Genomic DNA, 57671 nt, shown 5'->3' with positions numbered 1-57671 from the left:
TTATTGAAGGGTAGGCGAAAACAATGGCTGAAAAAAAATTGCCGTTTACAAAAGAACAAATAACTGAAGTGATTAAGAAGTACCCAACGCCATTTCATATTTATGATGAGCAAGCAATTAGACAAAATGTTCGTAAGCTTATTAATGCTTTTTCATGGGCTCCAGAATTTAAGGAATATTTTGCTGTAAAAGCTACTCCTAATCCGCATTTATTGAAAATTTTGCGAGAAGAGGGACTGGGAGCTGATTGCAGCTCGTTACCTGAACTTATTTTGGCTGAAAAAGCAGGCATGAAGGGCGAAGAGATAATTTTGACTTCGAATGATACTCCGGCCATTGAATTTGAGAAGGCTCGCGAGTTAGGTGCTATTATTAATTTGGATGATATTAGTCATATTGATTATTTAGATAAACACGCTGGTATTCCGGAGATGATTTCATTCCGTTACAATCCTGGCCCACTACGTGAAGGTGGCAACTCGATTATTGGTAATCCGGAAGAATCTAAATATGGCTTAACTCGCAAGCAATTAATTGATGCTTACCGGATTATGAAAGCTCGCGGCGTAAAGCGTTTTGGTATTCACACCATGGTAATATCTAACGAGCTGGACCCCAATTATTTTATTGAAACTGCCAATATGATGTTCGATCTCATTATAGAGATTTATCGTACTTTGGATATCAAGATTGAGTTTGTAAATTTCGGCGGCGGTATTGGTATCCCCTATCGTCCTGAACAGGAGCCGGTGGATCTTTCTATTATCAGCAAAGGGATTAAGAAAGCCTACGAGACTAAGATTGCAGCAAACGGTCTTGCACCACTTAAAATCGCGATGGAATGCGGCCGTATGATTACCGGCCCATATGGATATTTAATATCGACTGTACTTCATAAAAAAGAAATCTACAAAAATTACGTTGGCTTAGATGCTTGTATGGCTAACTTAATGCGTCCGGCTTTATATGGTGCTTATCATCATATTACGGTGTTGGGTAAAGAAGAATGGCCACTTGGCTATATTTATGATGTTACTGGTTCTCTCTGCGAGAACAACGATAAGTTTGCTGTTAACCGCAAAATGCCAATGATTGACGTCGGTGATGTTCTTGTTATTCATGATGCAGGAGCACATGGTCATGCTATGGGCTTTAATTATAACGGTAAGCTGCGCTCTGCAGAACTTCTGTTGAAAGCAGACGGACAGGTAGAACTTATCCGGCGTGCGGAGACTATGGAAGATTATTTTGCAACACTTGATTTTTCCAGTATTGAAAAGTAATTTAAATAAAAAATTCACTCGGATATTATACCGGGTGATTTTTTTATTTTACAGAATTTGTCAAAAACTAAGTAAAAAATTAGATTTTTTATTTAAATGAATTAAAATATTTACATTTATTTACCATTGGGTGTAAATTTTTGTTACAATTGAAATAACAAAAATACGGGGGGGAAGGTATGACTGCAGCCATTCTTGAATTACGTAAATTTGTTGTACCTGAATTTGTTTTTGGGACTGGTGCTATCGAGCTCGCGGGGCAGTATGCCAGGAACTTTGGTGCCAGAAAAGTAATGGTTGTTACTGATGCTGGGGTGAATAAGGCAGGCTGGCTGGAACCCGTTTTAAACAGTTTGAAAAAGCATTCTCTTTCTTATGTTGTATTTGAGGACGTGCATGTTAATCCCCGTGACTATGATGTAATGAATGGCGCACATATTTTTCGCGAAAATGCCTGTAATTTATTACTTGCAGTCGGTGGCGGTAGTCCAATGGATTGCGCAAAAGGAATCGGTATAGTTTTTTCTAATGAACGCCACATCAATGAATTTGAAGGCGTTGACCAAGTGATCAATCCTATGCCGCCGCTAATTTGCATTCCGACAACAGCTGGCAGTGCAGCTGATATTTCACAATTTGCCATCATTGCTGACAGCATTCGGAAGACAAAAATGGCTATTGTCAGCAAAGCTTTGGTGCCGGATGTTGCGCTGATAGATCCAGTAGTTCTAACGTCCATGCCGCCCTATCTTACCGCTTGCACGGGGATAGATGCTTTATCCCATGCGATTGAAGCTTTTGTTTCAACAGCCAGTTCACCATTAACCGATCTGCATGCTTTAAAAGCGGTTGAGCTGATGAGTAAGTATTTGCCATTGGCGTTGCGTAGTCCTGAGAATATTGAATACCGAAATTATACTATGTTGGGTAGTTTGTCGGCAGGAATGGCATTTTCTAATGCTGTTTTAGGTGCGGTACATGCTATGGCCCATAGCTTAGGCGGGATGTTCGACTTGCCGCATGGCGAATGTAACGCGATACTGTTAAGGCATGTTATGAGATTTAACTTCCCCACTTGCCGGGATCGGTACGAAAAAATCGGTGAGATAATGGGGCTTGATTTTGCTGGTATGGCTGTAGATGATAAGGAAAAGTTGCTCTTAACAAAAATCGAGTCCTTCCTGGAAAAATTGGGTATACACAAAACATTAACAGATATTGGTGTGACTGAAGCCGATATTCCTACGTTAGCTCGCAGCACTGTTTTAGACCCGTGTTTGGCTACCAATCCACGTACGGCCAGCATAAAAGATATTGAGGAGATTTTCCGCCATGCATTATGATTCTAATACCAAGGACCTGCGGGACAAGCTAATAGGGCTTGGTAAAAAGTCTATTCGTAAAAGTTATTATCCGGAACTACAGCAGCGGATGGATGAGTTGGAAAAACTAAATGCCGAGCTTGAACAACGGGTAGCAGAACGGACGGCACAACTGGAAGCCGCCAATAAGGAGCTAGAGGCTTTTTGCTACTCGGTGTCGCATGATTTGCGAGCGCCACTCCGTAGTATTGATGGATTTAGTTTGGCCATCCTGGAGGATTATGGTGACCGGCTGGACGATGAAGGAAAAGAGTATCTAAACAGAGTCCGTTTGGCAAGCCAGCGTATGGCTGAATTGATCGACGGATTGCTAAATTTGTCGCAGCTTAGTCGTAGTCAAATTGTTAAACAGGAAATCGATATAAGTGCTCTTGTTGATGCGGTTGCGCAAATGCTTAAGCAGGCGCAGCCTGACAGGAATGTAGTTGTTACTATTGCGCCGGGACTTAAAGCATACGGAGATACCAAAATGCTACAGATACTGTTTGAAAATCTCCTAGGTAATGCTTTTAAATTTACTACAAAATGTAATGATGCACTGATTGAGGTCGGACAAACTACTGATAATGAAGGTCGCGCAGTTCTTTATGTTAGAGATAATGGTGCCGGATTTGATATGGTTTATGCAGATAAATTGTTTGGCGCTTTTCAGAGATTACATACAGTTCACGAGTTTCCGGGGAACGGAATAGGCTTGGCTACCGTTCAGCGCATTATCAATCGTCATGGGGGACGAATATGGGCTCAAGGCGAAGTCGGTCAGGGAGCGACTTTTTTCTTTAGATTGTAAAAAAAAATGTAAAAAGGCAATATTTTTTCTTCCAAAATAAGGTAACATAGGTTATAATGTTATTTGTTGTTGTTACAACGACACTTTTTCAATTGGAGGTTCCGTCTGTTGTCAAATAAAATCGAAACACTTAACATTCTTGATATAATCGAATATTTGCGCGAACAAATGCATTTTCTTGCTGCGTCTTATGGTTTGTCACACCCTCAGGTATTGGAAGCAAGCCAGTTATTAGATAGCCAGATTAGCAAGTATTATCATTTAGAACGCAATACATAAGCCGTAACTGTATTCAATATTTCAAATAGTAAGCTATTCTGGTTCTTCCTCAGAGGCATATATTGTATAAATCTGAATGGAAGAAGGTTTGATGATGAAATGGTTCAGACTTACTGGAATCGCACTTGTAGGATTTATTATTATAGAGCAATTTTATACTGAATATAATTTTCGTATGCTGGTAGTAGCCGCAAGTATCTTACTTTTGGTGTGGCCGGACTTTAAACGACTTTTGCTGCGTCAATATATATGGTTGGTGAGAGGAGTACGATTCCTGTGTACACCAAGTAAGTATCACGATAAATAAATGCTTTAGCTTGTAGATATACTAGTTGCGGAGGTAATAGCTTGGACAATTTGCACAAGTTTTTAGTAGTGTTGGAAGGCCAACTAGCTGTACCGTGCCGTTTAATGAATAGTATTGCTGCAAGTTTTCGACAGGCTATGCTGGCAGGTTTATCCGGTAAACCCAGTTCGCTTAAGATGCTGCCATCATTTATATCGTGCCCAACCGGCCGGGAACAAGGAAAAATAGTAGCTGTCGATTTTGGTGGTACAAATGTGCGTGTGCTGTTTGTTGAACTAGCCGGAAAAGGGAAGACATATATAATTGATCGACGATTTTTTCCACTAAAAGATAGACTAGGCACGTATGATTATACTGCTTCGTCTGCATCCGGAATCGAATTGTTGAACTTTATCGCCGGTAAAATCGCTGAAATCGTCCCGCCTGATGGAGTATATCCTCTCGGTCATACTTTTTCATTTCCTTGTCATCAGTATGGAGTTAATGAAGCTGTGTTGATAAGCTGGACGAAAGAGATTAAGACTGCAGGCGTAGAAGGCCAGAATGTTGGACAGTTATTACAGCAGGCGTTAGCGCGAAATAAATTAGGTCATGTTTTTCCACAAGCTGTGATTAACGATACGACCGGTACTTTGCTGGCTGCTGCCTATAATGATGCAGATACTATGATCGGAGCTATTTGTGGGACCGGCCATAACAGTTGCTACTTGGAACCCTGTCATCCGATATCGAATGGTCCTATGATAGTTAACATGGAATCTGGAAATTTTGATGGCATAATGCAGACAAAATACGATATTATATTAGATCAAGCCAGTGAAAAACCGGGAGCCCAAAGATTAGAGAAGATAGCCTCAGGTCAGTATTTGGGAGAAATTGTCCGCCTAATTATCAGCGAGCTAGCTACTAACGGACACTTTCTTGAAACTGCTGACAGACTCCGTGTTCCTTATTCCCTGCCTACCGAAAATCTTTCAACAATACTTGCTGATTCTTCAGCGGAATTAGACGAAGTATCAGCCGTAGCAGGCTCTTGTTGGGGTATGAGGAATCTTAATGCAAGTCAACTTAAAGCTATTCATACAATAGCCAGACTAGTTACTTCGCGCTCCGCTCGCTTGGTCGCGGCCACGTGGACAGGTGTGCTTTGGAAGATAGATCCCGCACTTAGTCGACGTCACACAATTGCCGTTGACGGTTCACTTTATGAAAAAATGCCGGGTTATGCGGAACAACTGGCAAAGGCCATGTCAGATATTCTTGGTGAGAAGGCTAAGTTGGTCACGATTAGGCTAAGCAAAGACGGTTCCGGAATTGGTGCAGCCATCGCTGCTGCAACTGTCTTCAAGTCTGTTTAGAACATAAAGAAAACACGGCTTGCGCCGCGCCTGAACGAGAGCGGAGGCGATGTTGCACTTATCCAGGCGAAAGCGTGGTTCCTTATATCCAGAAACTGTTAACAAAAAATATTGCTTGGCATGTTGACAATATTTGATTTGCATAATATAATAGTCAAGTAGTTAGTTGGTGCATGACTCCGTAGCTCAGCTGGATAGAGCGTTTGACTACGAATCAAAAGGTCGCAGGTTCGAATCCTGCCGGGGTCGCCATTAGGTATATCAAGGCTTTGCGAGTGATTTCGTGAAGCCTTTTTTTTCGTTTTCAGAGCAGCTTTACAACAACCGTACAACAACGCGGCGTAAGCTGCATTTTCTAAACGGTCAGTTAAGTGGTGTCTCATGAGTGATGGGTGCGACCGGAAAGGAAGAATTGAGCCATGAGGCGATTTGTTCCTGGCCGCCGGTTATCCTGTGGGTGTAGACATTGAGCAGCATTTGCGTGGTACTGTGGCCCAGCCGGTACTGGGCGTCTTTGATGCTGACGCCGTTGGCCGAGAGGCGGCTGGCGTGATCGTGCCGGAGTTTGTGAAAGGTGACATTGACGCCGGCTGCTTTGGCCAGGCGGTTAAATTGCTTGGACCAGTTGCGCGGGTCCTGGAGTTTGCCGAGGGAATTGGGAAATACCAGGTTGTTGTCTTCCCAGGGCTGGCCGTTGAGCTTATGGGCGGCGATCGTTGCCGCCAGTTGTGCCAGGTGCTGCTTGATCTGCAGGATAGTGATTTCCGGCAGGGGCAGGACGCGCTGGCGGGCGGTGGTTTTGGTGTCGTCGAGCTCCAGGCCGTTGTCGGTGATGATGAGGGCCCGCTGGATGCTGACGCTGTCGGTGGTGAAATTGAAGTCTATCCCCTTCAATCCTAAGAGTTCGGAGCGGCTGATGCCGGTGGCCCATTCCAGGGACAGGGCGGCATACATGGCGGCGTCGGCCTCGGCTGCCGTGAAGAGGTGCGCCCATTCGGTGCTGCTTAAAGGCACAAATTCCTTGCGGCGCTTCTTCTTGGGCAGGGACACGGTTTTGAATGGCAGCCGGTGCAGGATTTCTTCGTTGAACGCTGTGTTTAAGGCGGCGCGCAGGACGGCAAAGGCCAGTTCGGCCAGGCGCGGTCCGCCGCCGTTGTCTTTGATGGTGTTTACCATGTTTTGAATATCAATCCCCCTGAGTTTTTGCAGTTTAATCTGGCCTAAGAGCGGCAGAATATGGTTGTTGACGACCGAGCGATAACCAATGTAGGTATTGCCCCGGACGCTGGCCCTGGCGTAAATGGTCAGCCATTTTTCCACCCACTGGCCAACGGTGATTTTGTCGGCGTCAATGAAGACCGGCCCTTTGCTTTGTTCGATTAGGGCGTCTTTTTTCTGCTGCACTTCGCCTTTGGTCTTGCCGTAGCAGTATTTGCGGATGGGTTTGCCGGTCGCGGCGTCGCGACCGATGATGACGGCCGTCATCCAGAGGCCGTCCTTGCGTTTGCAAATGGTTCCTTCGCCATTGGCCCGTTTCGCCATGAGCACACACCACCTTCTTGATGTCGGTGGCAAGGGCGGCTGCACGCTGTTGTTGTATAACCCGTTGCCACCGCATGCGGTTTGCAACGAATTACAGGCGCAGCCTAGCTGTGAGAGGCAGTCAGGCCGGAAGTGGCGGCGAGTTCTTTGCGTTTCGCAAGGAGCTCCATTTTTTTCTGCAGCGCTTCCTGTTTGGTTTTGCCGTAGAGATAGGTACGGACGGTTTTACCCGCCACCGGGGCGCGGCTGCAGACGGCGGCCACCCAGCGGCCGTCCTGACGTCGATAGATACTGCCATTGCCGTATTTGCGTTCCATATACACACACCTCCTTTGCTGGCGATTTCTCCGGGGAAGGGCCGTAGCGCTTGTCCACGCTACGGCGGCCTCCCGGAGCCACGCAGGCACTTTGCCTCATGCGCCATGGTCACACACCATCCTTTTGTCCTATGTACATTATCCACTCGGCGGCCGCCACTCGGCCGCCTGTTTTATTTCCGGCGCTTGCCGCCGGGATAGAGCATGTTGCGTATCCACCGGTTAACGAGGGACAACTTTGGCTTTGTCTTCGGCTTTTAAGGCGGCCACGATCTTTTCGATGACGGCCCGTTCCGAGGGCGGCAGGCCGGCAATGTCCTTAGCTAGGTCGGCCACGTCGGCCGGCAGGGACAGCACGCCGTCGTCAACGCCTAAGAGGTGGTCGGTCGAAACTTTCAAGATGACGGCCAGGCGGGCCAGCGTTTCGCCGTCCGGTTCAGTGCGGCCCCGCTCCCAGCCGGCCACCGTGGACTGATTGCCGGCTCCGATGGCCTCGGACAGGGCGGCCTGAGACATATGGAGCCGTTCGCGGGCGGCGCGGATGCGCGCCCCTATTTCTTTGCTCATGTTTTATCACACACCATTATGATTGATTTGCACACACTGTAAAAAGTAGCTGCTACCCACATTGTACATATTGCATTGCGATTTGTAAATATAAAAGTGAAAATTGTATTGAAAAAAGGAAAATCGTCCCGTATAATTATTACATAATGCAATATAAAAATTGCGTTAATTCATTTATGGGGAGGGTCTTTTATGAGTAACGCCAAGCTGGTGGTCACGGTCAAGGAGTTTGCCGCCATGACCGGGATTGGCCAGAACCGGGTGCGGGAGTTTTGCTATTTGCCGGACTTTCCGGCGTCGAAGGAGGGCAACCGTTTTTTAATTCATGTGGAGGCCGCCGATGAGTGGCTGCGGCGGCGGGCCAGTGCCAAGACGGGCGTGGACGCGGCCAATTTGAAGCGCGTCCTGCCGTGAGACTGAGGCGCCGGCGGTCCAAAGAAGCCTTTCACCGGTGGAAGTGGGCGGGGCCATGAATTACATTGTCGAGCTCAACGCGTTCTACGCGCAGTTGCTCACGCGGCCGCTGTCCAGTGAAGCCCAGGCCCTGTGGGGCGTGCTGATGCATCTGTTCAACCGGGCCGGCTGGCCGCCCCGGCTGACGGTGGCCGCCAGTACGCTGTTGGGGTTTTTGGGCTACAGCTATACGACGCTGTCGCGAGCCCGCGGCGAACTGGTGGCGGCCGGGCTGCTTATTCATACGCCCCGCCCCGGCCGGCTGGCACCGTATTATGAACTGCAGCCAGTGCATCATAAAGTTGTGGATAAATCTGTTGATAACCCTGTGGATAAGCCGCGGCTATCGCTGGTGAAGCCGTTTTGCCAACCATAATGGTTGGCAAGCGGGTTGGCAAAGGCGGGTTTATCAACCATTATGGTTGGCAACCTGGTTATATTATTTAAACGTAAACTTTATTAATAAACGTAAACCAATAATAGTAATAGAGCCTGTGACTATGTGGACAATAAAGGGGAGGACGGGCATGAATAAGGTCTTTCTGGTGGGAAGCTTGTCCCCGGACCTGGACATGCGCATAACCAACAGCGGCAAGGCGGTGTGTTCGTTTTCGCTGACCGTCGCTTTCAAGACCAGAGTGCGGGAGGAAACCGACGCGATTGACTGCGTCGCCTGGGATACGCTGGCCGAGCAGATTGGTCAGGAGGGCCACGGCGGCCGCCGGGTGGCGATTGAAGGGCGGCTGCATACGCGGCAGCTAGAAGGAACGGACGGTCAGCGGCGAAAGGTGACCGAGGTGGTGGTTCGGGATATTGAGTTTTTGGACAGGCTGGGCCTGGCCCGGCCGGGTTAGCCGTCAGGCCGCGGCGGTGTGTGTGGAAAGCAAGGCGTTGACGGTAGCCGGGACGGGCGGCCGGACGCGGATATAGAGGACAGGCTGCTGCTGGCGCGGCTTGTTCCCCTCCCGGTTGACGGGAGGGGTCAGGGGTGGGTCCGGTAGTTTAAGGAGCTAGGGCGACGCTCCGCGGCAGCGGCGGTGGACGTCCGCTAATGTCCTGTTTATGTCCAGCGGCAGCGATAGCCCGGCGGAGCGGACCCAACGGGCGGGCGTGGACATAAAAGTCATTAGCGGATGGCCGCCTCCCCTTCCCTTTGGCAGGGAAGGGTTAGGGATGGGTGGACGTTACCTTGGTTCCCCGTGGCAGTCCGGGTGCGAGTGCCAGGGAGTACTCCGGTCTGCGTCCTCTGCCCAGACTATGAACAGCCGCCCGGCAGGATACGGCTCTAAGCGTCAGCGGTGACCGGACGGCAGCGGATGAGGAGAGTGCAGCGTTAGCGAAACGCCGCAAGGAGCGGACGGCCGGACATAGAGCGGTATCCGTTTTGGTTGGCACTGAGCGGAGCAGCCCGAGGACGGCAGGCGGAAGACGCGTCAGCGGCTGCAGCGCCGCCCACAGGGATGCGGAGCGGGCTTTGCCTATGTGTCAGTTATTCTGCCGGGCAGCAGATAGAATGTAATTAAATCATACGATAAAGGGGTGGGAAAGGAAATGAAAATTGTCATCGACTCCGGTCATTCCGGGCCGGTAGAGCCGGGAGCGTGCGCCGGTGGCGTGCGAGAGTGCGATGTGGTGCTGGCGATTGCCAAATTGCTGGCGGAACAACTGTATGATGCGGGACATGACGTTTTACTGACCCGGACCGGCGATATTACAACTGACGAGTTAGCTTTCCGGGCAGAGTTAGCCAATGTGAGCGGAGCGGACGTGTTTGTCAGCCTGCACGCCAACAGCGCCGAGAGCTCGGTCGCGCACGGCACGGAGGTCTATCATTATCCGGGCAGCGCAAGGGGCAAGCGGCTGGCTGAGTGCATTCAGGCCAGGTTGGTGGCGGAACTTAACACCGCCGACCGGGGCGTGAAGACGGCCAATTTTCAGGTACTTAGGGAAACGGACTGCCCGGCCGCACTGGCGGAGGTAGCCTTTATCTCCAATGAAGCGGACCGATTACTGTTGACCGGTTATGCCGGCCAGTTAGCGGCAGCGGTGGCCGTAGCCAGCGGGCTGGCGGACTATTTTGCCTGCTAGCACTCGCCCAATTTGGAACTGCACTGGCCCCGGCTAAGGGTTGGACTGTCGGTTTGTCCTGGTGACTGCTGCCGTCCGGGGGCGCTAACGGAAAATACTTTACAACATTGTAAAATGCATATATAATAATTACAAAATGAAATAATAGCTCCTGGAACGGGCGAAACGTGGTGACCCGCGTGGCTGTAAAGCCGCGCTTGTCATAATCCGTTCCAGGCGCAGACAGGCACACCTCCCGGGGTGTGCCTTTTGCGTCGGAAATCGTAGAAGAAAGGAGGTTACAATAATGGCTGTAGTAAAAATGCCGCAGAGCAGCACCATTGCTATTAAGCTGCAAAAAGGAGTAACAACTTCCGGCAGTCCGGCGTATGTGACTCGGAACTACACCGGTAAATCGACGGCGACCGACCAGGATTTGTTCGATGTCGCCCAGGCTTTGATGGGGCTGCAAAAGTATCCGGTAGCGGATATTTCCCGGGTTGACAATGCCTATCTGTTGAACCAGTAAAAGCAAGGAGCGTATTGACAGGATAATTAGAAAGGAGGAGTGAGCGATGGCTGATACCAACACCAAGACGTTGGAACTGGTGTTTATCACCGGGGGCAATAAAGAGGTGACGGTGGTGGTCAGAGACCCCAAGGACGGGGTGACGCTGGCCGAAGCGCAGGCGGTGATGGCTACCATCATTGCCAAGAACGTGTTTGCCAGTACCAGCGGCGACCTGGTGACCGCCAAGGAAGCACAAATCCGCCAGTTGGCGATTACCGAGTTAACCTAATGGATAAGAGGAGGCCCTGCAAATGGAGGAGTTGGCCCGACTGACGGCGACCTACGGTTTTCCCATGGTCGTGGCCTTCTACCTTTTGGTCAGACTGGAAAAGCGCCTGACCGAACTGACCAGCGCAATTAACCAAATGTGTAATTGCGTCGAAAGGATGGAGGTCACAAAAAAATGATACTGAAAACAGTGTATGGTCCGCCGCCAGCGGATATGGAACGGATTGAGGCGGCGGAGCCGGAAGCAGAGTCGGAGAGCACTCTGGTGCGCGAGGGGGCTTTACCGGCTGAAGCGGTGCCTGCATCTGCAGTAAAGAAGAACAAACGGAACCCGGACAAGGAGGGGGAGTGTTCATGACACTGGCGATCGGTCTGATGAAGCCAGTTTGCTGCTTACCTTGGCCTGCTGAATAGAATCCTACCGGTAGTTTTTATAGTTGCAGTAAAGCGCACAAAAAGGGAGGAAGCCGGCAGGGGGAAGTCGCTAACCTTGACCTATGTCCCTAAATTTGATATACTATAACTATAAGTTATATATTGTCTTAAAACAGGTGGAGTCTGCACAACGGACTTCACCTGTTTTTTTATTAAAAAAATGGGGGGGAGAAATTATGCAGGAAGTAAAGCGCAGAATCGATAGGATTGTTTTATTTGATATGGATAATACTCTTTTACAGGGACGTTTTATTGATACAGCGGCGGCGGAAATGGGCTTTTCCGATAAACTGGAACAGGCCAGGCAGGAGATTCAGCATGCCGTGTTGCGAACACAAACGATAGCAAGCTTGCTTGCAGGGACAAGCAGGCAGCAAATGTTTCAGATTGCCGACAGTATTCCACTGGTTGCGGATGCCGCAAAGGTTATCACAGAGCTAAAGAACCTGGGGTATATGACGGCTATTGTCAGCGACAGTTATGACTGTGTGGTGCAGCAGGTGGGCAAACGGCTTGGCATTGATTTGGTTTTTGCCAATCAGCTGGAGTTTGTGCAGAATAAAGTAACCGGTGTTGTTACAATTCCCGGCTACTTTCTGAAGACGGAAGGGTCCTGGTGTGAGCATGCCGTATGTAAAAGTCACTTGGTGCGGTTCATTGTTGAACAGTGCGGAGTTGCTGCAGCGGATATCGTGGCCGTGGGTGACAGTGAAAATGATGTGTGTATGGTGCGTTTAGCCGGTCTCGGAGTTTCCTTCTGTACCCAGCATCAGTTGCTGCGGGACAGTGCTAAGCATCATATTGAAACCCGGGAGTTTGGGCCGCTGCTGGCCTGGGTACAGGAATTAAATGGCAGATGTCAGGATGAATTCTGACATCTTCGCTTTTCTTTATGGTAAAAAATTCATTGGAATAGATGGGGGTGTTTTCATGGACAAGGACAGAGTGGAAACAGGGCTGGCTTCATGGCCGCTGCTGGATAATAAGGCGGCTGTTCATATAGTGGATTTCGCAAACTTGCAGGAGAGCTGCATACAGAAAAATCGCATTACCGCGATAACGGACGGCTGGCATGAAGGCGCCGTGGCCGCCGTTTTACGCGGCGGCGTCAACGCCAGAGCCGTGCTGGATGTTCTGGCAGCATCCGGTGTAAGACACATAAAAATTTTTCATTTGGAAGAAAGGTTGCCGCAACTGGAAGAGGTGTTTTTGTCTTCCGTTGTGGCTCCGGCCAATGCTCTCTTTGACAGTGTATCCGTTATGTGGCGGCGGGATGCCTCGGTGTCGGAGCTGATCAGAGCAATCGGCAGTGAGTATGCCATGCTGTTTTTTGGTGCGCCGCTGGCTTTCTCGGAAATACAGCCCTTATATCAGGCGGTCAAGGAGCACTATGCAGGCAGTGTGACGATTGTGCGCGGCCCGGATGATACGGTGCATTTTGATGAGAGTGATGAGATTTATCGCTGGGTGCGGCAGCGGACGTTTGACGCCGGGGACTTTTCGCTGCCGGCGGTGTTGCGCGGCTATAAGCAGAAATTAAATAAAAAAGTGGCTGTTTTATTACCCAGTCTGAATGAGGAACGGACGGTGGGCAATGTCATCAAGACGGCCTTGGAGGTAAAGGCAGCCGGCTTGATTGACGAGGTGATTTTGGTAGATTCTGCTTCGACAGATAACACCGTTGCGCTTGCCAAGTCTTATGGCATTCCGGTCTATGTGCATCCTGAAATACGCCCGGAACTCGGCAGTTATCGCGGCAAAGGGGAAGCGATGTTCAAGAGCGCATTTGTTACCGACGCCGATATTTTGGCTTGGGTGGACACGGATATTGAGAGCATTACACCACGGTTTTTTTACGGTCTGCTGGGACCCATGTTTACCAATCCGGCCATTCGTTTTTCAAAAGGCTATTTTGCCCGGCCGGTCAAGGTGGAAACCTCTGGTATAGAATTAGGCGGCGGCCGCGTGACGGAAATATTAGCCCGTCCCTGGATTAATGCCTTTATGCCGCATTTATCCGGATTTATTCAGCCTTTAGCCGGAACGGTGGCTATTTACCGTGATGAACTTTTAAATATGCGTATTCCGGTTAACTATGGCGTGGAAATGGCTATGTTATTGCAAGTGGTGGAGCAGGCGGGACTTTGGGCGACCTGTCAGGTAAATCTCGGTACGGTAGTGCATCGGTCCAAAGATGTTGTTGGATTGAGTGAGATGGCCTTTCAAATTTTGCAAGTGCTGGCGGAGATGGGAAGGGGCAGCGGAGATGGTCACAGCTGCAATACGTTACGGCGTGTCTACTCTGCCCAGCGGCAGTTTGAGATTGGCAGCAAACGGTTTGACGTTATCTGGCGGGAGTACGGGGAAAATGACTGAGAAGTAAGCAGTTTTATTCTTAGGAGAATCGCTCGTGTCATGGGGAAAGGAGGCCTTTTGTGGGGGAGGTCATGGTTAGAAGGCTTGATGTAATGAAGTGGCTGATTCTACTGGTTTTTGCGGTCCTGATCAGCCGTTTAGGTTATCTGCAGGTCGTACAGGGACAGCATTATGTGCGGCTGTCAGACGGGAACCGCATTCGCATTGTACCCATTCAGGCGCCGCGGGGGATCTTTTATGACCGTAACGGGGTGCCGTTGGTTTCGAAGCGACCTAGTTTTGCCGTGACGGTCGCAACTGGTTCTTCTCCAATACCGGATGCAGAGATGGCGGCGTTGAGCCGGATTTTAGCTATGGATGTGGCCGAAATCAGCGGAAAAATAAATCGCCACACCGGATTTTCCTATGTACCGGTGCGGTTAAAAACCGATGTCGATCAAAAGACGATAAGCAAAATTGAAGAAAATCGCAGTGCGTTTCCCGGGATTGTGATTAAGGCTCAGCCGGTGCGAAAGTATATTTACCAGGACTTTGCCGCCCATATTTTTGGTTATGTCGGAGAAATTAGCGGGGCGGAGCTACAACAGAAAAAAGAGGATGGTTATAAAACCGGGGATATCATAGGGAAAGCCGGCCTGGAAAAGGTCTATGATAAATATATCCGCGGAACGGCCGGCGCTGAGCGCATCGAAGTGGATGTCAACGGGCAGCCGGTTCAAATGCTGGATGAGCGACAGCCCGTGCCGGGCAATGATGTAGTGCTGACCCTTGACTATTCCATTCAGCAGGCGGCTGAGCAGGCAATGGATGAAAGACTGCGTTATTTGCAGTCAAGGCTGCATAGGCGTAAAGCGAAGGCGGCGGCAGCGGTGGTCATGAATCCGAAGACCGGTGAGATTTTAGCGATGGCGAGCCGGCCGGCGTTTAATCCGAATGTATTTAATGGCGGCATTTCGGAAAAAGACTGGAATGTGCTTGTCGGTAATCCGTTTAACCCGCTGACAAACCGGGCCATTGCCGGGGAATATCCGCCGGGTTCTGTTTTTAAAATTATTACAGGCACGGCGGCGTTGGAATTAGGCAAAGTTACCACGCAAGAAAAAATATTGGATACCGGCAAGCACTGGCTGATTCCGAAAGGCAATGCCGGCGGGGAAGCCCTGGGCTGGATTGATTTTAAAGAGGCCTTAAGCAAATCGGATAATGTCTACTTTTATGAAATGGGCAACCGGGTTGGTATTGACAATCTGGAAAAATATGCACGGCTGTATGGGCTGGGGGCCGCTACCGGCATTAATTTGCCGGGAGAAGCAAAGGGGTTGGTGGCAAACCGGCGCTATAAGGAAGAAATGTACGAGGATAGGTGGTATCTGTCGGAAACGTTTGACGCCGCGATTGGTCAGGGCTTTCAGTTGGTGACACCGCTGCAAATGGCGATGGTTATGGGCGAGGTTGCCAACGGCGGCTACCGCTACCGGCCTTTTTTGGTCAGTAAAGTAGTCTCGCCCGCCGGGAAAACCATCCAGGCGTTTTTGCCGGAGCAGACAGGGCGGGCAACCATATCCGGGCCTACGCTGGCGGTTATCCGCCATGCGTTGCAGGAGGTAGCTTTGCCTGGCGGCACGGCCGCGCATGTTTTTCAGGGCTTCCCTGTTGCTATAGCCGGGAAGACAGGGACGGCGGAGAATTCGCAGGGCGATGATCATGGCTGGTTCGTCGCTTACGCGCCGTTTGAGAATCCCCAGGTGGTGGTGGCGGTAGTGGTGGAGCACGGCGGGTACGGTTCGCAGTCGGCGGCTCCTATTGCCAAAGACATTTTGGCGGCAGTATTCCATGTGGAAGCATCGCAGGCGGACCGAGAGAAGGCAAGATAGGTGGTGCTTCTTGATTTAACATTTTGGGCGAAAAGAGGAGGCGGTAGCGGATGATGTTATCTATGCCGGATATGAAAGAAATTTTGTTGTCAGTGGCAATTTTTTTTCTATGTAATGCTATTGGCATTTTGGTGAGTAAAAGTTTGTTACAAAAAATTCGTCTCATTGCGGCGCGCATATCGGCGATCTATTCCGAAATACTGGATAAAGCGCTACAGGGCGTGCCGACATTATGGGGCATATTGCTGGGCAGTTACAGCGCTATGCGCCTGGTTGAAATGAAACCGGAGTGGTTGAAATTGCTGGATGCGGCTTTAGTGATAGCCGGTATGTTTTCCCTTACGATGGTGATAGCCCGTGTACTTGCCGCCCTGGCGGCCCTCTATGCCCGCAAGGCCGAAGGGCCGTTTCCCGCAGCGTCCATCCTGGCCAACATGATAGAAGCTGCGGCCTATGTGACGGGAATATTGATCATACTGCAAACCTTCGGGGTTTCCATTACGCCGGTTTTGACTGCGTTGGGCGTGGGCGGCCTGGCTGTGGCACTGGCGCTGCAGGATACGCTGGCCAATGTCTTTTCCGGTCTGCATATTCTTCTGGCTAAACCGATTCAGGCAGGGGATTATATAAAATTAGGAACAGGGGAAGAGGGGTACGTGGTGGATATTTCCTGGCGAAACACCACAATACAGGCATTAGGCAACAGCCTTGTTATTGTGCCGAACCAGAAAATTGCTGCGGCCATTATTACCAATTATGATAAACCGGATAAGGAATTGGGAATTAGTCTCTGCGTAGGCGTAAGTTATGCGAGTGATCTGGATCATGTGGAAACAGTAACGCTGGCAGTGACGAAGGAGGTTATGTCCGAACTGGCGGCAGGTGTTGAAAATTTTGAGCCGGTTGTCCGGTTCCATACCTTTGGCGACTCCAGCATACTGTTTAATGTGATTTTGCGGGTGCAAACCTTTATTGATCAATATAAAGTCAAACATGAATTAATTAAGCGGTTGCACAAACGCTACAACAGGGAGGGGATTGAAATTCCTTTCCCGATACGCACGGTTTATATGAAGTCTGTGGAAAACTAAAGGAGAAATACGAATGGAGAGTAAGGCAGAGGGGGAATTGTGATGCAGGGATGTCCGGTACTGGAAATTGATTTGGATAAAATTACCGCCAATGCAGAGCGGGTAGTTGCCAAATGCTGGGAAAAGGGAATTGAGGTGCTTGGCGTCACCAAAGGATTTAGCGCGATGCAGCAAATTGTCGGCGCGATGCTTGCCGGCGGGATTGAAGGGTTAGCCGATGCCAGAATGGAGAATATCGTTGAACTTAGGAAACAGAATTTTCAGAACCCGATTACGTTATTGCGGATTCCCCGGTTAAGCAATGTGAACAACGTAGTGCAGTATGCGGATACGAGCATTAATTCGGAAGTTGCGGTCATACGGGCGTTGGCCGCTGCGGCCCTGCAACTAGGAAAACGGCACAACATCATGTTGATGGTCGATGTAGGCGATCTGCGCGAGGGTATTATGCAGGAAAATGTGTTGGATACGGTAAGGCAAATTGGCGGTTTACCCGGGGTGAATTTTATCGGGATAGGGACAAATATGGGGTGCTTTGGCGGTATATTGCCCAGCGTAAATAATTTGGGGCTGCTGGTCGAATTGGGACTGGCGGTAGAACGGCAGCTGGGGCATAGGCTGGAGGTGATTTCCGGGGGTGGGACGTCCACGTTGTTGCTGGTGGAAAGCGACCTCATTCCGGCGGGAATTAACCAGTTACGGATTGGCGAAGGAATTTTGCTTGGCACCGATACCACGAATAACCGGGGCATTCCGTGGCTGTATCAAGATGCCTTCCGGCTCAGGGCCGAGGTGATTGAGGTGAAAGATAAGCCGTCTGTGCCGATCGGCGAGGTGGGCAAGGATGCGTTCGGGAATACGCCGCAGTTTATTGATGCAGGGATACGGAAACGAGCCATTTTGGCTTTGGGGAAGCAAGATGTGTATATTGAGGGGATTTTTCCCCTGGAGGGAAAAGCAAAGATACTGGGGGCCAGCAGCGATCATACGATTGTCGATATTACCGACGCCGGACAAGAGCTTGCGGTTGGCGATGAACTTGTCTTTGGCCTGACATATCCGGGCTTGCTGTCGGCAAGTGATTCGCGTTACGTGGAAAAGCGGTTCAAAGGAGGCAAGATTTTATGAAGGTTGAATTATTGAAAAATGTTGATTTAGCAATGCTGCAACGCCTGGTACAACTGGAAGCGGAAGCGTTTGGCGACGGGGGGTTGAATGAATGGCATCTTGTGCCGTTCATTCGCCATGGCCGGGTGTTTGTGGCCAGCGAGAAGGAAGCGGCCATTGGTCTGATCCAATACATGCGGGATTGGGAGAATCCGCGAAAAGCATATCTGATCGGAGTTTCCATCGCCAAAGAATGGCGCGGACAGGGGTTAGGAACGCTGTTAATGCAGACAAGTTTGCAAGCATTACAACAAGAAAATATAGCTGAGGTTGAATTGACGGTAGACCCTGATAATAAGGGCGCGATCAAGGTTTATGCAGGAAAGCTGGGCTTTGTGGCGAAAGAAACAAAAATAGATGAGTACGGACCAGGCGAAGACCGGTTGGTAATGATGTTATCCTTGGATAATCTGACATGACGGGAAGACGCATTCTATACAGGTGAACCTTCGGTATATAGAAATGCGTCTTTTTATTTGATGGATATGAATTGAGGGAAACTGTGATGAATGCAAAAACAAAACCAGGACTAAATGAATGGGCGGCCACGGCGATCTGCGGCAATGACATTACTTCTTCCTGCTTATATGTTTCGGCCTTGTCCATATTGTACGCCGGACAATGGGCGTGGGTGTCTTTGCTTATGGTTTCGGTCGTTCTGTATTTCTACCGGAGTATTTACGGCGAAGTGGTGGGGGCATTGCCGCTGAATGGCGGCGCCTATAATGCGCTGCTGAATACCACCAGCAAATTTGTCGCCTCTCTGGCCGCCTGTTTTACGCTGCTGTCATATATGGCAACCGCGGTTATTTCGGCCAATGAAGCCATGCATTATTTGCAAATTCTCTGGCAGGGTCTGCCTGTGATGGAAGCTACCATTGGCCTGCTGGCCGTTTTCATGGTTCTGACAATTATGGGCATTGGCGAATCCGCTAAAGTTGCCACTGCCATTTTTCTATTGCATTTAAGTACAATGGGGATATTAATCCTGGCTGCGGTATGGGGATTGACGCACAATGGCTGGCAAATTTTCCTGGAGAATTTTCAAAGACCGGTAGAGGGCAGTTTGACTATGGCCTTATTTTTGGGGTTTTCAGCAGCCATGCTAGGCATTTCCGGCTTTGAAAGCTCGGCGAATTTTGTGGAAGAACAACAAGCAGGCGTTTTTCCCAAAACCCTGCGCAATATGTGGCTGGCGGTAACGGTTATTAACCCGGTGATGGCGTTTTTGGCGCTGGCGCTGGCGCCGGTGAGAGAAATTGCGGGACATCAGGAGGCGCTGCTGTCTCATATGGGGCAGATAACCGGCGGCGACTGGCTGGCAGGCTTGATTTCCCTCGATGCCACGCTGGTCTTAAGCGGCGCGGTATTAACTTCCTTCATTGGCGTTACCGGGCTGGTGCACCGTATGGTGCTGGACCGGTGTCTGCCCCAGATTTTGCTGAAGGTAAACCGGTATGGGACGCAATACCGGATTGTCATAGCCTTCTTTGTGCTCAGTGTATCGGTGCTAGCCGTCACGCGCGGGCGGTTGACAACCCTGGCAGGCGTATATACCATTTCGTTTTTAGCGGTGATGGCGCTGTTCGGGGTAGGCAATTTGCTGCTGAAAATGAGGAGAAGCGGTCTGCGAAGACCGGTGAGCGCATCCTGGGCGGGTGTCTTGTTCGCGATTGCGGCTGTGCTTGCGGCGCTGGCGGGTAATGTATTTATGAATCCGGTCTATGTAGGCATTTTTTTTGAATACTTTTTGCCGACCGTCATTATTGTGTTGATTATGCTAAACCGTGTAGTGCTGCTGACCGGCTGTCTGTTTTTTATCCAGGCAGTCAGTAAAAAATTAACCTGGGCCGCCGAGGTTCTCTCCCGGCTGCTGCAACGCAAGATTGATGACATAAATTCGCAGCAGGTTGTGTTTTTTACCCGGGGCGGCGATTTGGCCAACTTGAATTTGGCGCTTATCTATGTCAGAAACAATGAGCATACCAACCGCATGAAAATTGTTACTGTTGTGCGCGCAGGCGGTGAAGTGCCGCCGCGCTTGGCGGAAGACATCCGGTTTCTGGACAGGGCGTATCCGGAAATCGATATTGAATTTATTGTGCAGCGCGGCGAGTTCGGCCCGGACCTGATTCAGGAGCTTTCACAAAAATGGAAGATACCTGCCAATTTTATGTTCATCGGCTCACCCAATGGCGGGTTTACCTATAGCCTGGCTGAGCTGGGGGGCGTACGGCTGATTATTTAGATATAACGGAGTGTGATAGGGCATGAAGGCAGAACTGCAATTTATTTTTATTGTGAAAAAGATGGAAGACTCGATGTTATTGCGCGCCATGCTGATGATGGCCGGGTATGACAAAAAGCTGATGACCAGTGTCTACCGCTGGCGCGACGGCGTTGAGCGGGCAGCGGCGGGCAATGGCAAGTGTTTGCTTTTTATGGATAAAGCGTTCGCGCAGGATGAGCCGGATTATGAGGGTAAGGTGCGCGAACTGGCGCTGGAGATGCCGATTATTCTGGTGGAGGATGCCGGTGCCGCCAATCAGGCCGATAGCGAGGTGATCGAGTTAGGCGTCCAGGAGGTGCTTTCCCTGCGGGAAATAACCAGCAACTATTTGGCGAAGGCTGTGCAGCATGCTGTGGAACGCCACCAGATGCGGCAGCAAATTCGCGAAACGGCGCTGGTAGATACGCTGACAGGGCTATACAACCGCCGCGGCTTTGTTAAGAGAGCGGAACAGGCGGTGGCGGTGGCGACCCGGCTGAATATGAGTGTAGTGGTTTTGTTTATGGATGTGGACCATATGAAATGGGTGAATGATACCTTGGGTCATCAGGAAGGGGATGTGCTGCTGCTCGAGGCGGCCAATGTCCTGCGGACGGTATTTCGCAGCACGGATGTTATTGGCCGGTTAGGCGGCGATGAGTTTGCCGTCTTGCTGCTGCGGCAGCAGGAGAGCGCCGGTCAGCGGGCAACCGGGCGTTTACAGGCGGCATTGCATAAATATAACAGCAAGCGAAAGTTGTCATACCCGCTGTCGCTTAGCATTGGCCAAGCGGAATGCCTGAAGGGGCAAACCATTGATCTGGAAGCCTTGCTGGCCCAAGCGGATGAAAATATGTATAAGGCGAAAAAAACGAAACGGGGCCAGGCTCCGTCGTTCGTAGCGGATGGCGGGGATGACTTCCGGGAAGATAAAGGCGAGGAGTGAGGTGAAACCTAGATGCATTCATTTTCATTTTTCTGGTTAATGCTGCTGGCTTCCATTGTAGCGATGCTAGGACGGTTTGTAAAAATTCCGTATACGATTGCACTGGTGTTAACCGGTTTGGTGGTGGGTTACTTTGGCTTATTACCCGGGGTGTACTTGGAGCCCCATATCTTGTTTGCTATCTTTTTGCCGCCGTTATTGTTTGAAGCCGGTATTAATATTCATTTCCGGCCCTTGCAGCGGCAGTGGAAAATCATCGGCGTCTTAGCCATTTTCGGGACAGTTATTTCTACTGTGCTTGTGGGCTATGGCATGCACTACTTGTTAGGGCTGCCTATTTTGGTGGCTTTGCTATTCGGGGCCATGATTTCGCCGACTGATCCGATCTCGGTATTGGCTTTGTTTAAGCGGCTGGGGGTGAATGAGCGGCTGTCGATGATTGTCGAAGCGGAGAGTTTGTTCAATGACGGCATCGCAGTAGTCTTGTTCGGGGTACTCCAAAGCGTATTGGTGACCAGCGCATTTTCGTTATCCCAGAGCCTCGTTTCCTTTGTCGTCACAGTTTGTGGCGGGGCTGTTATCGGGATACTTGTTGGCGCGGTAGCGTCACGCATTACGCAAGAGTTTGATGATCACCTGTTGGAAATTACCCTGACCACCGTGGTGGCGTATGGTTCCTATCTGGCAGCGGAAAGCGTGCACGTATCGGGGGTTATCGCTGTGGTTGCCGCCAGCCTGGTCGTGGGCAACTATGGCTTGCCGCAAGGCATGACCCCGGCTTCGCGCATGGCGGTGCTGTCGTTTTGGGAATATGCAGCCTTTGCGGTCAACTCGATGGTGTTTTTACTGGTCGGCTTAGAGATTACGGTCATGCCGGTGGCGGACAGCCTGCTGCCGGTCCTTGTCGCTGCCGCCGTTGTCCTGGCGGCGAGAGCCCTTTCCGTGTATAGTCTTTCGGCCTTATTGTCTGCCGCCGGGCAGGTTATTCCCAGCCGGTGGCGGCATGTACTGGTCTGGAGCGGGTTAAGAGGGGCGTTATCCATGGCGATGGTACTGGGGATTAGCCCGGCTGTGCCGGAACGGGACATACTTATTCCGGTAATTTTTGGCGTAGTCTTGCTTTCTTTAGTGGGGCAGGGGCTGACCATTGAGCCGCTGGTTGCCAAACTGGGATTGAGCCGGAAACAAAGTGATTTAGAAGCCTATCACTTATTATTGGGCGAAAATATGTCGCTGCGCGTGGCGGTGGAGGAGCTGGACCGCAATGTGCGGCAGGGGGCCATCTCCCAATCGGTTCGCGATGAAATGGCCGAGCAGATCGCCGTAAAGCAGCAGGCAATTGAACAAAGGATCGCCAGGCTTCATATGTCGGATGAAAACATCGCTGCCGATGAACAGAAAAAAGCTGAGCGCATTGTCTTACTCGCGCAAAAAACGGCCTTCCATAATGCGGCGCGCAGCGGGATTATGGAATGGAGTGCGGCCGCAAAACTGATAAGCCAGCTGGAAACAGAGCAAGAAATGAGAGCAGATCAGATTCACGATGCAGAGGGAGGTTCGCGCAGCTCATGACGCAATGGCCGGATAAAGAAGGACAAAAAACGATCTATAACAATGTTTTGGGGGATGCCAGCCCGGACCGTTATTTTTTCGGGATGGTGGTACTATCCTGTACGGTAGCTACTTACGGATTATTGTCCAACAGCACGGCTGTCGTAATCGGGGCCATGCTGATCGCTCCCCTGATGGGCCCCATTCTGGGCGGGGCGCTGGCAGTGGCGACCAACAGCAATCCGCTGTTAAAAATGTCGGCCAAGGCGGAGGCGTTAGGCGCGGTTACGGCGGTTGTCCTGGCGGCGCTGTTAACACTGGTGCTGCCGAGCGCGGAATTAACACCGGAAGTCCTGGCGCGAACCACGCCGACCATATTGGACCTAGTGGTTGCCTTGGCTTCCGGTGCGGCCGGAACGTACGCCATGTGTGTGAAGCCGCAGGGCGCTACCCTGCCGGGGGTTGCCATTGCCACCGCCTTGATGCCTCCCTTGTGCGTAGTGGGCATCGGGCTGGCGAAGCAAAGTTTTTCCGTGGTCAGCGGCGCCTTTTTGCTGTTTTTAGCGAATATGATTGCCATTAATGTGGCGGCTATCGCTATGTTTGAATTGGCGGGATTCTCCCGTGACAGTTGTCATGACGGCGCCTGTAAAACAGGTGAAGCCAAGAAAACCACCTACCGGATGTTGTACCCGGTGGTGCTCTTGATTGTCATTTCCATACCATTGGCCTTTATCATGTATAAAACGTATAGTCATGCCAACATTGAAAAAGTTATTAAAACATCGCTCATCGAATCTTTGGATGTGATTGCGCCGCATTCGACGCTGATTTCAGCAGACTACCGGGAACAGGACAACCGCTATGAGATTGATGCCGCTTTTCGCACGACGAAAATTATCGTGCCGGAAAATATCCGGCAAATGGAAAATTTGCTGGAATTACGGCTGGGAAAACCGGTAGGCGTTAGCGCCGATGTGGTCCTGGTGCAAAAAGTCAATGACAAGACCAATATCGATACCTTCCAGGCGTTACTGCCGAAAGTAAAAGAAAAGGAAATTGTCGAAGTGGTAAAAAGCAGTACCCCGGAGGAAGTCATTGATACCGTTTTACAGGAAAAACTGTCTTTGCTGCCTAATGCAAAATTAGAGGACTACACGTTAGAGTACCGCAAAGGCGAAGGAACCTATAAGGTTACGGTGAAAATTTCCAGTGCATCTCCGGTAGACGACAAGTTAAGTAAAACCATTCAAAATATTCTTGAGGAGAGGCTAAAGCGGCGGGTCGAAGTTAACATCGAGAGCAAAGCAATACAAAATAATCCTGCCGCACCACAAAAATCTAATGGTAGCCTTTTGTATGAAGAGCCGAAATAGAGAGGGGAAGAGTAATTATGCATCATGTTTCCTGTGATCAATATCCGGCGGTTGGGTGGCTGATTAAGGAAGCTTTGGATATTAACCGGATAATCCACCGTTCCTATTTGCTTACATCCGATCAGGGGCGAATTAATGTTTACTACCATATGGAAACGTTTATTCTTGAATGCGATACCAATGGCGATCATAATCCCAATGAATATTTTTTCTTTAAACAGGCAGAGAAGGAAGAGATTTATAAAATGCTGGAACAGTTGTTGCGGCGTTTGGAAGTTGAGAACCCGCAACAAATAATTTCGCTCACGGAAGATACACTACGTTTTGTGAGTACAGACTTTTCGGCGTAGCAGAGGGAAATGCGTGCGGTGGATGTTCAATTGACTCTGCCAAAAAGCAGTAAGCCGCTGCAAGCACGCGAAGCAGGAAGCTCTCTAGCCTTAGAAGCGGACCGGTAAGGGCTGGTGGGGCAGCGGTTGGCATCAGTAAAAATCATTAGGGTTTATATGTTGTATATTGACATAATTTGTTGAATGTTGTTAAATAAGAGTAGTAGGCAAACCTTCTGAAAAGTGGGGGCGCAAAACTATGGGTCTAAAGACTTGCGCGTCTATGACTGCCAGGTTGCATCAGATGTTTTATATGCTGAGGTAACCTGGCAGTTATTGTTTTATTGGGCTTACATACCCGGTTGAACTATCCGCTTCAGCAATAGGATCTGTGATAACTAACGAGGAGGGGTTTGGCATGAATGAGTTTCGAAATGCAATTGAATCGGCTCCCAAGTATCAACTATTGATGCCTCTCGACAGCTGCATCATGATTTGTAATGCTGAAGGAATAATCGTCAAATTTTTACCGGCAAAAACCTTTGACATGGGCGTTAGGGAAGGGAATAGAATAGCAGCCGGCGGCTCGCTGGACCAATGTTTAAAAACGCAAAAAGCAATACATACGACGTTGAAAAAAGAATTGTATGGCGTTGCCATAAAGGCAATTGCCGTACCGATTATGGAAGATGGCAAGCTGGCAGGGGCCATGGCAACCGGGACAAGCTTGGAGACACAACAAATATTGCATGAATCGGCGCAAACCATTGCCGCTACCGCCGAGCAAATGACGGCTACCTCCGAGGAGTTAGCGGCAACGGCCACGCAGCTTGCGCAAGACTTGGACGGTATCAAGGGCCGGGGGGAGCACGTCTTAGCAGAAATAAAAAAAACGGACGATATATTGCGGTTTGTTAGCGAGGTGGCCGCCAACTCTAACCTGCTGGGGTTAAATGCGGCTATCGAAGCGGCCAGAGCAGGCGAGCACGGGCGCGGCTTTGCGGTCGTTGCCGAAGAAATTCGCAAAATGGCTGATAACAGTGCCAAAGCGGTACAGGATATCAAGGCTATCCTGAATAGCATTAACTCAGACACAAAAATAATAGTGGAGCAGATCATTTCGACTGCGCAACTCGGTGAGCGCCAGGCGGCAGCGACTGAGGAAATCTCAGCGTCCATGCAGCAACTGGCGTCGTCAGCGTCGGATGTCGAAAAGATTGCGGAGATAATTTAATACTCATAAACAATCAGCCCTAAGCTTTTTGCTTAGGGCTGATTGTTTATAAGTAGAAGCCGGGAAGGCGGAAGCCTCTTGTGTCAGGATACAAGGATTACACTGTTTTTTATTTGCTTAGCCTTGTATAATGCTTCATCTGCCTGAATTAGAGCGGCATCGCAGTTAGTCTCTTTTTCTAGGTAAAGCAGCCCGATACTAATTGTTACATCATGGGTGGCAAACTTGGTTTCTGCTTCTTTTCGTATTCGCTCCGCCATCATGTTTCCGTCCTCGGCAGTAGCGCCGGGAAGCAGGATAGAAAACTCATCGCCTCCCCAGCGGGCGACAGTATCAACCGCTCTCGTGTTTGCTCTAAAAGTGTCTGCTAAAGCAATGAGCATTTGATCTCCTACTTTATGCCCATAGCGGTCATTTACTTTTTTGAAATCATCCACGTCAACCATTGCAATACATAACGGGATTCTATTCCGTTTTAAGTGTTCGATTTCTAAGTTCAGTTGCCTATTGAAATAGCGGCGATTGCGCAAATTGGTTAATGGATCGGTATTGGCATTTTCGTGCAACCTTTTTAGCAAAATTCCATAAAGCAGCCCTAGCAATGAAAAGATAAAGCTTGGTATAACCCAAGTAAACCGATGGTACTCCGGCCATAGTGTAGTCAAAATAGTGTCGCTGGTAAAGTCGAAAACACCTAGTAAAATTCCGAATATGCAAAAAATCAAGGGGGCATATTGATAGAAGAATAGACGATGCACCCATTCACCCGCTTTCTTCCTACAAACAGTATAGTATCCTTATTATTGTCAGTCTATTAGAGTTTTGTCAAGATAAGCGGAAAGGTAACAAGTTTGAAACGTTTAAGAGAAAAATGGTAAATGCAGCTGGTATTAATATATCACCGCCTACTGTCGTACGAGTGGAGGCATGCTTTTTTATCGTAGATACTAATTGTGCTGATGCTGCGTAGTTTTGGATTTAGGTATTATCACAGCCATTTAAAGAGATGGGGGGTACAATACAGAAGCTCTTGGGGCAGGCTGTCAAAGGCTTGCTCGGCGCTGCAGCGCCAATGCGCCCCTCGTCAGTCCTGCATAATTCGGCTAGCGAAAAAGAAAACCGCTTTTTTGAGCCTCATTGATCGGGCTACTCCGCTCAATGGCCATAGGGAACGGATACCGCTCTATGGCTGCTCGTCCGCTCCTTGCGGCGTTCCGCTGTCGCTACACTCTCCTCATCCGCTCCCGTTCCGCCACCGCTGCCGCTTAGAGCCGTATCCTGCCGGGCGGATGTTCGTTAGTCTGGGGAGGGGACGCAGACCGGAGCACTCCCTGCCGCTCGCGTCCGGACTGCCGGGGAAACGGGGTTACGTCGGCTGTCCCCGCATTCTGCGCGGGGCCCCGGCAGGCCACTCCGGCCGGACCGCCCGCAAAACCACCGGCCGACCCAGCCGGGCGCCCCGCCGGTCGCCGGGAGCGAAAAACAAGGCACGCAGCCCGGAGGACGGAGGCAGCCAACCGCTTCACCGGGCCACCTGCCGCCACTCGCCTGGCCGGGTAATAGCAGCCGTTCGTTCCCTGCCGCGGCCGCGCCCGTCCCGCCCCGTGGACACGAAAAGCATGTGTCCACTCTCCGTCCTCCCTTCCCCCCGAGCCCCCTATCCCACCTGAATGGCGTTGCCGTCCAAGCGGTGGGCCGCAATTGAAATTCGGGGGGAAGGGAGGACTACGGGCGCCCTGTCGGGAAGGACTACCCCCCAAACCCCCCGCTAAGGAGCGGCCGAACAAATTGGGGGGTACGCGGCCGCGGCAGGGCCCTTCACTAGTCGGGAGGCAATCAGACGGCGGCGGCGCCAGACGGCCCGGTTTCGCTTTAGGGAACCCACCCCCTGACCCCCTCCCGGCGAACAAACGGGAGGGGGAAGCCGCAGCCCGGTGTCTACAGCCCAAAAGACGGCTTACCATGAGCAGCCACGAAAAGCGTGTGGCCGCACATCGTAAGCCTGCCGGGATGCGCTTGCAGGCTAGGGGAGCGCACCGGCCACGGCGGCCAAACCCACGCCGCCGCGCCCCGTGCGACGAGCCTGCCGGCAGCAAGGGAGCCGCGAACTGCGCGGCGGGGAAAATAAAAAGACCGCCTTCGTGTTGTGAAGGCGGCGCAGTGATCCTGATTAAAGCTAAAATTTTCCTGTTCGCTCTGGCAGAATATGCTATAATAAGCGTAAGGTTGTCAAGGGAGCGGTTGGCCACACCCTTTTTGAAAGGGGGTGGTATGATGACAATATTTGAAGCAATGTATCTGATGATAGCATTTGCAACACTTGTTGTTTTAATCATAAAGCAGAAATAACCGCCCCTAGCCAAGGACTGCGGTTATTTCCTAAATAATCAAAACCGAGGCTAACCGTTTCCGGTTAGACAACCTATGGGGCTGGCGTGCTTGCAACACGTCAGTCCTTTTCTTATATTATACCCATTGGAATAAAAATATGCAACCGGTCAGGAAAAAATCCTGTCTGCGCGGTTCAGTTTACTTGCAATTCGCTAGAAATGAGCTATAATTAAAACTAGGTGGAAATTAAAAAGTCGCCGCGACCTGAAAGTGGTGGAACACTTCCGGGCCCGCGCAGGTAAACACACTACCTACACGTAACAGCTAAGCTGTCCGCGACGACATTTCTATTATACAATGCTCTCCGCTTGAAAACAAGCGGGGCACGGTGTGTAACGGAGATGTTGGCAAGGGAGCGGGCTGTGCGACTTCATGCAGCAGATGATTGAGCCTATTCCCGATAAACTGTCAACGGAAAGGCAAGCGTTCGCTTACATATTTTGCTGACTGCTTTTCTGTTGAAGGCCGGTTCTGTCCCGGCATGTTGGTATTGGGACTTAGCAAACAACGAAGCAAAGCGCATGTGTAGGGTATAAAAACCTCGCATGCGCTTTTTAATTTCCCCTATAAAAAAGCTGATTGGTAAGTACCTGGCTATTACCGAGGTTCTTGCTGCAGCTTGCGATAGGGGAGATATATTTGACTAGTGAAAGGGAAACCTCACGTATCCTGACTGTCTATTATACATACCTCAATGGCAAAGATCGGCGGCCGCTCATCAGGTTGCAAGGCAAATGGCTACAGGCCCTTGGCTTTCAGAGCGGTGATAAAGTTGTGATCGAAGAACACAGCGGGGCTTTGCTCATAAAAGCTGTGACCGATGAAATGACCGTAAAAGAAAAGGCGAGGTCTAGCCGCTGAAACGCCCCGCCGCCGGTCTTTTCATGGTATCACACCGGTCAAGGCTGTGCCTGCTCCGCTGCGCTGCGCCCCTGCGGGTGACACGGTGTGCCGCGTCAAAATGTTAGCACAATAGGACGATTTACTCCCGCGCTCTTTTGGAGAGTGACGGCGGCGGGGAAGCGCTGACGATGAGCGGGAGGTGTGGGGTATGTGGGACTATCTGGTGAGACGGTGGCGGGTGGAGGCCGCGCTGTGGGCTTGCTACTGGAACGCGCTGGACCGGGATGATCGAACGAGCATCCGGTACTGCGCCGATCACAGCTTGCTGCTGTCGGCCTTCTGGCTGGTGATGCTGGTCGGTGGGCTGATGGCTTTTGGGGTGGTTGTACAATTCCTGCAGGGAGGCTGCCGGTAATGTCGGCGGCTTTTTTTGCGGCAGTAGCCTGTATTAGCCAGGCAAAAAAAAAGACCACCACAGCACGGTAGTGGAAGATGGCAGACCTGCCAGAATGTTCACGGTCAGAAGACACTTGCGAAGTTGCCCAGACTGTGCTATACTAGCAAAGCGTCCGGTGAGCGGCTCCCAAAACGGAGCAGGAAGCGTAAGCTCACCAGCACCCAGCTGTTACCTGTACTACAACAACCGTACAACAACGCGGTGAAAAAGTTCTGTGACGGTCTGTGATGAAAATCCAGCATTATCAAGCATTCATGACATTTTGAAAACGAAAAATGATGGCGAAATTTGACTACGAATCAAAAGGTCGCAGGTTCGAATCCTGCCGGGGTCGCCATAGATATTTCAAGGGTTTTACGATACTTTCGTAAAGCCTTTTTTGTCGTTTTTATAGCAATTTGACAACAACCGTGACAACAACGCGGTCGAATTGCTTTTTGTAATTTTTCATTGCAGTGGTGTTTCATGGTCGGTCGGGGGCAGCCGGTACGTACGGTTCTGTGGGAGGTCGGCTGACCCAATAAGGGGCAGCCTCCTACCCGATTATGCTTTTTTTCTTTCAAGATTACTCTGGCAATAAGAGTGGTAATTCTTTTTCCAGCGTATTATGTCGTTCATGCTGGTATGTCTCTTCGTAATTTATTCGCTGCCCATCGCCTTGTCGAGCCGGGCCTTGCTGATGTTATAGTCAAATAATGAGTTAGTATAGTTGGTTTTTGCTTGGTTGAGTGCCAGTTCGGCGTCCATAACATCTAAATTGGTACTGACACCGGCACTATAAGCTCTTTGCGCAATATCAAAATTCACACTGGCTTCTTGAACCGCTACCTTGTTGGTACTTATTCGCTTTTCTGCTTCTTTCATACTCAAATAAGCATCGCTGATTTCCAAGGAAATGTTATCCTGCATTTGTTGCGCTTGTTTCCGTGCGGCCAACTCGCCTGATTGCGCCTGCCTGATTTTGGCGTTGGTATTTCCGGAGTCAAACAGGTTAAATTGGGTTATCAACATAGCGGTCCAATCTCTGTTCGCCGTGCCTGCAAAGTCGTCATTATCCCAGGCCATGGTTCCGGTCAGCATAACCTTGGGATGTTGTCCGCTTTGGGCAATTTTGATTTGCGCTTCTTCCTTCTTGATGTTTGCCTGCTGTTGAGCCATCTCCGGACGATGCGCCAATCCATAGGCGGTAACGTCGTCAAGAGCCAAAGCATATTCTTGATAGATGAGCGGTTCTGTCAGCGTAATTTCGCTGCGTAAGGCTAAGCCCATCGTTTTATTTAGGCTGTAGACGGCTAAATCATAATCGTTTTGCGCTTTTACTAAATCATTTTCCGCATTTGCCAGCCGGACCTTGGTTTGCAGTATGTCATGCCAGGGTGCCACGCCGGTATCGTACATTTGCCGGACACGATTAAGATGAGCGCTAAAATCATTTACCGTTTGTTTGGCGATTTCTAACAAGGTCTGGTTTTGCAGTACTTTGTAATAAGCGTTACTAGCCTCCAGCTTGAGCTGCTGTTTGGTAGCTGTAATCTCAAGCTGCGACACCTTGTGACTAAGTTTCGCTTGTTCAATCGTGTTTTCTACTTTACCACCGGTATAGAGTGGAATACTGGCGATAATCTGGTTGCTGAAATAGTTATAGGGAGAGACTGCTTCCGGGGAGGGTGACCATGTGGGCGGGGAATTTGAACGCATATCCGTATGGGTATAATCTAGGGATAGGTTTTTATTGGCTTGAGCCTCTTTCAGCGCCCAAACTGACTGTTCTTGGCGTGCTTCCACAATTTGCAATGCCGGATTATTCTTATACGTCAGAGCGATACTCTCATCAAGTGAGAGCTCCAGCGGCGCTGCCAGGGCGGTTTGGCAAAATATAACGAAAGCGGTAGCCGTCACAACGACTGTATTAACGAGAATAGATGGTGATTTCACGGTTTCTCCTTTCGATTGGATTATTTTAAGTTTATATTGTTTTGCCCGCGATCTTTAGATAAGCAGCACAGTGACAGGGCAATGCGGCGTTTAAAGTCAAACAGCACGCTTGCAGGCGCGCTGTTTGACTTGGAATGATCCCGGAAACGAATCTAAGCTACGTTACTTAGTGCTGAAATGATTATAGACCGGGTCGGTATAGCTGCAGCGGTGGCTTACTTCCTTGATTACTATACCATGGGTTATATCAATTAGTTGGGTATGAGCAATCGTTTCTTTTCCGGTGCCGGTAATCCAAGAGTGTGCGCGGAATCCCCACTCTGGATATTCCCGGTCATAGGTGACAGGAACCTGTTTTTCGGGATAGGCCCGAGGCCCGTCGCCATTATTGGCGAAGCACATGCCAGAACTTAAACCTGCTATCATGGTCGCCATTAGGAACGCAAATAAGGTTTTTCTCATTATATTTCAACTCCTTTGAGGTATTGAGGCAACTTACTTTAATAACATTCTGATGCTGATACTAAAACGGGGGTGGGCGGGGATAGAGAACGTGGCAAAATGACAATTTTCTTGTTACGGGAACACGGTCATTATAAATTTTGGTAATCACTCCATTCTTTTGGACAGGTACATGTATCAGCCGGGCCGGAATCAAACCCATTCTATTTCGCGATTACGCCTGTCCATTTATTATTCTTAGTACCGGCAAAGCCGGTATCATCTGGCAATTGCAAAATTAGCAATAAACCAAGCAAATTCTATCATTACGCTGCATTCGCCGCTGTTGGCTGATCATATATAGGGAAAAGACTGCTGCAGTTTTAGTAGAGATAAAGATTATTTGATAATCAAAACAGGACAAGGGGAATGCTGGACGACGTATGTGCTGACACTTCCCAAAAGCAAACCGGAAATCGTTCCTAATCCCCGGCTACCAATGACGATGACATCATAGCCATGTTGTGCGGCAAAATCGGTAATCAGAAGGCGCGGTTCGCCAACTTCGTTGTGTGTTTGAACGAGTATGCCTTCCGGAACTTGTTTGATCGCTTCTGCCAGAATTGCTTTAGCAAAGTTTACGGGATCTGTAGATGCGTTTGGCGGGATTTTAGCTCCCTTGACTTGGTCATATAAAGGGACTTGCTGCGATAAAACTGATACGTAAAGAATCCCGATTTCGGCAGCAAAGGAACGGGCTAACGCTACTGCATGAGACAATGCCTAGCGGGAATGGACAGAACCGTCTACGGGGACTAAAATCTTTTTATACAAAACCTCCATGATAAGCAACTCCTTATAAAAATGTATCGGTGATCTAACAAACTAAAGAAGTTCGCTGGCTTCCAGCAATTGCGCAATTTGCTTCATGCTACTGAGACAATGACTTTCCGGTATCATTTAAAGAATTGTTTTTGGTACCGTCAGCTGGCTGTGCCTTATACCAGGTAGCATACATAACCGGCAGCACCAGCAAAGTCAGGATGGTTGCTCCCAGTAAACCGCCGGCGATGGCAATCGCCATGGAGCCCCACAAAGTACTGGGTACCAGCGGAATCATGCCTAAAATAGCGGCTGCGGCTGTTAGCATAATAGGGCGGAAGCGGCTGATTGTCGCTGACACAATAGCGTCCCATAGCGAGTCGCCGGCCACCAGATGTTGTTCAATCTGGTCCATCAATATAACGGTATTGCGCATAATAATACCGAACAAGGCCAGAATCCCCAATTGGACCACAAATCCCATAGGACTTCCGGTGAGCAGGAGACTGATGGATACACCGATAATACCCAGCGGCGCTGTTAAGAGGGTTAATAGCATTTTTGGTATGCTTTGCAGCTGCATCATGAGCAGAATCATAATGATAAGCATCATGGCTGGGATGGGTTCCGCCAGGAACTTGCTGCTTTTAATGCTGCGTTCCGTTGCACCGTCAAATTCAATGAAATAGCCGGCTGGCAGATCACTTCTGAGTTCCTGGAGGCTGCCGTAAACTTGCTTGGTCACGTCCGAGCCGGTAAGTTTAGACGTGGGATTCAGTTCCGCCTGTACCATAATCATGGGTAGCAGGTCGCGCCGGTAAATTAAGCCTTCTTCGGCGTCATAACGGATGGTGGCGATTTGGTCGAGCGGGACATATTTGCCGTTGCCGATATGGATGTTGAGGTCTTTTAGCCGTTCCGGGTTATTACGGTCCGCTTCCGCAAACCGGAGAACCATGCTGACGGTTTTATCATGCTCACGAAATTCGGTAATAGGTGTTCCGGACAACTGGGTTTGGAGCGATGCGGCCAATTCATGGGAACTGAGTCCGAGGGCTTTTGCTTTTGCCTGGTCAATCTCCAAGTGCATCACTTTGCTTTTCTCATTCCAGTTGAGGTTTACGTTTTGTGTAGCCGGATGGGCGGCCATGACGGCGCGAACTTGTTCAGCGATTTCACGAGCTTTTTCATGGTCAGGGCCTTTTACCCGCAGCATCACCGGATAATCGGGTCCCGTTCCGGTGAACAATAACTTTATATGTCCCCGAACACCTGTAAATTCGGTGTTTAATAATTGCTCGGCTTTTTGGGCCAGTGTATTACGGGCCTGAACATCCTTGGCCACTATAATGAATTCAGCAAAATTCGATTTATTGAAGGTTGGTTCAAAACTGAGCACAAAGCGGGGAGCTCCTTCACCTACATGATAGGTGTAATAGGAAATATTCGGATCGCCGTCCAATTCTTTAGCAAACTGGCGGGCTACTTCTGTAGTGTTGGTCAGGGAAGCTCCTTCCTGTAATTTGAGCTGGATGATGAGCTCCGGACGGCTGGAAGCAGGAAAGAATTCCTGTTTGACCAATCCCAGGAGAAAGATAGAGCCAATAAATGCGGCGGCAGTAGCTGTTAGTACGGTTTTGCGGTGACGCATGCACCACAGTAACAAGCGTTTAAATCGCCGGTAAAACGGGGTGTCATAAAGGCCATGGTGCGCATTGCTTTCACCGGTTGTTTGCTGGGCCGGTTTTATTTTAATAAACTGGTAACCGAGCAAAGGCGTGACTGCTCCGGCAACCAGCCAGGAAGCAATGAGGGCGAAGAATATAACCCAAAAGAGATCGACGCAAAACTCGGCGGCGAGCCCTTTGGAAAAACCGATGGGAATAAAGCCCGCGCAGGTTATTAACGCGCCGGTCAAACGGGGATAGGCGGTAGAGGTATAGGAAAAACAAGCAGCGTCGAAGCGGCTCCAGCCTTGCTCCAGCTTGACGATCGTCATTTCCGTGGCGATGATGGCATCATCGACCAACAAACCTAACGCAATGATGAGAGCCCCCAGCGAGATGCTCTGCAGGGCGATGCCTGTCAGGTACATTAAGGTAAAGGTAATGGCAATGACCAAAGGAATGGTTAGGGCCACGACCACGCCGGACCGCATACCCAGACTGGCAAAGCTTACGATTAAGACGATGACGATCGCTTCGACCAGGGATTCAACAAATTCGCCGATAGAGGATTCCACAACTTTCGGCTGATTGACAGTTTGATTGATCTCCAGCCCGGCCGGCAGTTCTTGTTTTATTTGGGAGAGAGTACTATCAAGATTTTTGCCCAGTGTCAGAATGTTGCCGCCCGGTTCCATCGCCAGCGCAATGCCGACGGCCGGCTGACCATTATAGAACATTTTCGGGTCGGATGGTTCGGCATAGGCGCGAGTCACCCTGGCTATGTCTCCCAGACGAAAGGTGTGGCCACCAGCCTGAATGGGCGTAGTGCGGATGTCTTCCAGATTTTCAAACATCCCGGTAATTCGTAAGTAAGCATTGTCCGATGCCGTTTCCAGCATGCCGGCGGCGGCCATGGCATTTTGCTCCTTTAAGGCGGCTGTAATTACGGACGGATCAAGACCTAAACGGGCCAGTTTGCTATTTTCGATTTCAATGTAGATTTTTTCGGTTTGCACCCCCAGAAGCTGGACTTTGCTCACGCTGGGAACGCTTAAGAGAATGCGGCGGATTTTTTCGGCTTTTTCCCGCATTTCCTCGTAGGTAAACCCATCACCGGTCAGCGTATAGATTACACCGTATACTTCATCGAACCGGTCATTGAAGCTGGGTTGTGAAACGCCTTCCGGGAAGGTTCCTTTGATATCATTAACCATATTGCGGGCTTCCACCCATCTGGCCCGAAGCTCCTTGGCGGGTACCTGATCTTTGAGATTGACGTAAATTACCGTACGTCCCGGTGTAGAGTAACTTTTCAGATAGTCAAGCCCAGGCAGGTCCTGCAGTTTCTTTTCAATTTTATCCGTAACCTGCTCTTCCATCTGGCTGGCGGTGGCTCCTGACCAGGCAACGCTGACAATCATTTGTTTAATGGCGAAATCCGGGTCTTCCATGCGTCCCACATTCTTGTAGGAGAAGAGGCCGGCCACAAAAAAGAGGAAGACAAAGAAATAAATGAATTGTTTGTGGTTTAATGACCAGGCGGTAAGGTTAAAATGGCTCACAGGGCATCACCGGTTGTTTTTACCCTCTGTCCTTCTGTCAATTTATGAACGCCGGCGCTGACAATCCGGTCGCCTGGCTGCAGTCCGGCCAGCACCTGGATCGTGCCATTACCGAAGGGCCCGGTTTGGATGGCGCGTAGTGTCAGGATATTGTCGTTCACAACCCAGACTGCGGGTGTATCGCCAGTCTGATAGAGTGCAGACAGTGGAATGGAAAATGCAGGTTGGGCAGTGCCGCCGGCTAAGGAAACGGTGGCCGTCATACCCAGTTTGACAGATGGCGGCGGATTGAGCAGGCTGACGCGCACTTTGAAGGTACGGGTTGCCGGGTCAGCCATGGGCGCGATTTCCCGCACCTTGCCGTTCAGTGTCACGTTTGGTAAAGCCCAGAAAGTCACCTGGAGCTGTCCGGCGGACTTTAGTTCTTCCAGCCGGTTTTCGGGGACGCTGATTTCAATTTCCCGCTCTCCGTCCTGGACAACGGTGACAACCGCCTGGCCGGCGCTGACAACCTGACCGGCCTCAGCGGTGATCGCCGACACAACTCCTGACTGATCGGCTGTCAACAAAGTGTAATCCAGCTGATTGGCGCCCTGCGTATATTGGGCTGCCGCCTGCTGCACCGCTGCCGCCGCGGCATCATAGGCATTGACGTACTGGTCATACTGAGCATGGCTGATTGCGCCGCTGTCCAGTAATTGCCGGTAGCGGCTCAAATTGCTTTCCGCCAGTCTAAGTTGTGATTGGGCGGAATATACCTGGGCAGAATTACTGCTTACCGTCTGCTGAATGTCTTTCGCATCCATCTGCATCAGCACATCGCCGGCATTGACTATGCTGCCTAGCTGCACATTGCGTTTGATTACTTTGCCGGTGACCTGGAAAGCCAACTGGCTTTCATAGCGGCCACGCACTTCCCCCGCATAGGTGTAACCCTGTCCGGTATTAGCTGCCTGAATGAGCTGGGTGCGGACCACGGGGAGGCTTTCCGGTCTTATTGGTGCTTTTGCGAAATGTGTTTTTGCCATGACCCCGATCAGTAGGCAGCCTACCGCTAAGGCGGCCAGGGCATAGTAGCGTTTTTTTCGGCTGAGCTTCAGTCGCATGTTGAACATAGAAACACTCCTTATCGTATACAATCCGTTTTTCCAGAAGAGATTTACGGTGCGCGCCGGGCGATGCCAAACAACAGCATGTCCAATAACTCAGCTAGAGAGGGGGGAGCCTGACGAAAGGGGTCGAGAAGCATTCCGTCAGCCATGATTTGCACTAGCTTGGTATCGACAGGGCGCAGCTGGCCGCTGGCGATGCCCGAATTAATGGCGGTTGCAATTCTCTGCCACTGACTCTCGCGCAGCTCCATGATGCTGCCCCATTCCTCCGGGTAATGCCGTTTTAAATCAAACAGAGCGTTCTGGCTGAAAGCGGTGAATAATTCACGGTACGCAGCGAGTAAATCTTGGAGTTCGCCGGGAAGTGAACGATAAGAGAATGAGAGAGGCGGTTGCCTGATTCTGGTCCGTATGAAACTGACAAGCTGTCTGACTAACTCCGCCTTACTGCTGAAATGGGGGGACAGGCTGCTGGGCGGGACAGACAGGCGAGCCGCCAACTGGTCCATCGTCAGGGTATTTCCATACTGATTAAAAGCCGTCAGGGCTATTGTTAAGATTTGCTGACGCATGGGTGCATGCTGTGGCACAGGAAGCTTCCTCCTTTAGTAAAGTAAGTAGAATAAGATTGATTGCAGGCCAAGAATAGCAGAAAGCTACTAAACATTCTCAATTGATCTGCAACAAAATAAAGATAAATCATTGGCAGAGAAGCCTGGGTGAAGCAGCAGGCATTTATAAAAAAGATTAACCAGGTGAACGATAGCTTAAAAGATACGGATGTCGATCGCCTACTTTCGCAAAGGATATCCTTGTTGCTGAAGTATTACATTTTTAGCTATTATAGGGAAGTTACCTCGATGGATAGTTTCGTATTCTTAATAAAATGTCAGGGTAGATTATTTGTGACCATAATGTACACCAGGTGAACGATTGATTACTACAGGCAATGAAAAATGAACGGGCGAGGCCAATCAGACAACATTGCTGCGTGACGTCGTATTCTGATCAGGGGATTCGGGAAGACCCGAGGGGTTTCGTTTGGCTTGACAATCCTTACAGTATCCATATATATACAGACGATAATCCTGAACTGAAAAATCTGTCTTAGCATCCATAGCGGTATCCAATGTATCCGCCAGGCTTCCTTTGATTTCAATAACCTTACCACAGGCATTGCAAATAAGGTGATGATGGTGGAGTGGGTACAGTTCATAACGCTGGCATCCATCGCCCAAATCGAGCTTTTGCACAACAGCCAGGATACTGAACAATTCCATGGTCCGGTAGACAGTAGACAGGCCGATTTTTGGATATTGCTCATGGACAATTCCATAGATATCTTCGGCACTAAGATGGTGACCTGTATAACTGTTGAGCGTGTGAAAAATAATCTCTCTCTGCCGGGTCAATTTATATCTGCCATCAAGTTTTTCCCGTAATTCAGAAGTATTCACTAGTAAACCTTCCTTTCTCCAGATTGGTTTTGGCTAAGAGGGAATGAGTGTTGTAGTTCGGCATCAGAGCATAGTGAAGTGCATGCTTGGCTTCGATGATAAGTCGTTGGGGAAGTCGGATAGGAAGGGTTTTAATGCGAAGCAGTTTATTTTTTCTAAAAAGGTTAACTAGGTGAACGATAATGGAAAACAATATGAACGCCGATGGAGAAGGAATATCTGCCGGCATTTGTTGCTAAACATCTCGTTATTTTAATATGGCTAATAGGGTAAACTATAAAGCGAATTTTTTATTCCTGCTGCTCCGTGTGGTCAATATACTGCTCCAGTTCTTGCAGGAGATCGCTGAGAAACAAATATTCTTCCGGCGTTAATGAATTGATTTTTTTCATAATACCGCTGTCAAAGGTTTCGTGAAATTCGAAGTGATGTTGAATGGCGATACGACCTTTGTCTGTCAACTCCAAAAGAATATTTTTTTTATTGCCGGGTTCCTGATAACGGTAGACCAGATCTTTTTCGATGAGTTTATGGATGAGCTTTGGCAAGGCGCTTTTGGAAATACCCTGTCGGTCTGCCAGTTCGGTCACAGTTATGCCTGAATGTTTGCCAATCATGTCGAGGGTATGAATTTCTGATGAGTATAAGAGTCTGTCTGTGCCAAACTTATTTGGCTGTTTCATTGCCTCAAACAATTTCCTTGACAATCTGAAAAGAGATTCCAGCATTTTCTTTCTTTGTTCCGTCATTGTTTTAACCTCATGTCGTTAGTAAAATATCATGTTTGATCCTCTATGATCATATTGTACACCAGGTTAACGATTTGTCAAGCGATGCTTCTACAAAGAATGTAAAGGACCGACGAGGAGGTGGAGAGGCAAATGACGATTTCTGAAAAGTAACGAGGGATTATGATTTTGTACATAGTTGGTACCATCACAACTGCAGTGAGAATACGTAATAGTAGAGGCTGTGCTATCTGTTATTGCCATACTTTTTTTAAATACTTGCCGTCAATAAGAGGCCCGCTCCGCATCCCTGCGGGCGGCGCTGCATAATTCGGCTAACGAAAAAGAAAACCACTTTTTCGAGCCTCATTGATCGGGCTGCTCCGCTTAGTGCCGGCACAACGGATACCACTCTATGGCTGCCCGTCCGCTCCTTGCGGCGTTTCGCTGTCGCTGCACTCTCCTCATCCGCTTCCGTTCAGCCACCGCTGCGCTTAGATTCGTATCCTGCCGGGCGGCTGTTCATAGTTTGGGCAGGGGACGCAGACCGGAGCACTCCCTGACGCTCGCACCCGGACTGCGGGGAACGTCGGCTGGCCCCGCACGCTGCGCGGGGCCCCGGCAGGACCGCCCGCCAAACCACCGGCCGACCCAGTCGGGCGCCCAGCCGGCCGCCGGGAACGACAACCAAAGCACGCAGCCCGGAGAACGGGGCAGCCAACCGCTCCACCGGGCCACCTGCTGCCACTCGCCTGGCCGGGTGATAACAGCCGTTCGTGCCCTGCCGTGGCCGCGCCCGTCCCGCCCCGTGGACACCAAAAGCATGTGTCCACTCTCCGTCCTCCCTTCCCCCCGAGCCCCCCATCCCACCTGAATGGCTCTGCCGTCCAAGCTGTGGGCCGTAATTGAAATTCGAGGGGAAGGGAGGACTCCGGGCGCCCTGCGGGAAGGACTACCCCCCAACCCCCCGCTAAGGAGCGGCTAAATTAATTGGGGGGTACGCGGCCGCGGCAGGGTCCTTCACTAGCCGAGCGGTAATCAGACGGCGGCGGCACCAGACGGCCCGGCTCCGCTTCGATGGACCCACCCCCTTAATCCCCCTCCCGGCGAACAAACGGGAGGGGGAAGTCGGCAGCACATGACTGAGTACCAAATAAGACGGCTTACCATGAGCAGCCACGAAACCCCTGTGGCCGCACATCGTAAGCCTGTTTTAATTACAGTAAGCTGTCTGGCAGAGGGAGCGCACCGACCACGGCGGCCAAACCCGCGCCGTCGCGCCCCGTGCGGACGGGCCTGCCGGCAGCAAGGGAGCCGCGGACTGCGCGGCGGGAGGAATGAAAAAGCCGCCTTCGATTGGAAGGCGGCATCTAGGAATTTTGTCTCAGCTTATGAATGAATAAATGACTTATTGGGGCCACTTTATTCTGTATTTAGAACTGTCAGTTTCAAACAATTCTCCCAGCCACAATAAGGCCAATAACAGCAAAGCCATTACTGTCAAATCATATAGTTGAGGCGGTAAATGATTTACGATCAACTGCATGATCGACTGTGTTTTAGTAAAATACAGGTCAAGGCTTAATAGAAGCAGAAACTTAAAGGTAACGATTAAAAAATCTTGTTTAGCGCTAGCCCTCTTGCTACAGAGCGATTGATGCTCATTAAATATTTTAAGTTTGAAATCATTTTCTTCTTTTAGTGCCTCATTACGTAACTCAAAGATACTTTTTGAATTCTTGTAGGTATCATCAATATTATTACTTTTAAAAGAGTCTATAATATTTCCGACGGTAGGACCCAAAAGCAGTACAAGCAAATATTTTAAGACTGCAAATAAGATATTGGCTATCAATGAAAAAAATATATAGGATGCCACGAAAACAACAGTAATTCCAACAGTAAGGTGTGACCATTCAAAGGTCAGAAGGTTTTGTTGGAACGCGAAAGTAAGCCCGTAATCAATTGCTAAAATAAAAGTGAGTATGTAGAATGCATCTGGACCATTTTAAATGTTTTTTCATTTAATGCTTCTATTTCAATCATCCTTTCTTCATAAAATCTTTTGGTCGTATAGTAATACATAACGAAATGCTCTGTCAATGTATGAGTTTAATAAGTATAATAAAATATGCTATAAAATTTTAAAATTCGGCAAAAAGAGATGAGTAAGCTGCGGTAAAGGTTAGGAGTGGTTTTGATGGAGTTATTCTGTAATTACGACTTGCGAAGTGTGATAGAAAATCAGCATCAGAAGCTTAATCGTAGAATTGAAAGATATACAAATGACGAAATTATGGCTAATGATCTTGAGATATTAGCGGACAATTGTTTTGAGGAATTTAAGATTCCTGCTGTGGAAATTGGTGATGAAGAATTCTCCCAACGAAGCATTATTCAGAGGAAAATACAACAGTTCATTGAGCCATTCTTTCGAAGCATGTACCAGAAAGAATATGTTGAAGTCGATGGAATAGTAGCCAATTTTTATTTTCCATATACTGGCGAAGCCGATTTATTCAAATGTAGAGCATCAACATATTCTGTATCTGGCTATCCTGAGATTGAATTATCAAAAGGCTTTATTGTGTTTACTTATCAGAAGGCATTATCCGAGATGCAGAGCCAAGAAGATAAAGAAAAGCTCTTTGCTCAGTTAAACCGTGATCTCTCATCAATCAAAAGTGGCATCAGTTATGCGAACAACGATGTAAACGAATTTAACAGAAATTTGAGAGCTACAGCATTAAAGAAGTTACAAGAAAGGAAGCAAAAAGTCGAACAGTTTTTTTCTATTTCGCAAATGTTTGAAGTTCCTCTAAAAAAATCTGATTTTGCAAACACTCATATTCCAATGCAACGTAAAATTGTTCCCATTGCTAAAAGCTATAATAATGCGCAGGCATATTGTATTTCAGACGCGGAATATAAATTTATTCTGGATATTATTAAGCATAATGGCTGTACTTATGAGCGTACACCATCCTCATATAGATCGATACACGAAGAAGATTTTCGTAATACTCTATTAGCTGCTTTAAATGGAATGTATCAAGGTGGTGCTATGGGAGAGGCTTTTCGCAACAAGGGTAAAACTGACATTTGTATCGAGAAAGACAACAGAGCTGCTTTTGTTGCAGAATGCAAAATGTGGACTGGACAAGGGGGAGTGGAGGATGCAGTCAATCAGCTTGACAGCTATCTTACGTGGCGTGACTGTAAAACTGCTTTGATATATTTTGTTCGGAATAAGGACTTTATGAGGGTTCTATCAACTGTACCGCAGGCATTACAAGCGATTTCATCAATGCGTCAGGTTAAAGTGATTGATAAGAACGAATTTGACTGCTGTTTTATTTCTGCTGCTAATCCCGGCCAACTAATAAATATTCGAGTGATGCTGTTTAATCTTTATTCTGCTTAGCAAAGAGGCTATGGCTAGTACGAGCCACTTATTGGTACAGCGAATTTTGACGGCGAAAGGGAGCTGTGATTGTACGTATAAGAAAATAAAAGCCGCCATCATCAAATGAAGACGGTACTGTGTAAAACTAGCAGCAGAATTTTATTCTTATCACCTGGAAGAATATGCTATAATAGTCGTACAGGCTGCTCGGGGGACGGTTAGCCCCTTCCTTTTAGGAAGGGGGTGGTAAGATGACTATTTATGAAGCACTGACATTTGCTGTCGCATTTGCTACGCTCATGGTATTGGTCACAACCAAAAAGAAATAACCGCCCCTGCTCAAAAGTGAAGTGACCCCAAAAAGTTAGACAAAAATAATTAACTAACCGAGGACTGTAGCCTATACATAATGGGGCTAAGTCCTTTTAATTTATTCCTTATGCGGAAATGGTTGTAATAGTATATATACTTATGAACTTCATCTATAAAGTGCTCTACGCTCTCAAAATTTTGCAAATATAGTAACTCTGACTTAAGGTGCCCAAAAAAGTTTTCCATTACTGAATTATCAAAACAGTTGCCTTTTCGAGACATGCTCTGTGTAATCTCTTTTGATTCTAATAGCTCCTGATAGCGTTTTATTCGATAATGCCATCCTTGGTCGGAATGCAGTATAGGTTTTGCTCCTGCAGGTAGTTTAGCAAAAGCCTGTTCGAGCATACTTTTTACCAAAGCAAAATTTGGTCGCTTTGTAATAGTATAACTCACTATCTCGCCATTAAAAAGATCTAAAATTGGGGATAGATAGAGTTTCTGGCCAAATAAAGAAAACTGTGTGATGTCGGTTACCCATTTTGTGTTTGGGCTAGTTGCATTAAAATCACGTTTGAGAATATTAGGTGCTATTTTACCTACAGCACCCTTATAAGACCGGTATCTTTTTATTCTTACGAGGCTCTTTAGTCCCAGTGCACCCATCAGCTTTTGCACAGTTTTATGATTGATAGTATATCTAGTACGGAGCTCAAACGTTATTCGCCGGTATCCATACCGTCCTTTGTTAGCTTGCCATATCTCTAATATTTCCTTCTTAATTTGAGCATATTGATCGGGCTTGTTTATGGATTTTAAGCAATAGTAGTATGTGCTCCTTGCCATGCCTGCTATTTTAATCAGCTCTGATACTGGATGTTTCTGCCCTAGTTCATATACTATTGCTGCTTTTTCTTTCGCGCTGAGCTCTTCTTTTGATGAACCAGGGCATTTAACTTTTTTAAATACTCGTTTTCCATTCGGAGCCGTTGGACTTCTGCTATCAAATCTTCTTCAACTTGCTTGTCTAGTATTTGACTGCCCTCTAACACTGCATGGACACGTTTTTTCTTATTAAGTCCCGCACGACCTTCTTCTAAGTAGATCCTTTCCCATTGGGCTATTTTTTTAATATTAACCCCGTAAATCGCCGCCGTTTTCTCATAGCCCAGCTTATTTTGGTGCATATCTTCAATTATTTTTTGCTTGAATTCGCCTGTAAGATGTGTCCGGTTGCCGCTCTTCCTATTTAGGCCTTCATAGCCTTCTTCCTTATAAACACGTTCCCATTTTTCTATCATTTGGGGATTCAGGTCATAGATGTCTGCTGTTTCTTTATAATTCCGCTTGTTTTCAATCAGATCATCAATAACAGCTTTCTTAAATTCTGCAGAAAAGGTTCTATGCTTTTTGCCCTGTTTATTTTCTTTATATAGTCCTTCAACGCCATTGTCTATATAGGTTTTCTCCCAACGCGCTACCATTTTATCGTCAATGTCATATTTTCTTGCTATTGCTTTATAGCCTGGTTGGTTTTTCAGTAGATCTTCTACTACTGTCTGTTTAAATTCTCCTGAAAAATTCCTTCGTTTTCTTCTAGACACAGAAATGCACCCCTTTTCATTATACACGACTTTCATCGTGTCTAACTTTTGGGGTGCATTTCAAAGCGGCGGTTATTTCTCAATAACTAACGAACTTGGGCTAACCGTTTTCCGGTTAGACAGCCTGTGGGGCTGGCGTGCTTGCAACACGTCAGTCCTTTTCTTATATTATACCCATAGATTGTAAAATATGCAACCGAAATACAGTGGGTTTAGACTTTCTTTGATTATGCGATGTTGCTGACAATTAATCGGATACTTAACCCGGAATTCGGTCCGGCAGGAAGTCCTAGGTGAGTATCGATGCCGATATTAGAACGTAGGTCATTGAGCAAGGCAATAGGATCGACTGCTTGTCCTAATTTGCTTTGGGAATCAGGGCGAGGATTGGATACTTCTTTTGCCCGATACACTTCAAGTGCGCTTTGTTCGTCAATCGCCCGTCTGCAAAGCGCGCGTATGTAATATCTGTTAAATTCACCTTCGGCAAGCATTTCATGGGCATTTACCGGGACTTGTGCATTGGTAAATCCCTTTTTGGTTCGTCGTTGCTCAAAGGCCTTCAAGCACCCGGTTCTAAGGTTTGCGGCCAAGGAGGCATCATTGCCGGTGGTAATTGCCTGTTGCAAAATCTCCGGATATTGTTTGATTCCAAAATCATTTAACCGAGCACTGAGGTATACTGTTTTGTTATTAAGATCAAATTGCAGTTCTTCCAACATCATAGCTCTTGTTTTTTCGTCAAGATCAAAAAAATTAAGTGCCATAAAAATAATTCCTCCATTCCCAATTTAGATTTGTTAATAATTCATTTCGAGATATCTTAGTAATCACCTTTGCATTATAGAGAAAACTCATTAATATTTGTTTAAACCAGGCAATAATATTAAACTCTATTTAGAAAGGTAATTTCACTATAATAATAGAATAAATGACGATATGTAATATTTTGGATTATTTTGGTAATTTGATGGGGATGAGCGAAGTGGCGATAAACTTTGTTAAAGTAGCGGATTTCTTACAGGAGGACTATCCGAACTTAGAAGTTTGTATGGGCAATGGTACGCCGATACATGTCTTTCAGTGGCAGTGCGAGGGGACTATTTCCATTCATCAAGACAGGGGAGTGAAGTGTGAAGATCCCGATTTTATTGAAAAGGCCCGTCAGTTTATAACTAAAGCAAAAGAGATGCATGCAGGTCTTGTTTTAACACCAGAGTATTCATTTCCGTATGGAATATTGGATGAAATAATAGACGACAAAAATAAATGGCCGGAAGCTGAAAAGCTTTGGTGTTTAGGAACTCAAGGAGAATCGCGCGTTTGATAAACATAACGCGCCATTTGATTTTTTATATCCAAGCTGCCAAACTTCGACATGTGATAAATGCAAAAAAAGTGACTTCTTTTTTGGAACACTTTTTGGTCATTTTGAAGAAGGCGAGATAGAAAGCTCGGATGAAAGTGTTGCTCGAATGTTGGTCGGAGCCGATGATAGCGAAGATGTTGAGAGAGGTAAGAAATTAGGATTGCTTCTTGAATTGAAAAGAAATCTTGAAGCAGGCAATTTTCCTGAGGTGTTATATTATTTTCAGGATAATTGTCAACTTCAGGTGCATGATGAGTTTCCGGATCAAGGGAAAAAAATGATCAACTTATTTCCGGTGAATACTCCGGGACACTCGTATCCCGAAGCTCTTGTGGTAATTACAGATAAGACAACGGAAGAAGAGGTCGAGGAATTACTTACCCACCTTTCATCAAAGTTGAGTAAAGATTATCGGGATCAAATATTGATTTATTATAAACCTGTAGTGGAAAGCAGTTTCAAGTACTACGACAAACATTTAATAGGTACGGCTTACACAAATCCTAATTACAGTGATGGTTGTGCATCAATAAAAAACCCTAGAATCAGCAAAGAATCGTACGGGGGATGAAGTGATGAGACTACAGGATATTGCTCAAGCGGGAGATTTAAAGATAGTTGATGAAAAGTCGATTGCCTTTGAAGGTATGGAATTCTTATGCGTGACGGCGGAAAAAGAATGTTTCGACGATAGCCTTTCAAACGTTATCGAAATATTTCTTAGTAGGTTTGACGGAACTAAATGTCGGAGAGTTTAAAGGCAAGCGTGGATACGAGAAGTTTACTCAATTTCAACATAAATTAATGGCAAAAATATATTTTCAATCCAAGAGTGATTTAAAGTGGAATTTTTATTTGATTTTTGTAATTGATGACAAAGAGTTTTTACAGGACATCCCGATTGCTGATATTGAAAACGATGAAAACTTTGCTAGAAAGTATTTTTTTAGTGGCAATGAAGCGATAGAATTCTTGAATCGAGGTAAGTATGTTAAGCCCGTAATAGACGGTTCAGCACCTGCAAATCCGGTTTCAGAATGGACTGCAATTCTTGAGACTGTTAAATTGACGGGAGTACTATACAATGACTATGCTTCTACTCCTGTAAATGACTATATTTATAATAATGTTCCTTTTAATGCGAAACAGGCGACAGCAAATTTACGTAGGAATTTAAATTCTACTACTAACGAGACTAAATTCGATCACATATGCGAAGTTGATATTGCAAAATTTCGGCCTCATTGCTTTGGTCCCAATGAAAAGTTCCGGCCGGTTCTTGTAAATTTATTGCATGGCTCAAATGGGAGCGGAAAGTCTTCTATTCTTGAGAGCATCGAACATGCTATAACCAATAGTGTCAGAAAATTAGAGGACTTTAAGGATACTGTTAAACTACCGACAATAGCAATTAGTGGAGTATCCAAGGATGGCCCGATAACCCTTCGTTCGAATAAGGCTGTACAGAAGTGCAAGGAACTTGATAATGCATGGTATGGGACACCTATGGGCAGAGGTACTTGTGCTTTAAATACAAATTTTAATCGTTTCAATTGTTTTAATGCAGAAAGTGCTTACAAATTTGCACTGGAAGAAAGTAGAGACGAAAGAAAGCACTACGATATGTTTACGAACCTCTTTTTTGATAACAGTATATTGGAGATGCAAAAAAGATGGGTAAGATATGAAAAAGAGTTTATCGAACATAAGAAAAGGCTAGAAATAGATCGAACTAAAATAGCAAAGAAATTAAGTGATTTAGAATACAATGTGCAAGCTTTTATGAACCCAAGCACGAATAATTCAGCTTTTGAACTTAAAGAGTTATTAACCCGAATATCATTCTCGGATAACACCGAGATAAACGAAAAAGAAGATTCAAATTATGAAAAAACTCAGGCGCATTTAAAGAACTTGGCTCCGATCGCCGGTCGATTGAAGTCTAATCTAGAGAGAGCCCAAATATTTACTTTCCAGAAGGTTTTGGATCGTAAAAAAATTTTAGAGGCTGAAGTCTCCAAATTACGGAATGATTTACAATTAAACCAAGATAAAATTTCAAAAGAAAAGAAAAAAACGGAAGAGAAACATATCGATATTAAGCGATTAAAACAAGAGGATATTCAACAAGAGAATCATATCCGAGATTTAAAAGAAGCTTTGAATATGTGGCAGAAAGTAGAGTTTGTTATTACTAACCGGGCAAGGGTTGAAGAGTATCAAAATTTAGTTGAAAAGTATAAGAGATTACAGAGTACGGAAAAATTAATACAAAAAATCAATATAGAGTATCCGACGATTCAAACTATGAAGCCTAATGATGTTGAAGGTTGCTCCGAAGAAGAAATGTTGGAGATAAGGAAAAGTCTTCAATCTAGGAAGGATAGGCTAGCCGAAGTAAATCATCTTATAAATGAAGCAAAGAAAAACGTAGATAAATATCGTCAGATGAAGCTGCAATTGAAAACTATTGCAACAAGTCTAATTTTATCTGAAAAGAATAATGATCATAAGTGTCCGTTGTGTGGTAACATTCATGAGAGTCAAGAGATACTTATTAATAAAATTAATGGGATTTTATTAGAATCTGAGGACGATCAGTTATTTTTAACATTGGAGAGTCAGAAAGATTCATTATTAAAGGATATAAACGATTTTGATTTGCTGCTGAAGGAATACAACGTAAAGCAAAATAATATAAGAAAACTTTTTGAGGCGGCTAAACTTGTAAATAGTGAAATAAGAAATATTTCGCTAGATAAAAAGCCGTGTGAGATATTGGAAGAGGTTCAAAAGAATCTGATTCTGGCAATTGAGCAAATAAGAGAGCTGGAGAATATACAACGGAGTATTAATGTATATTCGCTGGAAGGATATAATGATAATGCTATATTGGATGCCAAAGCTTTTATAAGTTCAAACCCTTATTATTTGCGTTATGATGAAACTGGTAATAAAGAAAGCAGCTTTCGTGCCTATTTATCTGTAATTATTCAAGAAGAAGAACAACGAAAGGTTAAAATTAAGGAAGCAATCGATTTAGCCAACAGCGATATTGAGGGTAGTATAAAAATAATTAGCTTATTAAATTCGGATGGAATACAAAATCGCATTAATGAGCTTTTACGAGAAACAGATATTTTTTTGGAAATGGTTAATGATCATCAAAGGTGTAAGGTATATTTTAATATTGCGCATGATAAAAATCTCCTAACTTGGGCCACTGATCTGGATAATGCATTAATTAAGCTAGAAATACATTTAAACTATATACATACAAGTAAGCTGATTCAGCGACAAAAAGAAGAAATCAATAAAGATAAGGAAGAACAAAGAAATCTTGATCTTTGTTTACAGCGATGCAACAAAGCGGTAGATGCTTTTAAAGGAATGCCCAGACTAGATGAACGGGTGAAAGATTTCATTGAAATAAATAAAGCAAGCATTGAATATTTCTTTAAAGCGCTTCATATGCCGCGGGAGTTTGTAAGTCTTAGCTTAGAACGGGATGAAGCCGGAGATAGGCTTATTGCAATACGTGGGGTGGATAATAAGCCGATTAGAATTTATCAGATGAGCACAGGTCAAAGGACTGCTTTGGTGCTTGCCGTGTTGTTTACATTGCATCTATCGGCGGTAAATGCGCCTGAATTCTTGATACTTGATGAACCGGTAGCTAATATGGATGATCTTCATTTAATGAACTTAATCGACATATTAAGAGAGTTGGCTTTGCAAGGCATCCAAATTATTTTTACTACGGCAAACCCAACTGTTGCCGGATTATTTAGACGGAAATTTAGTTTCTTCGGTGAAGCTTTTAATCATTTTGAACTTATAAGATCAAACAATGAAATTACGCGCATAACTACATACAGCTATACGCCGGACAAAGAAACGGGGGAAATTTTGAAGCCGGTTTCCTAATACGAGCTTTGAGCACCACTTTCCCATATTGATCGGTGCATGTAAAAAAAAACACCACAATAGTGTGGTGGTAATACAAAGTTATACTGTGGAAAGTCCATATGATATGGATACAGACTTATTTTCACGAAGTAAAGAAAAATAGTTATTAGTTAGTTGTTGTTTAATCTAAATGGAATATATAGGCTCCGAGATTGTCAGAGACTGACAACAATTTTACAACAACTACGCTAAAAAGTACTGTGACGCTCCGTGATGAAAATCCAGCAGTGACAAATATCCATGGCGTTTTGAAACGTAATATGGAGTCAAACCTTGACTACGAATCAAAAGGTCGCAGGTTCGAATCCTGCCGGGGTCGCCATAGATATTTCAAGGGTTTTACGATACTTTCGTAAAGCCTTTTTTATCGTTTTTATAGCAATTTGACAACAACGCGGGGGAATTGCTTTTTGTACATTTTCATTATGTTGACGCCGTTTTCCGAGAGCCGTAATGGATATCTTGGCCGGTTTGGAATAATCAGGAGAATATTTACAGAATGACCAATATCGCTAATAACAGCAGCACGCCTATAGGCGTGTTGCTGTTATTTATAAGGAATAATTTTTTATAGTTTTTAAAAATTAAACAGTACTATTCTTACTTGGTCCGCCGCTCGTTTAGAGAACCGGGATGCAGCCATCAAGCAAGAAAATTATGTTTTCTAGAATGAGTCAATATGAATGCTGACATGGGTATTCTTAATTGCTAACTCTAATTCGGATACGATGAATTCTCCCAAAGCATGAGATTCTTTGACTGTCACATTTTTATCCAGTGTCACGTGCAGATTAATATACGTTTCGTGTCCTGCTATTCTTGTTTTAACATCGTGATAATTGATAATTTTTCCTTGAAATCTCTCCATAATCTCTTCGATTTTTAGGCGGTCGTTTGGGGACAGTCCTGCATCCAGTAGTGGTATTAACGCATTTTTGGATAGATACCAGGCTTCTCTAGTAATAATCAGAGATACTATAATGGCAATAATCGGATCAAAGACAGGTATTCCCGTTACTTTCATCAGCAAGATGCCAATGGCTACACCGGCAGAAGTATAAACATCGGCTTTCAAGTGGGAAGCATCCGCCGCCAAGGCTGCGGAATTTTCTCTTTTAGCAGCTTTATACAGATATGCTGACAGCAGGGCGTTAACTATAGCGGACAAGATCATTACAACGAGTGCAAGAAACGTATCTTCCGCTTTGACCGGAAAAATTATTTTTAGTACAGCTTCTTTCATTATGATCATGGAAGCGGCAAGCAACAGTATGCCTTCCAGGAGAGCGGATACATTTTCAAATTTTCCGTAGCCAAAAGGGTAGGAGTCATCTGCGGGGCGTATAGACAGGCGGATGGCAAAAAAGGTAATCAGGGCCGACAGCAAATCCATTCCCGAATGTATGGCTTCCGATAGAATACTGACAGAGCCGCAGTAACTGGCAGCCATTACCTTGGCGGTAATTAACAGACAATTGGATAGAATGGTTAGTGAGGCGGCTATGGTTTTAGTCGGTTGTTTTGAATAAAAAATAGGTTTACTCATAAGGAAACACGCTCCAGATTTAAGATTGAATGAAAACTACCGAGGATTGCCATAGCCGTTCACTCAAATGAAAGAAGTTAACAGGGAGGCGGGGGCTGATTTTTTTCGCAATCCTTGCAGTAGCCGTATGCATATAACTGGTAATCAGTAACGGAAATACCGTCCACATCGTTTCGACCGGCATTGAATGTATTCGCGCAAATTCCTTTCATTTCTACTACTTTGCCGCAGGAGATGCAAATGAAATGATGATGGTGGAGTGCATGGCAATCATTGATTTCATACCGGTGACGGCCATCGCCAAAATCCAGTTTTTGCACGATGCCGAGAGAACTAAGCAGTTCCAGCGTTCGATAAACGGTAGCCAAGCCGATAACCGGGTGTTGCCGGTGGATAATTTCATACACGTCTTCGGCACTGGGATGCTGATCCGTATATTTGCTGATGGTGCGGAAAATAATCTCCCGCTGCCAGGTCAGCTTATATTTACCATTGAATTTTTCTTGTAAGACAGAAGTGTTCATCGGTCGATTAGTGAGTCCTCCTTTAAAAGTGATTAGGATGCTTGTTTTGGCTCATTGTTCATACGGATAAAGAACGAAGCCAGTAAGCCGAAGCATAGGCAAAGAGCCAAGGCCAGGAAGGTGAAGAAATAGCTGCCTGATTTCAATATGTTCAACGCAAGAATAGGGCCGATGCTGGCACCGGCAAAGAGAATAAACGTATAGGCGGATACGGCGGCACCTCTTGCACTTCCTCCCAGCCTGCCTATAAGGGCAATGAGCGTGGGGGCGGCGATAGCAATTCCGGCGACAAAGAGAATACTGGAGACAATGATTAATAGCGAATTTGCGCTGATACCAAGCAGCAGCAGCCCAATGATAGCTATCAGCAATCCACTACGCAGGACGGGTAAAACTCCATACTTTTCCACTAACTGCCCGGCATAAGGTGACAGCAGCATACCGATGATTCCCATAGAACGGACATACAATATCTGCTGGGCGGTAAACCCAAACAAAGGACTGCTCAGATAATTATTTAACGCAGTGTACATGCCCACGAAGGAAAGAAGAAGTGTTAAGGCGATTGTATAGGAATAAAGTAAGGATTTTTGGGTTAGAATCGTTCCCATTTGTCTGAATATCGCAGTTGTACTTGTATTGGCATGTGTAACAGGACTCTTGGGAATGAACCACAAGATCAAAAAGGCGGTCACCACATAAATAATACCCAGAAGATAACATACAAGATTCCATCCATAATGCTGGCTGATGTAACTGCTGAAGATCTGGCCGGTAATTCCAGCCATCAGAAATCCTGTACTGATAAAACCAATTGTCGTTACCCGCTTTTGCGGCGGAAATACTTCTACAGCATAAGCGAGAGCTACCGGCGAAAACGTTGCTGCTGCCGCTCCCTGGAGGGCACGGAATAGAATCAGCCAGGACAGATCGGTAATTAAACCCATCAGCAGTGAAATTACTGCCAAAATAGATAGTCCTGAGAGAATAACAGTCTTGCGGCCAAACTGGTCGGATAGTGGCCCGTAAAAGAGGCAGCCAATCGCAAAGCAAAAAGAAAAGGAGCTGCTGGTCCAGGCTGCCTGGGTCGGCGTGACCTTAAAAATATCTGTGAAGGTTGTGATCAAGGGAATTGTGATGTAGAGACTCGACATAATTACCAGACCGGCCCAGAATAAGACGCCTGTCATGAGCGAATAATTTTTTGATGGTTCTTTTATTGGGTTTGCTAGTTCTTTCAAAGTAAATCCTCCTATCGAAAAGAATAAAGTGATTAATCCAATGTAATAATGATTAGCTAAGCTAATTATTAGGGGTAAAAATAAAGACTAGACCAGCTCCTCAATCATTAACAAAAAGTTAGCCAGGCTAATTAAAAAAATAAAAAATCGTGTTAATTTTATGTTCATAGATTGATTTTTATTAGCAAATGAACCAAACAAGTGGTCTCTTCATCTGTTAGGGAATATCTTTGCCTAAGATTTCAGCGTATGAAACAAAGTGTGCATTAGTCTGCCAAGCCAGCTTCCCGGTTTGTGGCGGTGATGTGAACGACCGCAGTTTACACATTTGTCCGGGTCAATCTGATACTGTGGACTGTTCTTGCTGATGGCGCCGGCAGGACAATGCCGCCGGCATTTGCCACAGCACCGGCAGGCACCGGTGATATGATAAGCCATGTTGAACACTCCTTTCGCAATGATTTTGTAGAGAGAGACAAAAAGTCTTAGTCATCGGAATGATGGCCTCTGCCATGGGAATGGTGGTGGCAGTGATGATCGTGATGGCCATGATGTCCGTGATGATCGTGCGAACCATGATGACCAGGGTGATGATCTTCGGTGTTTTCCATTGTTTCCAGACTGGCGTTTACTCTATCAATGAGAGCGAGCAGTTGTGATTGTTCTTCAGCGGCAAGGCTTTTAAACAAGGCTGCCGTTACGTCATGGGTAGAGGCGGTTGATTGGGCAGCTGCCTGCTTACCACTTTCCGTCAGGGATATCCGCATGATGCGCTGATCATTTTCATCCTGCCGGCGGGAAATCAGACCCGACTGTTCCATGCGCAGCAGCATTTCCGTCATGGACGAAGGGCGGACATCAAGGATCTCGGCAATATCCCGCTGACTGGCATCATTAGTCTGGGCGAGAATGGACAACACACGGGATTGGCCGCGGTGAAATTTATGACCCTCTTTACCGCCATGAGCGATTCGATGCTCCATGCGATGGATCAGGCGGCTCAAACGGGATAGAGCGTAATATAATTGATCGGTAGTATTTGTTGGCATAGTATATCAACTTCTTTCTGTTTTTTTATTAGGTACCTAACTATATTTATACTATACATTCATTGGTGAAACATGTCAATGAAAATATTTAGGTACCTAATAAAATATTGGGGGAGTTGAGGAAATCGGAGATATGTCCATGGCATGTCTTTTTTTGACGCTTATTTTAAACTTAATATTTAGGGGAAGAATTACCTATGTTAATATAACGTGGGTAATTTTTTTTATTTTTTACTCACGTTATATTGATATGGGAAGTAATTACCCATATAATGGAATGAAAGGGGGCGATACGATGCAAGATAGCACGTTAAAATTTTTACCGCCTGATATTGACCTTGAGACTAAAAAAGTTTTAAAACAGCTGGTTAGATCACACAGAGCACTGGCGGAGTTAAAAGGCTTTGCCGATACGATGCCTAATAAGAACATTTTCCTCAATGCAGTGACTATTAATGAGGCGAAGGATAGTTCCGAAATAGAAAATATCATAACCACTCACGATGAATTGTTTAAGGCTATGTCCCAAGCAAATTATCATAACTCCGCGGCCAAGGACGTTGTAAACTATCGGACGGCCCTGTGGAAGGGGTATGAGCTCGTCAAAACAAAAAAAATGATGACCACGAATATGATTGTTGAAATTCAACAAGACATTGAGAAAAATCGAGCCGGTATCAGAAAGTTACCGGGAACGGTTTTGCAAAACCAGACCACAGGTGAAGTGATTTATATACCGCCCAGTAGTGAACAAGAAATTCTTGCACTCATGTCAAACCTGGAAAGATATATAAATGATGATTATGATGCGATTGACCCGCTGATCAAACTGGCAGTAATTCATTACCAGTTTGAATCGATCCACCCGTTTTATGATGGGAATGGACGCACCGGCAGAATCATAAATGTTTTATACCTGGTTCTTAAAGAGCTGTTAGACAGTCCCATTCTATATCTTAGTAAATACATCATACGTAACAAAAGCGCCTATTATCTGCTACTACAGGAAGTACGGACAAAAGAGGCTTGGGAGGAATGGGTTCTTTTTATCCTGGATGGCATTGAGCAGACAGCCGAAGAGACATTATTATTGGTGAAAAAAATTAATGCAGTGGTGGACAAGACTGCAGAAGACATAAAAAATACGCTGGCGCGGGTTTATTCAAAAGAACTGGTGGAGCTGTTATTTTATGAGTTTTATACCAAAACGGCTTACATTGAAGCAGGTCTTGGCGTTTCGCGCAAGACAGCGGCTGCTTATTTGTCGGCTCTAGAAGAAGCTGGTTTCCTTGTATCGCAGAAAATTGGCAAGGAGCGAATTTATCTCAACAAGCAATTATTTGAGGTGGTTCAGGCGGCAGGGACCTAAAGGGAGTTCGGGTAATAATATTTTGTAATTCGGAATGATGGACCGTAGTGTTGGATGAAAATTTTCAATTAACTTGAGATATAAACAGAGATGGCAGAAAAAAAGATACAGGATACGTTTCACTTTTGCAATTCTTATTTATTTGTTGTCTGATATATAATACTTATTCCTTCTGCTCATCAAGTTATAAAAATACTTGCACTAGAGGACATAAGCATATGGATGAAACCAAATATTTGACGTTTTGAAACGAAAAACGTACATTCCCGAAACGTTTGAGAGAATTCTCATTAAAATTATTGATAAAACCCCGGATACCTGAAAATAACAGTAAGTCCGGGGTTTTATCATTTCAGAAACTTAATTTGTGTTGGAAGCTAAAGGTTTCGCATTTTGCACGTGTAAATAGCAAATCTCAATGGTTTTCACAATAAAGCGATCTTTTTTATTATTACAGTTATTTCTTCAGCTTTTTGTTTTTGGAATTAAGCAGTAAGATAAAACTCCTAGCATAGCAAAGATATAATAAATGATGGAAAAAGGAATATTCAAGTCGATTAGCCGTCCGGCTAATGCAGGGCCGAAGGCTCCGCCCAGAAGATAAAATAGTGTAAAAATACCCATGCCCATACCAAGCTCTGATACAGACAGCGTTGTTGACACTAAATTTCCACTGGCAGTCAAAAGGCCATTAAACGCAAGCATAAGAATAATGACTACAAGGGCATCGACCCATGGTGGCAGGCTGGTAAACAGACCCAGAAGAATAAATCCGCCGATAAGGGAGTATTGAGAAATTTTAAGAATCCATGAACTCCCATAATGATCGGTCCAGCGGCCAATAGAAGATCCGAGAATTGCAGCAGCAGCGGCACCTGGCAATATAAGTATGCCAATTGTACCCGACGGCAAGTGAAAGGTGTGCTTCATTACTAACGGCAGTAGAAAGAATAATCCAGTATTACATACAAATGTAAGAAAGCCTATCCCCAAGATACGCAGGAAAGGAGCATTTCTTAGGAATGATGCTTGCATAAAAGGCTGGGGTGTTTTTTGAATATGAATAGCAAACCATGCAAGAAGTGTAGTGCTGATAAAAAGGTATAGCCAATGCATCGTTACGCCTAACAGTATACATGTCAATCCTGCCGAGAATAGAACTGCTCCGAAAATATCGAAGGACCTTCGGGTGTGTTCCAGGTCTGGGACGTACTTGAGGATAAGAAGGATAACCAAAAAGCTTGCACCCGATACCAGAAACAAGGCATGCCAGCCGGCGTATTGCTCGATAAATCCGCCAAACACAGGTCCGAACCCGGATGCAAACGCAATGGAGGCGGACAGCGCGCCAAGAGCTTGCCCTCTGTTTCCCGGACCAAAATATACGGTTGCAAGTGCATAGGAAAGAGGGGAAATGGCTGACGCGCCTGCTGCCTGTAACAGTCTGCCACCGATTACCTGCCAGTAGGAAGTTGCCAAAAAGCCAACAATAGAGCCGCTGGCAAAAAGAAATAATCCAATGACATACAAATGCCGAATAGAATAAGACTCTGTTAATTTCCCATACGTTCCGGCTCCAATTGCCATCAAAATACTATAACCGACCATTACCCAGCTCACCTGCGAGGAAGTGAGTGTAAAGGACGCGGCAATGGATGGTATTGCCAAATTGAACATTGTTATATTCATATTTCCAAATAAGAAAAGCAAGCAAAGTATGCCAATTAGTTTGCGGTCACTTTTGGTTAAAGAGATAGATATACTGTCCATAAGAAAGATTTACCTTAGAAGAATTCGGGGAATGTACGCCAGGTTTCTGTTTGCGATTTATCATGACCCCTTCCTTTTCAGGAGGGGGGTGGTAGGATGACTATTTACGAAGCATTGGCATTTGCGGTTGCATTTGCCACGCTCATGGTATTGGTCACGACCAAAAAGAAATAGCCGCCCCTGCTCAGATGGCGGCTATTTCTTAAATAACGTCAACTTGGGCTAACCGTTTTCCGGTTAGACAGCCTGTGGGGCTGGCGTGCTACCAACACGTCAGTCCTTTTCTTATATTATACCCATAGATT

The 57671-nt window shown here is 46.9% G+C and carries 55 protein-coding genes, 3 tRNA genes, 1 pseudogene and 1 riboswitch; of the genes and pseudogenes, 37 read left to right on the top strand and 22 right to left on the bottom strand.

Translation table 11 applies throughout. From position 1 onward, the window contains the following. The first annotated feature begins 23 nt into the window (after positions 1-23). From lysA to SRRS_RS18100, 6 genes are all read left to right on the top strand, one after another. A complete protein-coding gene (gene lysA, locus SRRS_RS18125) occupies positions 24-1283 on the top strand; it encodes a diaminopimelate decarboxylase (protein WP_371362503.1) in 1260 nt (419 codons plus the stop codon). A gap of 179 nt (positions 1284-1462) precedes the next feature. Continuing rightward, positions 1463-2626 carry an alcohol dehydrogenase-like regulatory protein ErcA gene (gene ercA, locus SRRS_RS18120; RefSeq protein ID WP_371362502.1) on the top strand — a complete coding sequence of 388 codons (1164 nt, stop codon included), beginning with the start codon at positions 1463-1465 and terminating at the stop codon, positions 2624-2626. After that, positions 2616-3455 (top strand): ATP-binding protein, encoded by an 840-nt coding sequence (locus tag SRRS_RS18115; RefSeq protein ID WP_371362500.1) that lies wholly within the window; start codon positions 2616-2618, stop codon positions 3453-3455. The genes ercA and SRRS_RS18115 overlap by 11 nt, the downstream gene beginning before the upstream one ends. Positions 3456-3563: 108 nt before the next feature. Further along, complete coding sequence (locus SRRS_RS18110; protein ID WP_371362499.1) at positions 3564-3734, top strand: Spo0E family sporulation regulatory protein-aspartic acid phosphatase; 171 nt, start codon at positions 3564-3566, stop codon at positions 3732-3734. A 348-nt stretch (positions 3735-4082) separates the two neighbouring features. Further along, the gene (locus SRRS_RS18105) at positions 4083-5399 is read left to right on the top strand and encodes a hexokinase (protein ID WP_371362497.1); all 1317 of its coding nucleotides are present in this window, start codon (positions 4083-4085) and stop codon (positions 5397-5399) included. Between the two features lie 175 nt (positions 5400-5574). Then, positions 5575-5651: transfer RNA gene (locus SRRS_RS18100), tRNA-Arg, on the top strand. 111 nt (positions 5652-5762) lie between these two features. Here SRRS_RS18100 and SRRS_RS18095 read toward each other — a convergent pair. The 3 genes from SRRS_RS18095 to SRRS_RS18085 all read right to left on the bottom strand — a co-directional run bounded on the left by SRRS_RS18095 (position 5763) and on the right by SRRS_RS18085 (position 7825). Further along, complete coding sequence (locus tag SRRS_RS18095; protein ID WP_371362496.1) at positions 5763-6941, bottom strand: tyrosine-type recombinase/integrase; 1179 nt, start codon at positions 6939-6941, stop codon at positions 5763-5765. A 104-nt stretch (positions 6942-7045) separates the two neighbouring features. Beyond that, on the bottom strand, positions 7046-7258 hold the full coding sequence (locus SRRS_RS18090; RefSeq protein ID WP_371362495.1) for a hypothetical protein: 213 nt from the start codon (positions 7256-7258) through the stop codon (positions 7046-7048). A gap of 222 nt (positions 7259-7480) precedes the next feature. Then, positions 7481-7825 carry a helix-turn-helix transcriptional regulator gene (locus SRRS_RS18085; protein WP_371362493.1) on the bottom strand — a complete coding sequence of 115 codons (345 nt, stop codon included), beginning with the start codon at positions 7823-7825 and terminating at the stop codon, positions 7481-7483. Positions 7826-8017: 192 nt separating this feature from the next. Here SRRS_RS18085 and SRRS_RS18080 point away from each other — a divergent pair, with 192 nt between their 5' ends. The 3 genes from SRRS_RS18080 to SRRS_RS18070 all read left to right on the top strand — a co-directional run bounded on the left by SRRS_RS18080 (position 8018) and on the right by SRRS_RS18070 (position 9132). After that, positions 8018-8239: a hypothetical protein gene (locus SRRS_RS18080; RefSeq protein ID WP_371362491.1), complete on the top strand. Its 222-nt coding sequence runs from the start codon at positions 8018-8020 to the stop codon at positions 8237-8239. Positions 8240-8294: 55 nt separating this feature from the next. Next, positions 8295-8654, top strand: a complete 360-nt coding sequence (locus SRRS_RS18075) for a hypothetical protein (RefSeq protein WP_371362490.1) — start codon at positions 8295-8297, stop codon at positions 8652-8654. A gap of 151 nt (positions 8655-8805) precedes the next feature. Then, a complete protein-coding gene (locus SRRS_RS18070) occupies positions 8806-9132 on the top strand; it encodes a single-stranded DNA-binding protein (protein WP_054259876.1) in 327 nt (108 codons plus the stop codon). A gap of 313 nt (positions 9133-9445) precedes the next feature. On the opposite strand, the gene SRRS_RS18065 is transcribed toward SRRS_RS18070, so the two are convergent. Next, positions 9446-9673, bottom strand: coding sequence for a hypothetical protein (locus SRRS_RS18065; RefSeq protein WP_371362489.1), 228 nt, complete (start codon positions 9671-9673; stop codon positions 9446-9448). 156 nt (positions 9674-9829) lie between these two features. Here SRRS_RS18065 and SRRS_RS18060 point away from each other — a divergent pair, with 156 nt between their 5' ends. The 16 genes from SRRS_RS18060 to SRRS_RS17985 all read left to right on the top strand — a co-directional run bounded on the left by SRRS_RS18060 (position 9830) and on the right by SRRS_RS17985 (position 25792). Further along, complete coding sequence (locus SRRS_RS18060) at positions 9830-10366, top strand: N-acetylmuramoyl-L-alanine amidase (RefSeq protein ID WP_371362488.1); 537 nt, start codon at positions 9830-9832, stop codon at positions 10364-10366. A gap of 286 nt (positions 10367-10652) precedes the next feature. Beyond that, the gene (locus SRRS_RS18055) at positions 10653-10874 is read left to right on the top strand and encodes a DUF1659 domain-containing protein (protein ID WP_371362487.1); all 222 of its coding nucleotides are present in this window, start codon (positions 10653-10655) and stop codon (positions 10872-10874) included. 46 nt (positions 10875-10920) lie between these two features. Further along, complete coding sequence (locus SRRS_RS18050) at positions 10921-11145, top strand: DUF2922 domain-containing protein (protein WP_371362486.1); 225 nt, start codon at positions 10921-10923, stop codon at positions 11143-11145. Between the two features lie 22 nt (positions 11146-11167). Next, positions 11168-11323, top strand: coding sequence for a YvrJ family protein (locus tag SRRS_RS18045; RefSeq protein ID WP_082378445.1), 156 nt, complete (start codon positions 11168-11170; stop codon positions 11321-11323). Positions 11324-11755: 432 nt separating this feature from the next. Continuing rightward, positions 11756-12454: an HAD family hydrolase gene (locus tag SRRS_RS18040; RefSeq protein WP_371362484.1), complete on the top strand. Its 699-nt coding sequence runs from the start codon at positions 11756-11758 to the stop codon at positions 12452-12454. Positions 12455-12509: 55 nt separating this feature from the next. Continuing rightward, complete coding sequence (locus tag SRRS_RS18035) at positions 12510-13955, top strand: glucosyl-3-phosphoglycerate synthase (protein WP_371362483.1); 1446 nt, start codon at positions 12510-12512, stop codon at positions 13953-13955. A 71-nt stretch (positions 13956-14026) separates the two neighbouring features. After that, positions 14027-15829, top strand: a complete 1803-nt coding sequence (gene mrdA / locus SRRS_RS18030) for a penicillin-binding protein 2 (RefSeq protein WP_371369872.1) — start codon at positions 14027-14029, stop codon at positions 15827-15829. Between the two features lie 50 nt (positions 15830-15879). After that, the gene (locus SRRS_RS18025; RefSeq protein WP_371362482.1) at positions 15880-16920 is read left to right on the top strand and encodes a mechanosensitive ion channel family protein; all 1041 of its coding nucleotides are present in this window, start codon (positions 15880-15882) and stop codon (positions 16918-16920) included. Between the two features lie 42 nt (positions 16921-16962). Then, entirely contained in the window at positions 16963-18048 is a 1086-nt protein-coding gene (locus SRRS_RS18020) for an alanine/ornithine racemase family PLP-dependent enzyme (RefSeq protein WP_371362480.1), read from the top strand. Further along, the gene (locus tag SRRS_RS18015) at positions 18045-18506 is read left to right on the top strand and encodes a GNAT family N-acetyltransferase (protein WP_371362479.1); all 462 of its coding nucleotides are present in this window, start codon (positions 18045-18047) and stop codon (positions 18504-18506) included. Before SRRS_RS18020 ends, SRRS_RS18015 begins: the two co-directional genes overlap by 4 nt. An 86-nt stretch (positions 18507-18592) precedes the next feature. Next, the gene (locus SRRS_RS18010; RefSeq protein WP_371362478.1) at positions 18593-20335 is read left to right on the top strand and encodes an APC family permease; all 1743 of its coding nucleotides are present in this window, start codon (positions 18593-18595) and stop codon (positions 20333-20335) included. 22 nt (positions 20336-20357) lie between these two features. Then, entirely contained in the window at positions 20358-21302 is a 945-nt protein-coding gene (locus tag SRRS_RS18005) for a GGDEF domain-containing protein (RefSeq protein ID WP_371362477.1), read from the top strand. Positions 21303-21314: 12 nt separating this feature from the next. Then, positions 21315-22874: a Na+/H+ antiporter gene (locus SRRS_RS18000; RefSeq protein WP_371362476.1), complete on the top strand. Its 1560-nt coding sequence runs from the start codon at positions 21315-21317 to the stop codon at positions 22872-22874. Then, a complete protein-coding gene (locus SRRS_RS17995) occupies positions 22871-24229 on the top strand; it encodes a TIGR00341 family protein (RefSeq protein ID WP_371362475.1) in 1359 nt (452 codons plus the stop codon). The genes SRRS_RS18000 and SRRS_RS17995 overlap by 4 nt, the downstream gene beginning before the upstream one ends. A 17-nt stretch (positions 24230-24246) precedes the next feature. Then, entirely contained in the window at positions 24247-24579 is a 333-nt protein-coding gene (locus SRRS_RS17990; protein WP_371362473.1) for a hypothetical protein, read from the top strand. Positions 24580-24774: 195 nt separating this feature from the next. After that, positions 24775-24861: riboswitch (cyclic di-GMP riboswitch) on the top strand. 115 nt (positions 24862-24976) lie between these two features. Continuing rightward, positions 24977-25792 carry a methyl-accepting chemotaxis protein gene (locus tag SRRS_RS17985; protein ID WP_371362471.1) on the top strand — a complete coding sequence of 272 codons (816 nt, stop codon included), beginning with the start codon at positions 24977-24979 and terminating at the stop codon, positions 25790-25792. An 83-nt stretch (positions 25793-25875) separates the two neighbouring features. Here the strand turns inward: SRRS_RS17985 and SRRS_RS17980 are convergent, their stop codons facing one another. Further along, positions 25876-26550 carry a GGDEF domain-containing protein gene (locus SRRS_RS17980; protein WP_371362470.1) on the bottom strand — a complete coding sequence of 225 codons (675 nt, stop codon included), beginning with the start codon at positions 26548-26550 and terminating at the stop codon, positions 25876-25878. A gap of 1030 nt (positions 26551-27580) precedes the next feature. Here SRRS_RS17980 and SRRS_RS17975 point away from each other — a divergent pair. The 4 genes from SRRS_RS17975 (at position 27581) to SRRS_RS17960 (ending at position 29820) form a co-directional block, all read left to right on the top strand. Further along, positions 27581-28141, top strand: coding sequence for a hypothetical protein (locus SRRS_RS17975; RefSeq protein ID WP_371362469.1), 561 nt, complete (start codon positions 27581-27583; stop codon positions 28139-28141). Positions 28142-28822: 681 nt separating this feature from the next. Then, entirely contained in the window at positions 28823-29044 is a 222-nt protein-coding gene (locus SRRS_RS17970) for a SymE family type I addiction module toxin (protein WP_371362467.1), read from the top strand. 190 nt (positions 29045-29234) lie between these two features. Further along, on the top strand, positions 29235-29441 hold the full coding sequence (locus SRRS_RS17965; RefSeq protein WP_371362466.1) for a hypothetical protein: 207 nt from the start codon (positions 29235-29237) through the stop codon (positions 29439-29441). A gap of 298 nt (positions 29442-29739) precedes the next feature. Then, positions 29740-29820 (top strand) — tRNA-Ser (locus SRRS_RS17960). A 302-nt stretch (positions 29821-30122) separates the two neighbouring features. On the opposite strand, the gene SRRS_RS17955 is transcribed toward SRRS_RS17960, so the two are convergent. The 8 genes from SRRS_RS17955 to SRRS_RS17920 form a co-directional block, all read right to left on the bottom strand. Further along, the gene (locus SRRS_RS17955) at positions 30123-31418 is read right to left on the bottom strand and encodes a TolC family protein (RefSeq protein ID WP_371362464.1); all 1296 of its coding nucleotides are present in this window, start codon (positions 31416-31418) and stop codon (positions 30123-30125) included. Positions 31419-31580: 162 nt separating this feature from the next. Further along, on the bottom strand, positions 31581-31880 hold the full coding sequence (locus SRRS_RS17950; protein ID WP_371362463.1) for a hypothetical protein: 300 nt from the start codon (positions 31878-31880) through the stop codon (positions 31581-31583). 378 nt (positions 31881-32258) lie between these two features. After that, positions 32259-32639, bottom strand: a complete 381-nt coding sequence (locus tag SRRS_RS17945) for a universal stress protein (RefSeq protein ID WP_371362462.1) — start codon at positions 32637-32639, stop codon at positions 32259-32261. Between the two features lie 151 nt (positions 32640-32790). Continuing rightward, positions 32791-35910 (bottom strand): efflux RND transporter permease subunit, encoded by a 3120-nt coding sequence (locus SRRS_RS17940; protein ID WP_371362461.1) that lies wholly within the window; start codon positions 35908-35910, stop codon positions 32791-32793. Then, positions 35907-37025, bottom strand: a complete 1119-nt coding sequence (locus SRRS_RS17935; RefSeq protein ID WP_371362459.1) for an efflux RND transporter periplasmic adaptor subunit — start codon at positions 37023-37025, stop codon at positions 35907-35909. The genes SRRS_RS17940 and SRRS_RS17935 overlap by 4 nt, the downstream gene beginning before the upstream one ends. Before the next feature lie 44 nt (positions 37026-37069). Then, positions 37070-37612, bottom strand: coding sequence for a TetR/AcrR family transcriptional regulator (locus tag SRRS_RS17930; RefSeq protein WP_371362457.1), 543 nt, complete (start codon positions 37610-37612; stop codon positions 37070-37072). A 384-nt stretch (positions 37613-37996) separates the two neighbouring features. Next, complete coding sequence (locus SRRS_RS17925; RefSeq protein WP_371362455.1) at positions 37997-38479, bottom strand: Fur family transcriptional regulator; 483 nt, start codon at positions 38477-38479, stop codon at positions 37997-37999. Positions 38480-38769: 290 nt separating this feature from the next. Then, a complete protein-coding gene (locus SRRS_RS17920; RefSeq protein ID WP_371362454.1) occupies positions 38770-39228 on the bottom strand; it encodes a MarR family winged helix-turn-helix transcriptional regulator in 459 nt (152 codons plus the stop codon). 1117 nt (positions 39229-40345) lie between these two features. Here SRRS_RS17920 and SRRS_RS17915 point away from each other — a divergent pair. Beyond that, positions 40346-40606, top strand: a complete 261-nt coding sequence (locus tag SRRS_RS17915; protein WP_371362452.1) for a hypothetical protein — start codon at positions 40346-40348, stop codon at positions 40604-40606. An 801-nt stretch (positions 40607-41407) separates the two neighbouring features. After that, positions 41408-42631, top strand: coding sequence for a hypothetical protein (locus SRRS_RS17910; RefSeq protein WP_371362451.1), 1224 nt, complete (start codon positions 41408-41410; stop codon positions 42629-42631). 360 nt (positions 42632-42991) lie between these two features. Here the strand turns inward: SRRS_RS17910 and SRRS_RS17905 are convergent. From SRRS_RS17905 to SRRS_RS17895, 3 genes and pseudogenes are all read right to left on the bottom strand, one after another. Continuing rightward, positions 42992-44382, bottom strand: a protein-coding gene (locus SRRS_RS17905) for an IS3 family transposase (protein WP_371369870.1) whose coding sequence is annotated in 2 segments (ribosomal slippage) — positions 42992-43869 and positions 43869-44382 — 1392 coding nt in all. Because the reading frame shifts where the segments join, the coding sequence is not laid out codon by codon here. Beyond that, positions 44356-44565: pseudogene (locus tag SRRS_RS17900) on the bottom strand (transposase); the annotation flags it as partial. The gene SRRS_RS17905 and the pseudogene SRRS_RS17900, both read right to left, overlap by 27 nt. Before the next feature lie 191 nt (positions 44566-44756). Further along, entirely contained in the window at positions 44757-45296 is a 540-nt protein-coding gene (locus SRRS_RS17895; protein ID WP_371362450.1) for a hypothetical protein, read from the bottom strand. Between the two features lie 182 nt (positions 45297-45478). Here SRRS_RS17895 and SRRS_RS17890 point away from each other — a divergent pair, with 182 nt between their 5' ends. The 5 genes from SRRS_RS17890 (at position 45479) to SRRS_RS17870 (ending at position 50189) form a co-directional block, all read left to right on the top strand. Next, the gene (locus tag SRRS_RS17890) at positions 45479-45856 is read left to right on the top strand and encodes a hypothetical protein (protein ID WP_371362448.1); all 378 of its coding nucleotides are present in this window, start codon (positions 45479-45481) and stop codon (positions 45854-45856) included. Between the two features lie 148 nt (positions 45857-46004). Further along, complete coding sequence (locus SRRS_RS17885) at positions 46005-46469, top strand: hypothetical protein (RefSeq protein WP_371362447.1); 465 nt, start codon at positions 46005-46007, stop codon at positions 46467-46469. Position 46470: 1 nt separating this feature from the next. Further along, positions 46471-46656 (top strand): hypothetical protein, encoded by a 186-nt coding sequence (locus SRRS_RS17880; protein ID WP_371362446.1) that lies wholly within the window; start codon positions 46471-46473, stop codon positions 46654-46656. Next, positions 46628-49825 (top strand): AAA family ATPase, encoded by a 3198-nt coding sequence (locus SRRS_RS17875; RefSeq protein ID WP_371362444.1) that lies wholly within the window; start codon positions 46628-46630, stop codon positions 49823-49825. Before SRRS_RS17880 ends, SRRS_RS17875 begins: the two co-directional genes overlap by 29 nt. Before the next feature lie 284 nt (positions 49826-50109). Next, a tRNA-Ser gene (locus SRRS_RS17870) sits at positions 50110-50189 on the top strand. 342 nt (positions 50190-50531) lie between these two features. Here SRRS_RS17870 and SRRS_RS17865 read toward each other — a convergent pair. From SRRS_RS17865 to SRRS_RS17845, 5 genes are all read right to left on the bottom strand, one after another. Further along, a complete protein-coding gene (locus tag SRRS_RS17865; protein ID WP_371362443.1) occupies positions 50532-51413 on the bottom strand; it encodes a cation diffusion facilitator family transporter in 882 nt (293 codons plus the stop codon). Positions 51414-51490: 77 nt separating this feature from the next. Continuing rightward, the gene (locus SRRS_RS17860) at positions 51491-51937 is read right to left on the bottom strand and encodes a Fur family transcriptional regulator (RefSeq protein WP_371362442.1); all 447 of its coding nucleotides are present in this window, start codon (positions 51935-51937) and stop codon (positions 51491-51493) included. A gap of 32 nt (positions 51938-51969) precedes the next feature. After that, entirely contained in the window at positions 51970-53178 is a 1209-nt protein-coding gene (locus tag SRRS_RS17855) for an MFS transporter (RefSeq protein WP_371362441.1), read from the bottom strand. 234 nt (positions 53179-53412) lie between these two features. After that, entirely contained in the window at positions 53413-53616 is a 204-nt protein-coding gene (locus SRRS_RS17850; protein WP_371362440.1) for a hypothetical protein, read from the bottom strand. A gap of 47 nt (positions 53617-53663) precedes the next feature. After that, the gene (locus tag SRRS_RS17845; RefSeq protein ID WP_371362438.1) at positions 53664-54161 is read right to left on the bottom strand and encodes a MarR family winged helix-turn-helix transcriptional regulator; all 498 of its coding nucleotides are present in this window, start codon (positions 54159-54161) and stop codon (positions 53664-53666) included. A 361-nt stretch (positions 54162-54522) separates the two neighbouring features. Here SRRS_RS17845 and SRRS_RS17840 point away from each other — a divergent pair, with 361 nt between their 5' ends. Beyond that, positions 54523-55596, top strand: coding sequence for a Fic family protein (locus SRRS_RS17840; protein WP_371362436.1), 1074 nt, complete (start codon positions 54523-54525; stop codon positions 55594-55596). A 465-nt stretch (positions 55597-56061) separates the two neighbouring features. Here the strand turns inward: SRRS_RS17840 and SRRS_RS17835 are convergent, their stop codons facing one another. Beyond that, positions 56062-57366, bottom strand: coding sequence for an MFS transporter (locus tag SRRS_RS17835; protein WP_371362434.1), 1305 nt, complete (start codon positions 57364-57366; stop codon positions 56062-56064). Between the last annotated feature and the right edge of the window lie 305 nt (positions 57367-57671).

Source organism: Sporomusa rhizae (genome assembly GCF_041428845.1).
In the GTDB taxonomy this organism is placed as follows: domain Bacteria; phylum Bacillota; class Negativicutes; order Sporomusales; family Sporomusaceae; genus Sporomusa; species Sporomusa rhizae.
The sequence above is the reverse complement of the archived record's forward strand: the minus strand, read 5'-3'. Positions and strand labels throughout refer to the sequence as shown.

Coding starts and splice junctions, on each gene's coding strand:
- SRRS_RS18015 (WP_371362479.1), top strand. CDS start 18,045: ATGAAGGTTGAATTATTGAAAAATGTTGATTTAGCAATGCTGCAACGC.
- SRRS_RS17865 (WP_371362443.1), bottom strand. CDS start 51,413: ATGAGTAAACCTATTTTTTATTCAAAACAACCGACTAAAACCATAGCC.
- SRRS_RS17840 (WP_371362436.1), top strand. CDS start 54,523: ATGCAAGATAGCACGTTAAAATTTTTACCGCCTGATATTGACCTTGAG.
- mrdA (WP_371369872.1), top strand. CDS start 14,027: ATGGTTAGAAGGCTTGATGTAATGAAGTGGCTGATTCTACTGGTTTTT.
- SRRS_RS17950 (WP_371362463.1), bottom strand. CDS start 31,880: ATGAGAAAAACCTTATTTGCGTTCCTAATGGCGACCATGATAGCAGGT.
- SRRS_RS17965 (WP_371362466.1), top strand. CDS start 29,235: ATGTGGGACTATCTGGTGAGACGGTGGCGGGTGGAGGCCGCGCTGTGG.
- ercA (WP_371362502.1), top strand. CDS start 1,463: ATGACTGCAGCCATTCTTGAATTACGTAAATTTGTTGTACCTGAATTT.
- SRRS_RS17995 (WP_371362475.1), top strand. CDS start 22,871: ATGACGCAATGGCCGGATAAAGAAGGACAAAAAACGATCTATAACAAT.
- SRRS_RS17910 (WP_371362451.1), top strand. CDS start 41,408: ATGGAGTTATTCTGTAATTACGACTTGCGAAGTGTGATAGAAAATCAG.
- SRRS_RS18085 (WP_371362493.1), bottom strand. CDS start 7,825: ATGAGCAAAGAAATAGGGGCGCGCATCCGCGCCGCCCGCGAACGGCTC.
- lysA (WP_371362503.1), top strand. CDS start 24: ATGGCTGAAAAAAAATTGCCGTTTACAAAAGAACAAATAACTGAAGTG.
- SRRS_RS17860 (WP_371362442.1), bottom strand. CDS start 51,937: ATGAACACTTCTGTCTTACAAGAAAAATTCAATGGTAAATATAAGCTG.
- SRRS_RS18070 (WP_054259876.1), top strand. CDS start 8,806: ATGAATAAGGTCTTTCTGGTGGGAAGCTTGTCCCCGGACCTGGACATG.
- SRRS_RS18025 (WP_371362482.1), top strand. CDS start 15,880: ATGATGTTATCTATGCCGGATATGAAAGAAATTTTGTTGTCAGTGGCA.
- SRRS_RS17850 (WP_371362440.1), bottom strand. CDS start 53,616: ATGGCTTATCATATCACCGGTGCCTGCCGGTGCTGTGGCAAATGCCGG.
- SRRS_RS17895 (WP_371362450.1), bottom strand. CDS start 45,296: ATGGCACTTAATTTTTTTGATCTTGACGAAAAAACAAGAGCTATGATG.
- SRRS_RS18095 (WP_371362496.1), bottom strand. CDS start 6,941: ATGGCGAAACGGGCCAATGGCGAAGGAACCATTTGCAAACGCAAGGAC.
- SRRS_RS18060 (WP_371362488.1), top strand. CDS start 9,830: ATGAAAATTGTCATCGACTCCGGTCATTCCGGGCCGGTAGAGCCGGGA.
- SRRS_RS18090 (WP_371362495.1), bottom strand. CDS start 7,258: ATGGAACGCAAATACGGCAATGGCAGTATCTATCGACGTCAGGACGGC.
- SRRS_RS18035 (WP_371362483.1), top strand. CDS start 12,510: ATGGACAAGGACAGAGTGGAAACAGGGCTGGCTTCATGGCCGCTGCTG.
- SRRS_RS17920 (WP_371362454.1), bottom strand. CDS start 39,228: ATGACGGAACAAAGAAAGAAAATGCTGGAATCTCTTTTCAGATTGTCA.
- SRRS_RS18075 (WP_371362490.1), top strand. CDS start 8,295: ATGAATTACATTGTCGAGCTCAACGCGTTCTACGCGCAGTTGCTCACG.
- SRRS_RS17990 (WP_371362473.1), top strand. CDS start 24,247: ATGCATCATGTTTCCTGTGATCAATATCCGGCGGTTGGGTGGCTGATT.
- SRRS_RS18020 (WP_371362480.1), top strand. CDS start 16,963: ATGCAGGGATGTCCGGTACTGGAAATTGATTTGGATAAAATTACCGCC.
- SRRS_RS18055 (WP_371362487.1), top strand. CDS start 10,653: ATGGCTGTAGTAAAAATGCCGCAGAGCAGCACCATTGCTATTAAGCTG.
- SRRS_RS18080 (WP_371362491.1), top strand. CDS start 8,018: ATGAGTAACGCCAAGCTGGTGGTCACGGTCAAGGAGTTTGCCGCCATG.
- SRRS_RS17845 (WP_371362438.1), bottom strand. CDS start 54,161: ATGGAGCATCGAATCGCTCATGGCGGTAAAGAGGGTCATAAATTTCAC.
- SRRS_RS18000 (WP_371362476.1), top strand. CDS start 21,315: ATGCATTCATTTTCATTTTTCTGGTTAATGCTGCTGGCTTCCATTGTA.
- SRRS_RS18115 (WP_371362500.1), top strand. CDS start 2,616: ATGCATTATGATTCTAATACCAAGGACCTGCGGGACAAGCTAATAGGG.
- SRRS_RS18040 (WP_371362484.1), top strand. CDS start 11,756: ATGCAGGAAGTAAAGCGCAGAATCGATAGGATTGTTTTATTTGATATG.
- SRRS_RS17935 (WP_371362459.1), bottom strand. CDS start 37,025: ATGTTCAACATGCGACTGAAGCTCAGCCGAAAAAAACGCTACTATGCC.
- SRRS_RS17985 (WP_371362471.1), top strand. CDS start 24,977: ATGAATGAGTTTCGAAATGCAATTGAATCGGCTCCCAAGTATCAACTA.
- SRRS_RS18005 (WP_371362477.1), top strand. CDS start 20,358: ATGAAGGCAGAACTGCAATTTATTTTTATTGTGAAAAAGATGGAAGAC.
- SRRS_RS17915 (WP_371362452.1), top strand. CDS start 40,346: ATGACTGAGTACCAAATAAGACGGCTTACCATGAGCAGCCACGAAACC.
- SRRS_RS18045 (WP_082378445.1), top strand. CDS start 11,168: ATGGAGGAGTTGGCCCGACTGACGGCGACCTACGGTTTTCCCATGGTC.
- SRRS_RS17835 (WP_371362434.1), bottom strand. CDS start 57,366: ATGGACAGTATATCTATCTCTTTAACCAAAAGTGACCGCAAACTAATT.
- SRRS_RS18050 (WP_371362486.1), top strand. CDS start 10,921: ATGGCTGATACCAACACCAAGACGTTGGAACTGGTGTTTATCACCGGG.
- SRRS_RS18010 (WP_371362478.1), top strand. CDS start 18,593: ATGAATGCAAAAACAAAACCAGGACTAAATGAATGGGCGGCCACGGCG.
- SRRS_RS17885 (WP_371362447.1), top strand. CDS start 46,005: ATGTTGGTCGGAGCCGATGATAGCGAAGATGTTGAGAGAGGTAAGAAA.